This window comes from Streptomyces sp. NPDC001852 (assembly GCF_042891825.1).
Classification (GTDB): domain Bacteria; phylum Actinomycetota; class Actinomycetes; order Streptomycetales; family Streptomycetaceae; genus Streptomyces.
In genome coordinates this window covers 56109-112168 of record NZ_JBIATN010000023.1, presented here as the reverse complement: position 1 = coordinate 112168, position 56060 = coordinate 56109, and the positions used below count along the sequence as shown (strand labels likewise).

General features: G+C 72.6%; 50 protein-coding genes, 1 tRNA gene and 3 pseudogenes (2 of these 54 cut by a window edge). 26 read left to right on the top strand and 28 right to left on the bottom strand.

The features are described from left to right. Positions 1–672: the 3' portion of a LacI family DNA-binding transcriptional regulator gene (locus ACFYZB_RS32620; RefSeq protein ID WP_388764723.1), read on the top strand. The gene continues 393 nt to the left of window position 1, outside the view; only the last 672 of its 1065 coding nucleotides appear in the window; its start codon lies off the left edge, out of view; the stop codon is at positions 670–672. Here ACFYZB_RS32620 and ACFYZB_RS32615 read toward each other — a convergent pair. The 4 genes from ACFYZB_RS32615 to ACFYZB_RS32600 are packed head-to-tail and all read right to left on the bottom strand — an operon-like array spanning position 635 to position 5302. Further along, positions 635–2035 carry a glycoside hydrolase family 32 protein gene (locus ACFYZB_RS32615; protein ID WP_388764655.1) on the bottom strand — a complete coding sequence of 467 codons (1401 nt, stop codon included), beginning with the start codon at positions 2033–2035 and terminating at the stop codon, positions 635–637. The two genes, ACFYZB_RS32620 and ACFYZB_RS32615, sit on opposite strands and share 38 nt — an antisense overlap. After that, positions 2032–2871 (bottom strand): carbohydrate ABC transporter permease, encoded by an 840-nt coding sequence (locus ACFYZB_RS32610; RefSeq protein ID WP_388764721.1) that lies wholly within the window; start codon positions 2869–2871, stop codon positions 2032–2034. Before ACFYZB_RS32610 ends, ACFYZB_RS32615 begins: the two co-directional genes overlap by 4 nt. A gap of 47 nt (positions 2872–2918) precedes the next feature. Continuing rightward, positions 2919–3896, bottom strand: a complete 978-nt coding sequence (locus ACFYZB_RS32605) for a carbohydrate ABC transporter permease (RefSeq protein ID WP_388764653.1) — start codon at positions 3894–3896, stop codon at positions 2919–2921. Beyond that, positions 3893–5302, bottom strand: coding sequence for an extracellular solute-binding protein (locus ACFYZB_RS32600; RefSeq protein WP_388764651.1), 1410 nt, complete (start codon positions 5300–5302; stop codon positions 3893–3895). The genes ACFYZB_RS32605 and ACFYZB_RS32600 overlap by 4 nt, the downstream gene beginning before the upstream one ends. Before the next feature lie 152 nt (positions 5303–5454). On the opposite strand from ACFYZB_RS32600, the gene ACFYZB_RS32595 reads away from it, so the two are divergent. Next, positions 5455–7017 carry a glycoside hydrolase family 32 protein gene (locus tag ACFYZB_RS32595; RefSeq protein WP_388764650.1) on the top strand — a complete coding sequence of 521 codons (1563 nt, stop codon included), beginning with the start codon at positions 5455–5457 and terminating at the stop codon, positions 7015–7017. Between the two features lie 56 nt (positions 7018–7073). Continuing rightward, positions 7074–8081 carry a TauD/TfdA dioxygenase family protein gene (locus tag ACFYZB_RS32590; protein ID WP_388764648.1) on the top strand — a complete coding sequence of 336 codons (1008 nt, stop codon included), beginning with the start codon at positions 7074–7076 and terminating at the stop codon, positions 8079–8081. 184 nt (positions 8082–8265) lie between these two features. Here the strand turns inward: ACFYZB_RS32590 and ACFYZB_RS32585 are convergent, their stop codons facing one another. Both ACFYZB_RS32585 and ACFYZB_RS32580 read right to left on the bottom strand, forming a co-directional pair. Continuing rightward, positions 8266–9294: an LLM class flavin-dependent oxidoreductase gene (locus tag ACFYZB_RS32585; RefSeq protein ID WP_388764646.1), complete on the bottom strand. Its 1029-nt coding sequence runs from the start codon at positions 9292–9294 to the stop codon at positions 8266–8268. 68 nt (positions 9295–9362) lie between these two features. Then, positions 9363–10865 (bottom strand): metallophosphoesterase family protein, encoded by a 1503-nt coding sequence (locus ACFYZB_RS32580; RefSeq protein ID WP_388764644.1) that lies wholly within the window; start codon positions 10863–10865, stop codon positions 9363–9365. Positions 10866–10957: 92 nt separating this feature from the next. Here ACFYZB_RS32580 and ACFYZB_RS32575 point away from each other — a divergent pair, with 92 nt between their 5' ends. From ACFYZB_RS32575 to ACFYZB_RS32565, 3 genes and pseudogenes are all read left to right on the top strand, one after another. Continuing rightward, a complete protein-coding gene (locus ACFYZB_RS32575; RefSeq protein ID WP_351209960.1) occupies positions 10958–11245 on the top strand; it encodes a DUF1905 domain-containing protein in 288 nt (95 codons plus the stop codon). A 237-nt stretch (positions 11246–11482) separates the two neighbouring features. Further along, positions 11483–13537, top strand: coding sequence for a prolyl oligopeptidase family serine peptidase (locus tag ACFYZB_RS32570; RefSeq protein WP_388764641.1), 2055 nt, complete (start codon positions 11483–11485; stop codon positions 13535–13537). Between the two features lie 49 nt (positions 13538–13586). Then, positions 13587–13871 (top strand): annotated as a pseudogene (locus ACFYZB_RS32565) (hypothetical protein); the annotation flags it as partial. A gap of 69 nt (positions 13872–13940) precedes the next feature. Here ACFYZB_RS32565 and ACFYZB_RS32560 read toward each other — a convergent pair. The 3 genes from ACFYZB_RS32560 to ACFYZB_RS32550 form a co-directional block, all read right to left on the bottom strand. Continuing rightward, a complete protein-coding gene (locus ACFYZB_RS32560; protein ID WP_388764639.1) occupies positions 13941–15140 on the bottom strand; it encodes a glycoside hydrolase family 64 protein in 1200 nt (399 codons plus the stop codon). 151 nt (positions 15141–15291) lie between these two features. Beyond that, a complete protein-coding gene (locus tag ACFYZB_RS32555; protein ID WP_388764638.1) occupies positions 15292–16047 on the bottom strand; it encodes a dienelactone hydrolase family protein in 756 nt (251 codons plus the stop codon). A gap of 115 nt (positions 16048–16162) precedes the next feature. Next, complete coding sequence (locus ACFYZB_RS32550; RefSeq protein ID WP_388764636.1) at positions 16163–16783, bottom strand: L-threonylcarbamoyladenylate synthase; 621 nt, start codon at positions 16781–16783, stop codon at positions 16163–16165. A 310-nt stretch (positions 16784–17093) separates the two neighbouring features. On the opposite strand from ACFYZB_RS32550, the gene ACFYZB_RS32545 reads away from it, so the two are divergent. Then, positions 17094–18650, top strand: a complete 1557-nt coding sequence (locus tag ACFYZB_RS32545; RefSeq protein WP_388764634.1) for a helix-turn-helix domain-containing protein — start codon at positions 17094–17096, stop codon at positions 18648–18650. Between the two features lie 142 nt (positions 18651–18792). On the opposite strand, the gene ACFYZB_RS32540 is transcribed toward ACFYZB_RS32545, so the two are convergent. After that, positions 18793–20043: a serine hydrolase domain-containing protein gene (locus ACFYZB_RS32540; RefSeq protein WP_388764633.1), complete on the bottom strand. Its 1251-nt coding sequence runs from the start codon at positions 20041–20043 to the stop codon at positions 18793–18795. 244 nt (positions 20044–20287) lie between these two features. Between ACFYZB_RS32540 and ACFYZB_RS32535 the strand changes: the two genes are divergently transcribed. Then, on the top strand, positions 20288–20515 hold the full coding sequence (locus ACFYZB_RS32535; RefSeq protein ID WP_351209972.1) for a hypothetical protein: 228 nt from the start codon (positions 20288–20290) through the stop codon (positions 20513–20515). 4 nt (positions 20516–20519) lie between these two features. Here ACFYZB_RS32535 and ACFYZB_RS32530 read toward each other — a convergent pair whose 3' ends face one another. Then, the gene (locus ACFYZB_RS32530; RefSeq protein ID WP_388764630.1) at positions 20520–20987 is read right to left on the bottom strand and encodes a hypothetical protein; all 468 of its coding nucleotides are present in this window, start codon (positions 20985–20987) and stop codon (positions 20520–20522) included. 289 nt (positions 20988–21276) lie between these two features. On the opposite strand from ACFYZB_RS32530, the gene ACFYZB_RS32525 reads away from it, so the two are divergent. Further along, a complete protein-coding gene (locus tag ACFYZB_RS32525; RefSeq protein WP_388764629.1) occupies positions 21277–22626 on the top strand; it encodes a transaminase in 1350 nt (449 codons plus the stop codon). A 33-nt stretch (positions 22627–22659) separates the two neighbouring features. Beyond that, positions 22660–23100, top strand: a complete 441-nt coding sequence (locus ACFYZB_RS32520) for an Lrp/AsnC family transcriptional regulator (RefSeq protein WP_388764627.1) — start codon at positions 22660–22662, stop codon at positions 23098–23100. A gap of 12 nt (positions 23101–23112) precedes the next feature. On the opposite strand, the gene ACFYZB_RS32515 is transcribed toward ACFYZB_RS32520, so the two are convergent. Then, complete coding sequence (locus ACFYZB_RS32515; RefSeq protein WP_351209980.1) at positions 23113–24219, bottom strand: PP2C family protein-serine/threonine phosphatase; 1107 nt, start codon at positions 24217–24219, stop codon at positions 23113–23115. Positions 24220–24482: 263 nt separating this feature from the next. On the opposite strand from ACFYZB_RS32515, the gene ACFYZB_RS32510 reads away from it, so the two are divergent. Next, positions 24483–25391 (top strand): GNAT family N-acetyltransferase, encoded by a 909-nt coding sequence (locus tag ACFYZB_RS32510; protein ID WP_388764626.1) that lies wholly within the window; start codon positions 24483–24485, stop codon positions 25389–25391. A gap of 62 nt (positions 25392–25453) precedes the next feature. Here ACFYZB_RS32510 and ACFYZB_RS32505 read toward each other — a convergent pair whose 3' ends face one another. The 4 genes from ACFYZB_RS32505 to ACFYZB_RS32490 all read right to left on the bottom strand — a co-directional run bounded on the left by ACFYZB_RS32505 (position 25454) and on the right by ACFYZB_RS32490 (position 28602). Then, positions 25454–26356, bottom strand: a complete 903-nt coding sequence (locus ACFYZB_RS32505) for a Gfo/Idh/MocA family protein (protein WP_388764625.1) — start codon at positions 26354–26356, stop codon at positions 25454–25456. A 35-nt stretch (positions 26357–26391) separates the two neighbouring features. After that, positions 26392–27375: an ATP-grasp ribosomal peptide maturase gene (gene tgmB, locus ACFYZB_RS32500; protein WP_388764623.1), complete on the bottom strand. Its 984-nt coding sequence runs from the start codon at positions 27373–27375 to the stop codon at positions 26392–26394. A 16-nt stretch (positions 27376–27391) separates the two neighbouring features. After that, entirely contained in the window at positions 27392–27583 is a 192-nt protein-coding gene (tgmA, locus tag ACFYZB_RS32495) for a putative ATP-grasp-modified RiPP (RefSeq protein WP_351209988.1), read from the bottom strand. Positions 27584–27759: 176 nt separating this feature from the next. After that, positions 27760–28602, bottom strand: a complete 843-nt coding sequence (locus ACFYZB_RS32490) for a fructosamine kinase family protein (protein WP_351210175.1) — start codon at positions 28600–28602, stop codon at positions 27760–27762. A gap of 227 nt (positions 28603–28829) precedes the next feature. Between ACFYZB_RS32490 and ACFYZB_RS32485 the strand changes: the two genes are divergently transcribed. Then, positions 28830–29540 (top strand): tRNA-dependent cyclodipeptide synthase, encoded by a 711-nt coding sequence (locus ACFYZB_RS32485; protein ID WP_388764621.1) that lies wholly within the window; start codon positions 28830–28832, stop codon positions 29538–29540. Next, positions 29537–30748 carry a cytochrome P450 gene (locus ACFYZB_RS32480; protein ID WP_388764620.1) on the top strand — a complete coding sequence of 404 codons (1212 nt, stop codon included), beginning with the start codon at positions 29537–29539 and terminating at the stop codon, positions 30746–30748. The genes ACFYZB_RS32485 and ACFYZB_RS32480 overlap by 4 nt, the downstream gene beginning before the upstream one ends. Positions 30749–30946: 198 nt before the next feature. Here the strand turns inward: ACFYZB_RS32480 and ACFYZB_RS32475 are convergent, their stop codons facing one another. Together ACFYZB_RS32475 and ACFYZB_RS32470 are read right to left on the bottom strand one after the other, a co-directional pair. Beyond that, positions 30947–31891, bottom strand: a complete 945-nt coding sequence (locus tag ACFYZB_RS32475) for a hypothetical protein (protein WP_388764618.1) — start codon at positions 31889–31891, stop codon at positions 30947–30949. A 696-nt stretch (positions 31892–32587) separates the two neighbouring features. Further along, complete coding sequence (locus ACFYZB_RS32470; protein WP_388764617.1) at positions 32588–33085, bottom strand: hypothetical protein; 498 nt, start codon at positions 33083–33085, stop codon at positions 32588–32590. Here ACFYZB_RS32470 and ACFYZB_RS32465 point away from each other — a divergent pair. Then, positions 33080–33205 (top strand): hypothetical protein, encoded by a 126-nt coding sequence (locus tag ACFYZB_RS32465; RefSeq protein ID WP_351210000.1) that lies wholly within the window; start codon positions 33080–33082, stop codon positions 33203–33205. The two genes, ACFYZB_RS32470 and ACFYZB_RS32465, sit on opposite strands and share 6 nt — an antisense overlap. Positions 33206–33407: 202 nt before the next feature. Further along, positions 33408–34160: a class F sortase gene (locus tag ACFYZB_RS32460; protein WP_388764614.1), complete on the top strand. Its 753-nt coding sequence runs from the start codon at positions 33408–33410 to the stop codon at positions 34158–34160. Positions 34161–34175: 15 nt separating this feature from the next. Here ACFYZB_RS32460 and ACFYZB_RS32455 read toward each other — a convergent pair whose 3' ends face one another. The 5 genes from ACFYZB_RS32455 to ACFYZB_RS32435 are packed head-to-tail and all read right to left on the bottom strand — an operon-like array spanning position 34176 to position 39872. Then, complete coding sequence (locus tag ACFYZB_RS32455) at positions 34176–35342, bottom strand: GDSL-type esterase/lipase family protein (protein ID WP_388764613.1); 1167 nt, start codon at positions 35340–35342, stop codon at positions 34176–34178. A 35-nt stretch (positions 35343–35377) separates the two neighbouring features. Next, positions 35378–35947, bottom strand: a complete 570-nt coding sequence (locus tag ACFYZB_RS32450) for a TetR/AcrR family transcriptional regulator (RefSeq protein WP_388764611.1) — start codon at positions 35945–35947, stop codon at positions 35378–35380. A gap of 56 nt (positions 35948–36003) precedes the next feature. Then, on the bottom strand, positions 36004–37008 hold the full coding sequence (locus ACFYZB_RS32445) for a LacI family DNA-binding transcriptional regulator (protein WP_388764609.1): 1005 nt from the start codon (positions 37006–37008) through the stop codon (positions 36004–36006). 2 nt (positions 37009–37010) lie between these two features. Further along, positions 37011–38327: a glycoside hydrolase family 27 protein gene (locus ACFYZB_RS32440; RefSeq protein WP_388764608.1), complete on the bottom strand. Its 1317-nt coding sequence runs from the start codon at positions 38325–38327 to the stop codon at positions 37011–37013. Positions 38328–38339: 12 nt separating this feature from the next. After that, positions 38340–39872 carry an alpha-N-arabinofuranosidase gene (locus ACFYZB_RS32435; RefSeq protein WP_388764606.1) on the bottom strand — a complete coding sequence of 511 codons (1533 nt, stop codon included), beginning with the start codon at positions 39870–39872 and terminating at the stop codon, positions 38340–38342. Between the two features lie 153 nt (positions 39873–40025). Between ACFYZB_RS32435 and proS the strand changes: the two genes are divergently transcribed. From proS to ACFYZB_RS32420, 3 genes are all read left to right on the top strand, one after another. Further along, positions 40026–41438: a proline--tRNA ligase gene (proS, locus tag ACFYZB_RS32430; protein WP_388764604.1), complete on the top strand. Its 1413-nt coding sequence runs from the start codon at positions 40026–40028 to the stop codon at positions 41436–41438. A 310-nt stretch (positions 41439–41748) separates the two neighbouring features. Further along, entirely contained in the window at positions 41749–42702 is a 954-nt protein-coding gene (locus ACFYZB_RS32425) for a LysR family transcriptional regulator (protein WP_351210016.1), read from the top strand. 401 nt (positions 42703–43103) lie between these two features. Further along, positions 43104–45038, top strand: coding sequence for a collagenase (locus ACFYZB_RS32420; protein ID WP_388764601.1), 1935 nt, complete (start codon positions 43104–43106; stop codon positions 45036–45038). A gap of 73 nt (positions 45039–45111) precedes the next feature. Here the strand turns inward: ACFYZB_RS32420 and ACFYZB_RS32415 are convergent, their stop codons facing one another. Further along, entirely contained in the window at positions 45112–46557 is a 1446-nt protein-coding gene (locus ACFYZB_RS32415) for a glyceraldehyde-3-phosphate dehydrogenase (RefSeq protein WP_351210020.1), read from the bottom strand. 184 nt (positions 46558–46741) lie between these two features. Here ACFYZB_RS32415 and ACFYZB_RS32410 point away from each other — a divergent pair, with 184 nt between their 5' ends. From ACFYZB_RS32410 to ACFYZB_RS32395, 4 genes are all read left to right on the top strand, one after another. Continuing rightward, entirely contained in the window at positions 46742–47950 is a 1209-nt protein-coding gene (locus ACFYZB_RS32410; RefSeq protein ID WP_388764598.1) for a hypothetical protein, read from the top strand. 111 nt (positions 47951–48061) lie between these two features. Continuing rightward, complete coding sequence (locus ACFYZB_RS32405) at positions 48062–48382, top strand: hypothetical protein (RefSeq protein WP_351210024.1); 321 nt, start codon at positions 48062–48064, stop codon at positions 48380–48382. Between the two features lie 142 nt (positions 48383–48524). Then, positions 48525–49355 (top strand): PP2C family protein-serine/threonine phosphatase, encoded by an 831-nt coding sequence (locus ACFYZB_RS32400; RefSeq protein ID WP_388764596.1) that lies wholly within the window; start codon positions 48525–48527, stop codon positions 49353–49355. A 129-nt stretch (positions 49356–49484) separates the two neighbouring features. Beyond that, positions 49485–50507, top strand: a complete 1023-nt coding sequence (locus ACFYZB_RS32395; protein ID WP_388764718.1) for an MASE1 domain-containing protein — start codon at positions 49485–49487, stop codon at positions 50505–50507. A gap of 13 nt (positions 50508–50520) precedes the next feature. Here the strand turns inward: ACFYZB_RS32395 and ACFYZB_RS32390 are convergent, their stop codons facing one another. After that, positions 50521–50907, bottom strand: coding sequence for a hypothetical protein (locus tag ACFYZB_RS32390; RefSeq protein WP_388764595.1), 387 nt, complete (start codon positions 50905–50907; stop codon positions 50521–50523). A 130-nt stretch (positions 50908–51037) separates the two neighbouring features. On the opposite strand from ACFYZB_RS32390, the gene selA reads away from it, so the two are divergent. Together selA and ACFYZB_RS32380 are read left to right on the top strand one after the other, a co-directional pair. Continuing rightward, positions 51038–52495 (top strand): L-seryl-tRNA(Sec) selenium transferase, encoded by a 1458-nt coding sequence (selA, locus tag ACFYZB_RS32385; RefSeq protein ID WP_388764593.1) that lies wholly within the window; start codon positions 51038–51040, stop codon positions 52493–52495. Next, positions 52495–52971 (top strand): annotated as a pseudogene (locus ACFYZB_RS32380) (GTP-binding protein); the annotation flags it as partial. The gene selA and the pseudogene ACFYZB_RS32380, both read left to right, overlap by 1 nt. Positions 52972–53889: 918 nt before the next feature. Here the strand turns inward: ACFYZB_RS32380 and ACFYZB_RS32375 are convergent. Next, the gene (locus ACFYZB_RS32375; protein ID WP_388764591.1) at positions 53890–54198 is read right to left on the bottom strand and encodes a hypothetical protein; all 309 of its coding nucleotides are present in this window, start codon (positions 54196–54198) and stop codon (positions 53890–53892) included. Here ACFYZB_RS32375 and ACFYZB_RS32370 point away from each other — a divergent pair. Continuing rightward, positions 54163–54240: pseudogene (locus tag ACFYZB_RS32370) on the top strand (SelB C-terminal domain-containing protein); the annotation flags it as partial. The gene ACFYZB_RS32375 and the pseudogene ACFYZB_RS32370 sit on opposite strands and share 36 nt — an antisense overlap. A 79-nt stretch (positions 54241–54319) precedes the next feature. Here the strand turns inward: ACFYZB_RS32370 and ACFYZB_RS32365 are convergent. Further along, a tRNA-Sec gene (locus ACFYZB_RS32365) sits at positions 54320–54416 on the bottom strand. 37 nt (positions 54417–54453) lie between these two features. Between ACFYZB_RS32365 and selD the strand changes: the two genes are divergently transcribed. Beyond that, on the top strand, positions 54454–55473 hold the full coding sequence (gene selD / locus ACFYZB_RS32360) for a selenide, water dikinase SelD (protein ID WP_388764589.1): 1020 nt from the start codon (positions 54454–54456) through the stop codon (positions 55471–55473). A 1-nt stretch (position 55474) separates the two neighbouring features. On the opposite strand, the gene fdh is transcribed toward selD, so the two are convergent. Then, positions 55475–56060 carry the final stretch of a formate dehydrogenase gene (gene fdh / locus ACFYZB_RS32355; protein WP_388764588.1) on the bottom strand. 2675 nt of this gene lie beyond the right edge of the window, so 586 of the gene's 3261 nt are visible here — the last part of the coding sequence; its start codon lies off the right edge, out of view — the gene reads right to left on this strand; the stop codon is at positions 55475–55477.

Sequence of the window (56060 nt, the reverse complement as noted above, 5' to 3'; positions counted from 1 at the left end):
GTCGACGGCATCATCTACGCGGCCATGTCCCTGCGCCGGGTCCGGGTCCCCGAGGGCCTGCACCGCACCCACTCGGTGCTCGCCAACTGCCTGCCCGAGGACGACTCGCTCCCCGCCGTCATCCCGGCCGAGCGGGCCGGCGGGCGTACGGCCGCGCGGCTGCTGCTGGAGACCGGGCACCACCGGCTCGCCGTGGTCGGCGGGCAGGACGACATCGCCTCCGTGGAGCGGCTGCGCGGCTTCCGGGACGCGCTGCGCGCCGAGGGCGTCACCGTGCCCAGGGAGTGGGTCGTACGCACCGGGGGTGAGATCACCGGCGGCCACGAGGGCGCGATACGGCTGCTCGACGGCGTCGAACCGCACCGCCGGCCCACCGGGATCTTCTGCTACAACGACCGGGTCGCGGCAGGCGTGCTGCATGCCGCGACCCGGCTCGGGATCGCCGTACCCGGCGAGTTGTCGGTGGTCGGCTACGACGACCAGGAACACATGGCCGCCTACCTCACCCCGGCCCTGACCACGGTCGCGCTGCCGCACCGGGCGATGGGCGAGGCGGCGGCCCGGCTGCTGCTGGACGCCATCGACACCGGCCGCACCACCCCCGCCACGGTACGGCGGCTGGCCTGCCCGGTGGTCAGCCGCGCCTCGGTGGGACCTGCTCCCACGCGCTGACCTCGGCGTCCCCGACGACCTCCAGCTCGGCGACGTCGTCCGGCCGGCGATAGACCCGCTCGGTGACCGTCGCCCGTTCCCCGACGAAGAGTTCGAGCAGCGAGCCGTCCACGAGGACCCGGACGCCGAGGGCCGGACCGGGCGGGACGCGCACCGTGACCGGAGCCGGTCCCTCGGCTCCCCTGCGGGGCCGGCCGCCGCGGTCCAGGACGACGGTGCCCGCCGCCGGGTCCAGCCGGACCGTGAGCGCCCGGTCCGCCGCCCGCAGCAGGGTGACGGCCGTACGACCGTGCGCGGTGACCGTGAGGTCGTACGACACCGGCAGCGGCACCCGGCCCGGCGCGGTCGCGAACGGCGCGGGGGCGCGCAGGAGTTCCAGCTCCGGTGCCGGTGTCACCCGCAGCGAGCCGTCCGGGCGGACGTCGACCACGCGCGGCGCGGTGAGCGTGCCCGCCCAGCCCGCCGCCAGCACCTCGGACGTCTCCCGAGCCTCCCACGACCAGCCCCACATCAGGGCTCGGTCGTCGTCCTGGCGGACGGCGGGGGCGTAGAAGTCCCGGCCGTGATCGAGCCGGTCGGCGGTGCGAGCGGTGAACGTCAATCCGCCGGTCCCGTCCGCCTCCAGACGACCCGTCAGATACGCCGCCGAGCAGGGAGCACCGTCCCACAGGGACACCACCAGCACGTGCTCGTCGCCGCTCGTCCGGAGCAACTGCGGGCACTCCCAGCCGACCGCCTTGTCGCCGAACGCACCGGCGGCGACCGGGTCGTGGCCGTCCAGCAGGACGCCGGCGAACCGCCACGCGGCCAGCTCCTCGCAGTCGTACAGCAGGACCGACGGGGTGCCGTCCGCGTGGCCCGCGCCGACCAGCGCCCAGCGCCGCCCGGAGTGCCGGAACAGGAACGGGTCGCGGAACATCACCACGTCCAGCCCGGCCGGCGGTGCCGTGACCACGGGTTCGGGCAGGGGGCGCCACTCGAGAAGACGGTCGTCCGCGGGGGCTGCCGCGCGGGCCAGGCAGATGCTGCCGAGACCGGTGTGGGTGTGGTCCACGCCCGTGTACACGGCCGTGGGAACGCCGCCGTCGTCCACCACGCAGCCCGACCAGCAGCCCGCCTCGTCCGGGCCGCCCGGGGTCGGGGTCAGGGCGATCGGATGGTGCTCCCAGCTCACCAGATCGGGGCTGGAGACATGCCCCCAGTGGACGTTCGCGTGCACCGGCGCGACCGGGTTGTGCTGGTAGAAGAGGTGATGGCGGCCTCGCCAGTGGAAGGGGCCGTTGGGATCGTTGATCCAGCCCGCGGGCGGGCGGACCCGGAAACGAGGGGCGATCGGGTCCGGGGCGGGTCCGGCGAGGCTCAACGGTTGACTCCTGCGGAGGTGATGCCCTCGCGCAGAGGGCGCTGACCGACGACGAACACGGCGACGGCGGGGATCATCGAGAGCACGACACCGGCGAGGACCACGGAGATGGAGCCGGTGCCGAGATTGCCCTGCAGGGAGACCAGGCCCAGCGGGAGGGTGTAGTTCTGGCCGGAGGTCTCCAGGATCAGCGGGCGGAAGAACTCGTTCCAGTGGTAGTTGAAGGCGAGCACGCCGACGATCGCCAGGCCCGGCCTCGCGAGCGGCGCGTACACCGACCGGAAGATCCGCCAGGGACCGGCGCCGTCCAGCATCGCAGCCTCGCCGAGGTCCTTGGGCATGCCCAGGAAGTACTGGCGCATGAGGAAGGTGCCGAACGCGGTCGGGAACGCCGGAATGATCAGACCGAGGAGCGTGTCGGTCAGCCCCAGCGACTTGAGCACCAGGAACACCGGGACGATCGTGACCTGGAGGGGGACCATCATGGTCGCCAGGACCAGACCGAACAGCGGCTTCTTGAAGCGGAAGTCGAGCCGGGCGAACGCGTATCCGGCGAGCCCCGCGGTGATCATCTGGCCGACCGCGATCAAAGCGGTCACGAGGGTCGAGTTGAGCGCCAGCAGCCAGACGTCGATCTGGTCGAAGACACCGCGATAGGCGGCCGTGCTCGGATGGGCCGGAACGATCTGCGGGGGCAGATCGAACGAGTCCGCCGGAGTGCGCAGCGAGGTGGAGACGGTCCACACGACCGGACCGAGCGTGAGCAGGGCGCACACGGTCAGCCCGGCGATCCGCGCGCACGGCCCGAGCGCGTACCGGGCGCGGTCGAGGGACAGGGGTGCGCGGCTCGTCAGGGTAGCTTGACTCAAGGGGATCACCCGGCTCACTGGTAGTGGACGAAACGCCGGCTGAGCCGGAACTGGACGGCGGTCACGGCCATGATCAGCACGAACAGCAGCACGCCCACCGCGGACGCCTCGCCGAACCGCAGCTGCTCGAAGGCCTTCTCGTAGATGACCATCACCACCGTGCGGGTGGAGTCGCCGGGCCCGCCGTCGGTGAGCACGTACGGCTGCTCGAAGACCTGCAGGGCGTTGATGATGCCGACCACCGAGGCCACCAGCAGGGTCGGGGAGAGCAGCGGGAGGGTGATGGCGAGGTGCTTGCGCAGGCCCGTCGCGCCGTCCAGGGCGGCCGCCTCGTGGATCTCCTTGGGGATGTTGTTCAGACCGCCCACGAACAGCAGGAACGAGAAACCGAACTGCTGCCAGACGTACACGATGATCACCGTGGCCATCGCGCCGTGCTCGGAGGTCAGCCAGGGCACCGGAGCGATCCCGAACCATCCGATCAGCCAGTTGACCACTCCGAAGTCCTGGTTGAACAGGTACTTCATGACGACCGAGATGGACGCGGCCGACAGCACGAGCGGGAAGAAGAACGCCGAGCGGAAGACCGAGCGCAGCCAGGTGGGCATCCGGCCGTTCAGCGTGAGCGCGAGCGAAAGAGCGATCAGCAGCTGCGCGGCGACCGCGAAGACCATGAAGACGAGCGTGTTGCGGAAGGACACCAACACGGTCGAATCGGAGAACACCTCGCGGTAGTTGGCCGCCCCGGCGAAACCGGGCGAGTCGATCACGTTCCAGTGGAAGAGGCTCAACACGACCGAGCCGATGATCGGTACGACCGTGAAGGCCACGATCCCGACGACGGTCGGGGCCAGGAACAGCGCCGCCAGCAGCCGTGTGCCCCGCTCGCGCGCCGAACGCCGCACGGCCGCCGCGTGCGGGGTGGCGGCCCGTGCCGGGGCGGCGGCGATCCGGGGGCCCGTCGTGCCCCTCGTACCCGTCGTGTCGGTCATACGTCACGCTCCATGGCCTTCTCCAGGTCGCCCTGCATCCGCCGCAGCGCGGGACCGACCGAGCGTGGGCTCGCCAGGGCCGTCCCGGTGTGCTTCAGCAGCACCTGGGTCACCTCGGCGACCTGCGGCGGAGCCGGGATGGGGCCGGTGTCGGGGAACTTGTCGAGGGTGTCGTAGAAGACCCGCCAGTGCGCCGGGCCGGTCCCCCGGTAGCGGGCCGCCGTCAGCATCGAACGGCGGGCCGGGGTGGTCTGGTTGGTCGAGAACAGCTCGGTCAGGGTGTCCAGCCGGGCCGAGTACTTGATGAACTCCCAGGCCGCGTCCTGCTTCTTCGACGTGCGCAGCAGCGCGTAGCCCGCCGCGCCGAACTGGTGCCGCTGGGTGCGCCAGCGCGGGAAATACGTGACGTCGAAGGCGTCGTCGCGCATGCCGGCCAGATGCAGTCCGCCCGCCCAGAAACCGCCGGCGGGCGTCACCCCGACCCGGCCGGTGGAGAACACGCCGATGAGGTTCTGGCCGTTGCCGCCCTCGGGCCGGGTGCACAGCCCCTCCTGGATCAGGGCGGCGAGATGGTCGTACACCTCCACGGCCCGGGCGTCGGTGGCCTGCGGGGTCGTCCAGCGGAAGCCGCCCCCGCGTCCCCGGCGCTGCGCCGCCGGATAGAAGGCGTCCCAGAGCCAGCGGCCGCCGGGCGCCTTGGACTCGGCGAGCAGGTTGGTGCCGTTCGCGAACAGCCAGGGCACCACCCCGCCCCACAGCCGGTTGGTCCAGAAGTACGGCGTGAAGTGCGAGTCGTTGGCCTTCTTCATCCGGCGCAACAGCGCGGTGAAGTCGTCCCGGGTCCAGTCGTCCGCCGGGAGGTCCGCGCCCGCCCGTTGCAGCACCCGTGAGTTGAGGTACATGTCGGCCGCGTTGAACTCGACCGGCAGCTGATACAGGCTGCCCTCGTACATCATCGACTCCACCAGCGAGGGATGGACGTCGGCGAAGTACTCCTTCAGTTCCGCCGCGTCCCGCTTCACCCAGCGGTCCAGCGGCACGCCCAGGTGCCGGGCGAACAACTGCACCCCCTCGGTGGCCACGTAGACAAGGTCGGGCGCGGTGCCCGCGGCGATCTGCGTGAGGATCTTGGCGAAGAAGTCCGACCAGTCCACGGCCTGCACCGCGTTGATGCGGACCTTGATGTCGGGGTGCAGCCTGCGGAAGCCCGCGACCAGTGCGCGGATTCCGTCCGGGGAGAACGCGGAGCCCAGGGTCGCGACGACGAGCGAGCCGTCGTTGCGGCCCGGAATGTCCGCTCCGGTGAGGCGGTCCCAGCTCGCGGCGGTACCGGCGAGGGCGGCGGCCCCCGCGCCATAGGCGCCGTACCGCAGCAGTGTGCGGCGGGAGAGGTGCGAGTCGGTCATCCAGGGTGCCTAACTCGTATTAGTCAACGTGAGATGCCCCAGATGATGAGAAACGTGTTACGCCCCTGTCAAGGTGCGGGAACGCTTGACCTTTAACGAGTTAGGTCCCACAGTCCTGGTGCCATGAGTCGTCACGAGAGGACCGATGCGTGATGCGTGGCCCGACCAGAAGAGCCCTCCTCGCCGCGACCGCCGCCGGAGCCGGCGCGGCACTGCTGCCCGCGACACCCGCCGAGGCCAGGCCGAAGCCGCGTCCCAAGCCGGCGCGGGACTGCCTGAGTTACCGCGCGGACTACCACTTCACGGTGCCCGACCAGTGGAAGAACGATCCCCAGCGGCCGGTCTGGATCGACGGCGAGTACCACTACTACTACCTCTACAACGCCGACTACCTCGCCGGCGGCGAGGTGGGCACCGCCTGGCGCCTGGCCACCAGCACCGACCTGGTCTCCTTCACCGACCGGGGGATCGCCGTCCCCAAGGACACCACCGTCAACGGCGACGTCTGGTCGGGCTCGGCGGTGGTCGACAGCGCAGACACGGCCGGTTTCGGCGCGGGCGCGGTGATCGCCGTCGTCACCATGTCACCCGGCGGGGGCACCGATCACCAGGAGCAGTTCCTGTACTACTCGACGGACGGCGGCCGCACCTTCACCCACCACGGCACCGACCCCGTACTGGCCAGTCCGGGTGCGGGCGCCGACTTCCGTGACCCGAAGGTGATCCGCGACGACGACCACGACCGCTGGGTGATGGCCCTCGCCGAACGCGACAGGATCGGCTTCTACCACTCCACCGACCTCAAGTCCTGGACCCACGCGGGCGGTTACGTCAAGGACGGGGTCGGTGTGCTCGAGTGCCCCGACCTGTTCCGCATCACCGCCGACGACGGCACGGCGAAGTGGGTGCTGGGGGCGAGCGCGGACGGCACGGGGGCCGGGCAGCCCAACACGTACGCTTACTGGACCGGCTCCTTCGACGGCAGTTCGTTCACCCCCGACTCCGCCGACCCGCAGTGGCTCGACCACGGCTGGGACTGGTACGCGGCGGTCACCTTCGACAAGCGGCGGACGGACGGCTCACCGGACGCGACCGCGCGGTACGCCCTCGGCTGGCTCAACAACTGGGCGTACGCCCACACGACACCCACGATCGACGCGGACGGCTTCAACGGCACGGACTCCGTCGTCCGCGAGATCACGCTGAAGAAGTCCGCATCGGACGGCTACTACCTTGCCTCCGCACCGCTCGCCGCGCTCGACTCCTACGTCTCCCGCACGGTGAACCTCGGCGACGTGACCGTCGACGGTACCCGGCTCCTCGATCACCGGGGCGTGTCCTACGAGCTGACAACCGAGATCACCTGGTCCCAACTCACCGGGGCGGGCGTCCAGTTGCGCCGCTCACCCGACGGCGGGCGGCACATCGACGCCGGGGTCTGGAGCGACTACGCGTTCCTCAACCGGCGCGGCACCGTCAACCCCGACACCGGCGGCAACCGGCAGGAGAGCCGCACGCCCTTCGATCCGGGCGCCGGCCGGGTGAAGCTGCGCATCCTGGTGGACCGCACCTCCGTCGAGATGTTCGTCGACGACGGCCGGTACGTGCACTCCAGCGAGGTGTTCCCGTATCTGGTGGACGACCGGCTGGCCCTCTTCACGGCCGGCGGCACTGCGGTGTTCCGGAACACGGTCGTCCGGGAGTTCGCCGTGTGAGGCCCGGGGTGCCACGATCTCGGGTGGAACCGGTTCGGACGAGCACGGGAGCGCGCATGACGACGCACAGGGCCACCGCGGAGCGGGCGGAAGGCATGGAGGCGTGGGTTCCAGACGTGGAGGTGAAGGTTCCGGGCGTGGAGGTGCGGCCTGCCGCCGGGCACATCGGCGCCGAGATCACCGGTGTCGACCTCGCCGGGCCGCTGGACGACGCCGTGGTGGCCCTGATCCGGCAGGCCGTGCTGCGTTGGAAGGTGGTCTTCTTCCGCGGGCAGGACCTGGACCACGCCGGGCACGTCGCCTTCGCCCGCCGCTTCGGTGAACCGGTCGTGCTGCCGCGCCGCGGTCCGCACTCGCCGCCGGACTTCCCGGAGGTCGAGACGACGGCCGACCGGCTGGAACTGGCCGGACGCTACGGCATGGAGCGCGACGAGTGGCTGCACCGCCGTCGGCACACCCTGCTGCGCGGCTGGCACTGCGACTACGGGACCCGTGTCGACCCGCCGGCCGCGACCGTCCTGCGCGCCGATGCCGTCCCGCCCTACGGCGGTGACACCACCTGGGCCAACCTGGCCGCCGCCTACGCCGGTCTGTCGGCGCCGGTCCGGGCCTTCGTGGACGGACTGCGCGCCGAGCACCGGCTCGGCGTGGGCTACCAGCCCCGGCCCGGAGACGACGCCTACGTCCGTCACCTCCTGGACCACCAGGTCGTCTCCGAGCACCCCCTGGTGCTGGTGCACCCGGAGACGGGGGAGCGGGTGCTGTTCGTCAACGGCTACTACGTGGAGGAGATCGTCGGCCTCTCCCGTCCGGAGAGCACGGCGATCCTGGAGATGCTGGTGGAGCAGGCGGTCCGCCCCGAGTACACCGTCCGCTTCCGCTGGGAGCCGGGCAGCGTCGCCTTCTGGGACAACCGGTCCACCATCCACCTCGCCCCCAGCGACCACGCCCACCTGGGCCACTCCCGGATCATGCACCGTGTGATGCTGGCGGGGGACGTGCCGGTGGGGGTGGACGGCAGGCGGTCGGAGGCGGTGGTGGGCACGGAGCCCGGCCGCTGGTGAAACGGGCTCGGGGCGGCGGCCGCCGGTCGAGGGCGGCGTGAGGTGGCCGGCGGCGGACCCTCGGGGTGGGATCCCGCAGCCGTCAGACGAGAAAACGTCAGTCGGCGGCCCGTCGGCAGGCGGGGCCGGGGAGACGGCCGGCACCGGATGCCGGTCGTCTCGCCCCTAGACCGAGGCGCTCGCCTCAGCGCGTCGGCTGCCAGCCCAGAGCCGGCCCCAGCTTCGTCGCCATGTCCGTCAGGATCTGTACGTAGTCCTCGTGGTCGAACGTGAAGGGCAGCGCGAAGGCGACCTCGTCCACCTCCCGGAATGCTGCGTGCGCGCGCAGCTCGTCGGCGATCTCCTCCGAGGTGCCGACCAGGTCCGGAGCGAACAGCAACCGGCCCGGCCCCTGCGGGGAGGCCGTGCGGGGCAGCCGCTTGGCCGCGTACGCCTGGTACTTGGCGCGCTGCTCCGGGCTCGCGGAGTCGGTCGGTATCACGACCAGCCCCTGCGAGACCCGGGCCGCCTCGCCGTCCGGGTGATGAGCGCGGAACTCCCTGATGAGGGACAGCTGGATCCCGGCGAAGTCCCAGGGCCCGCCGGGCTGTTCCGCCTTGACCACGCTGCTGGTCAGGAAGTTCATGCCGTGCTCGCCCGCCCAGCGTGCCGAGCCGAGGCTGCCGCCGCCGTACCACAGCCGCCGCCCGAGCCCCGGGGAGTGCGGCTGGACCACGTCGGAGAACACCTCGAACCCCTCGACCCCGCTGAAGTCGCTCGCGGGCTTGCCCCGCACCAGGTCCAGCAGCCGCCGCACCCGCTCGTAGGAGAAGTCCTCCGCGTCGGCCGTGTCCGGGTACAGGGCGTCCTTGGTCTGCTCGAAGTGCATCGGCGGGCCCACGCTCACGCCCGGGTTCAGCCGGCCCCCGGACAGGATGTCCACCGTCGCCAGGTCCTCGGCGAGGCGCAGCGGGTTCTCCCAGCCCAGCGGGGTCACCGCGGTGCCCAGTTCGATGCGCTGGGTGCGCTGGGAGGCCGCGGCGAGGACGGCGACCGGGGAGGAGATGCCGTGTTGCAGGTGGCGGTGGCGCAGCCAGGCGCTGTCGAAGCCGAGCCGCTCGCCCAGTTCGATGATCTTCAGCGTGGACTCGTGGCCCCGGCCCGGGTCCGCCGGGTCGAACAGGCCGATGGTGAGGAAGCCCAGCTTGCGCAGCGGGCGGGGAGTGGTCGGCACGGGCTCCTCCAGCGGTCGTACGTCGCGTCGCCCTTCGATTCTGGCAGGCGAGTGTGACAGCCGTGTGATCACTTCAGCGGGATGACGATCTCGTCCTCGACCGGCGGATCGACCTCCTGCGCCCGGTTGCCGGTCGCGGCGAAGCAGCGCAGCCGGACCGCCTCCGGAGCGACGTCCAGCCGCAGGAAGCACTTGAAGAACGGCGGGCTGTAGGTGGCCGAGCCGGGCGAGAACAGCTGGGTGTAGGCCTTGTGCACGGGCAGCCGGAACCGGGACGTGCGGTCCGGGCGGCCACCGGTGCCGAGGAGGCTCGCGACCAGACGGGTGCGCCGGGTGATCCGGGCGTCGGCGTCGGGTTTGCGGCCCGGCTCGATGCCGAGGCGCTCGGCGACGACCGCCGTCGCCTCCGCCTCGGTCAGGGTGAAGAAGCGGCGCAGCCGCAGCCGGCGGCCGTACAGACGGCTGTAGAAGGCCAGGGAGTCGCCGCGCAGCGGATAACAGCGGAAGTCGCGCTCGGTGACGCCCGCGACCGAGATCCGCGGGATGGTGTGCGTGGCGTGCATGAACGCACCGCCGCCGCCCGCGACCACGTACTGGATGGTGCGGCCGTCCACGTCGACCGGGTAGCGCTGGTAGTTGTGGATGTCGCCGCCGATCGAGGCCACATAGTGGTGCTCCGGGTCCCGGACGATGTCGTCCACCGTGCCCCCGCCCTCGATCGCGCACGGGTGGTGCTCGCCGTCGACGTACAGCGGTGACCCGGTGAGGAGGATCTTCGGCCGCGGTCCCCGGGAGACCTCGCGCAGCCAGGCACCCTGTTCGGCGTCGATCGTGCCGAGCAGACCGGTGTCGATCCCGACGATCCGCACCGGACCCGTGTCGATCGCCCAGTACGGCCCCGGCTGCACGGCCTGTTGCCCCGGTGCGGAGCGCAACGTGCGGGCGGCGGCGAGCCGTTGCTCGTCGGCCGGCCGGGGCCGGTGCCACAGCAGGGACCGCCACCAGGCGCGGCCGAACGGACGCGGCAGGGGCTCGGGGTCGAGCGGCGGGGTGTCGGCACAGAAGACGCGCATGAAGGCGCCGAGATCCTCGTACCAGTCGTGGTTGCCCGGTATCGCGTATATCGGGGCGGGATAGTCCTGGTAGGGCCGGAAGAACTTGCTGCCGTAGTCGTCGGTGCTGCCGACCGGATAGATCACGTCACTCGCGATCACCGCGAAGTCCGTTCCCTGACTTACCTTCAGGAAGCCGGGTACGACGGCGTACTGGGGGTCGTCTCCCTCCCCGGTGTCGCCGATGACCATGAAGGAGAACCGGTCGCCGTCCGCCCGCTCGATCACCTTGTCGGCGGGCGCCCCGGCCGCCTGCCGGCGTGCCACCCAGCGGCTGCGGGTGTGACCGGTCGGGTCACCGAACCAGGACGCCAGCACGCCGTTGCGGGCGGCCCACAGCGTGCGTGGATTCAGCCAGGACAACTTCTCGACGTGGTCCGGCATCAGCTCCTTGTAGATGCCGGGCTCGGCCGCGCCCCAGCCGGCGCCCTGTGCGGTATCGCGCGATGATTCAGACACACCGTGCACGGTAACAACGCGCCGGCGGAGGGCGGTTGGCGGGGCCTCGGCCGGTACGCTGTGAAGCAGTTCGGGGAGAGGGGCGGGCAGACATGGAACTCGGCTTCGCCGGACGGGTCGTGGAGTGGCGGGGGCCGGCGCCGTACTACTTCGTCGCCGTGCCGGACGCGGAGTCCGCCGACATCCGTGACGTGGCCGCGCTGGCCAGTTACGGCTGGGGAGTGATCCCGGTCGAGGCCAGAATCGGCGGCACCGACTTCACCACGTCCCTGTTCCCCAAGGACGGCGGGTACCTGTTGCCGCTCAAGAGCGCGGTGCGCCGGCCGGAGGGGCTCGCGCCCGGTGACGAGGTGACCGTCGCGATGACCGTACGTCTGTGAGCGCCTGGCGCACCCCGGCGCGGCAACCGTCCCGGTCCCGTTGCGGGACGCGCCGCTGCGGTCGTGGTCGGTCCGCCACTTCAGGGACACCACCGTGCTCCGGGCACGCTCCACCTGCGTCACGACGTCCCTTTCACTCGTCCGGAGTGAAGGGGGACGTCTCTCGCGGCAGCCACGCGAGCCAAGCTCGTAATCGAATATGTGTACGACTATGGTGGCGGGGGAAGGACCCGGAGCGTGCGCCCCGATCTCCTTCCCGCCCAACTCGTCCGCACGGCCCGTTTCACCCGCGGTGTCCCCGGCCGGTTCACCGTGGCCGCGGACGGCGGGGCCGTGCTGTATCTGCGGGGGCGTACGGGGGACGACCCCGCCGCCTGCCTGTGGCGGCTCGAACTCGAATCGGGGGACGAGTGGTTGCTGGCCGATCCGGTGCGGCTGCTCGGTGCCGGGCGCGGGCCGCGCGGGATCGAGGGTTATGCCACCGACGAGGCCACCGGAGTCGTCGTGTTCGCGCTGGGTGGTGCGCTGTGGACCGTGCCGACGCGCGGCGGCGAACCCCGGCGGCTGCCGGCCGCACGCCCCGCCGCCGATCCGCGCCCCGATCCGGCCGGCCGGAGTGTCGCGTATGTGTGCCGCGGTGCGCTCCGTCTGATCGGGGCGGACGGGGCCGGGGACCGGCCGATCGCCCAAGCGGACGATCCGGATGTGGAGTTCGGGGTGGCGGCGCACACCGACGCCACCCTCCCTGACGGCCCGCGCGGTCACTGGTGGGCACCCGACGGCACCGCCCTGCTGTACGCCCGTACCGATCGCCGGCGCGTGCAGCGCTGGTACAGCACCGATCCTGCCAGGCCGGAGAGCCCGCCCGAGGTCCATCACCACGCGTTCGCCGGTACCCCGAACCCCGACGTCACCCTCTGGCTGGCATCGGTCGAACCCAACGGGCGGCCCATATCGGTGCGTTGGGAGCGTGCGGCCTTCGAGTACGTCGTCGGCGCCGGCTGGGACGCGCACGGTCCCTTCGCCGTCGTGCAGTCCCGCGACCAGCGCACCGTCCGGCTGCTCGGCATCGACCCGGCGGACGGTCGTACGACGGTCCTGCTGGAGCAACGGGACGCCCGCTGGGTGGAGTTGGTGCCGGGTCTGCCGGCCCGCACCGCCTCCGGCGCCGTCCTCGCCCACATGGATGTGCGCGGCACCCGGTACCTTACGGCCGACGGCGAACCGGTCACGCCCCCGGGCCGTCGGCTGCGTGCCGTCCTCGGCGTCGACGGGGACGAGGTGCTGTTCACGGCGTCCGACGAGCCCACCGAGGTCGAACTGTGGTCCTGGCGGCCGGGGAGCGAACCGCGTCGGCGGAGCGTGGGCCCGGGGCTGCACGGGGGAGTGCTGCGCGGCGGCACCCTCCTCCGGACCACCGCCGACACCGGTGGTCCGGCCCCGCGCGCCGAGGTGCTGCGTGCCGGGCGGCGGGCCATGGCCGTTCCGTCGTACGCGGAGCCGCCCGTGCTCGGCGTGCGCCGGAGCATGCTGCGGCTCGGCCCACGGGAGTTGCGGGCCGCCCTCCATCTGCCCTCCTGGCACCGGCCGGCGGACAACGGTCCGCTCCCGGTGCTCCTCGACCCCTATGGCGGCGCGGGCGGTCAGCGCGTCACCGCGGCTCACGACTGGAAGACCCTGGTGTCGCAGTGGTTCGCCGAACAGGGCTTCGCGGTGCTGGTGACCGACGGCCGGGGCACCCCGGGGCGCGGGCCGGACTGGGAACGCGAGGCGTACGGCGATCCGTTCGGGCCCGCGCTGGAGGACCAGGTGAGCGCGCTGAGGGAGGCCGCCCACGCGCACTCCGTGCTCGATCTGCGCAGGGTCGGCATCCGTGGCTGGTCGTTCAGCGGCTCGCTCGCCGTGCTCGCCCTGCTGCGCCGCCCGGACGTCTTCCGCGCCGCCGTGGCCGGCGCGGGCGTGACCGACCAGCGGCTCTACGACGCCCACTGGCGTGAGCGGTTCCTCGGTCATCCGCAGGACCGTCCCGAGCGGTACGACGCCTGCTCCCTGCTCCGCGAGGCGCCCCGGCTCACCCGTCCCCTGCTGCTCGTCCACGGCCTCGCGGACCCCAAGGTCCCGCCCGCCCACACCCTCCGGCTGTCCGACGCGCTGCTCGCCGCGGGCCGCCCGCACGAGGTGCTGCTCCTGCCCGGCGCGGGGCACCAGCCCATCGGCACCGACGTCACCCACGACCTGCTGCGGCACCAAGTCGGCTTCCTGCGACGGCACCTGGGGGCCGCCCGGCCCTGAACCGCCCATGGGGAAAACCCTCGATCGACCGCAACTGTGGTGACATGGCGGCGTCATCGCCAACGACACCGGTGAGGCGGCCCACGGCGGCTCGTACAAGGCCTGGCTGGACGGCTACGGCTCCTCGCACACCGACACGCTCTCGCAGTCGGTGGCCATCCCGGCGGGCTGCAAGGCGACCCTGAACGTCAACGCCGCCTCGGGTTACGCGCAGACGACCTTCGACCTGTCCTCGCCGGCGGGCCAGACGGGCACCCTGAAGTTCAACGGAGTCGAGGACTCCTCCCGGCAGACCAGCCTCGTCGTGGACGACGCCGCCCTGACGACCGGCTGAGCGACCCATGACGGTCCCGCACCCCGGCAGCCGGCCGGGGTGCGGGATCCGCGCATGTCACCTCGTGCGTCAGCTCAGCGGATCCAGCGTCAGATACGCCTGCTGCGGGCTGCCGTCGTGCACCAGCGACTCCTGGTCGCCGACGTCGTCGAAGGCGAACGCGTAGGCCTTGCCGTCGGCCATCTGTGCATGCACCGCACGCGCGTACTGGTTCGTGACCGGGTCCTGGTAGAAGTCGGCCGTCGAGGTGTCCGGCTGGTCCGGGTCGACCAGCAGGGTCGAGCGGTTGAAACCGGCGCACAGCGTACGGGAGATGGGGCCGCGCACGTTGTCGTTGGGTGCGTCGAGCAGCTTGTGGCAGCCGAAGACACTGTCCGCGTCCGGCTTCTGGAAGCTGGTGACCACCGCGCCCGAGGCGTTGGTGAAGTTCATGACGTTGCCCGAGACCCGGCCGAAGTACTTGGTGTTCGGCTGGTCGGCGAAGGGCGTGACGGTCAGCGTCGACGTCGAGTACTTCTGCCAGACCCGGTTGACGTAGTCGTCCAGCACACTTGCCGGCAGGGCCCCGGTCTCCACGCCGTACAGCGGTGACAGGGCGCGCAGCACCGTGCCGTCCGAGCGGGTCTGGATCAGGCCGGACCAGCCGCCCGACCGGCTCCGCAGGGCGTTGAAGAAGCCGTTGTAGCCACCGGACTTCAGGTGCCCGGTGGTGCTCACGCTGCCGTCGGAGCGCTGCACGCCGACCGCGTACGGCGCGGAGAACATGTCCACCTGGGTGCTGTTGAGCCACAGTCCGGAGTCGTTGAGGGTGTACTCGGACCAGTTGAACAGGATGTTCCGGTTGGGGTCGGAGGGGTTCTGCACGGCCGGCTGCACCAGGCCGCCGGTGGTCAGCCGGAAGTCGAGCTTCTGGCCGTAGGAGAAGTAGATCCGGCCGGAGAACTTCGGTATCCGGATGGTCTTCGACTGCCCGGGGGCCGGGCCGGCGATCGACGCGTCCGGGGCGGGCGTCGGCGGGTTGCCGCCCGCCGGCCAGGCGTGGAAGCCTCCGTTCGCGTCGGCCCAGCCCTGCTGCCCGGAGGACAGCTGGGTGCCGAGGTCGTAGACGTAGACCGGTTCGGAGCGGCCCGAGTTGTTGGTCAGCTTCAGCGGGATGGTCTCCGGTACGGCGGCGCCGGCGTGGTCCGGCGCGCCGAGGGCGAGCACTCCGCCGACGAGGGCCGCGGCGGCCGCGAGGGGCAGTGCGGGGCGTGTGAGTCTGTGCGGCACTCTCCACCTCCGTGTGGGGTCGGGGTCGTACGGATATTGGTCCGTACCTGTTTGAGAGCGCTCTCAGGCTCGTACCGAGACGCGTGCATGTCAATGCAGTGAGCGGAGTGACTTACGGCGCCCGCCGTGCGGCAGGCGCCGTGAATCGGTGTCAGAAAGTGCGGTCGAGCAGGTCCAGCAGGGCCGCCCAGTGCCGCTCGTCGGCCTCGCGGTCGTACGCCGTGGTGTCCGCCTGTGTGTAGCCGTGCCGGGCGCCCGCGTAGACCTCGCAGGTGTGCCGGACGCCGGCCTCGGTCAGGGCCTTCTCGAAGCGCTCGATCTGCTCCGGGGGCAGCGAGGGGTCGTTGTCGGCGTGTCCCAGGTACAGCTCCGCGGTGATGCGCGGGGCACCGAGGTGCGGGCTGGTCGGATCGTCGGTGGCGAGCGCGGCGCCGTGGAACCCGGCCGCGGCCGCCACACGGTCCGGATGCGCCGCCGCCGTCCACAGGGCGAGCCGGGCGCCCATGCAGTAGCCGGTGAGCGCGACCGGCCCGTCGGCGACCAGCGGGCTGTCGGCCATCCAGCGCAGATAGGCGGCGGAGTCCCGCTCGATCAGGTCCGGGGCCAGCGAGAACACGATCGGACCGAGCCGCTCCCAGATGGTCGGGTCGGCGCCCGGGTCGATGAACTCGGGCAGCTCGACGACCGGGGCCCGGCCGAGGCGGTAGGTCACGTTGGGCACCAGCACCGTGTAGCCGGCGGCGGCCAGCCGGTCGGCCATCGACTTCAGGTGCGGGCGCAGGCCGTAGGCGTCCATGTAGAACAGCACACCCGGACGGGGACGTCCGTCCGCGGGGTGGACGAGGTAGGCGTCGGCGACGCCGTCCTCGGTTTGGATGTCGAGGTCGGTTCCCTGGACATCGGTCATGGTGAGGAGGCCTCCCTGGAGGAACGGGCGTCGGACGGCGGTCGCCTCCGGCGCCGGGACTACCGCCCATGCTGTCACGCAAGATCGACGACGCCGCACCCGGTGGTCCGCGTGCTCACTCGAAACGGCCGGTGTCCCCGGCGCCGCGCCGGACGATCTCCGCCTCGCCGCCGGAGAAGTCCACGACCGTCGTCGGCTCGGTGCCGCACTCTCCCGAGTCGACCACCGCGTCCACCACGTGGTCGAGCCGGTCCTTGATCTCCCAGCCCTGCGTCAGCGGCTCCTCCTCGTCCGGCAGCAGCAGCGTGCTGGACAGCAGCGGCTCGCCCAGCTCCGCCAGCAGGGCCTGGGTGACCACATGGTCGGGGATGCGCACGCCCACGGTCTTCTTCTTCGGGTGCAGCAGCTTGCGCGGCACCTCGCGGGTGGCCGGCAGGATGAAGGTGTAGCTGCCGGGCGTGGACGCCTTCACGGCCCGGAAGACGTCGTTGTCCACCCGTACGAACTGGCCGAGCTGCGCGAAGTCGCGGCACATCAGCGTGAAGTGGTGCCGGTCGTCCAGCCGTCGGATGGAACGGATCCGGTCCATGCCGTCCCGGCTGCCCAGCCGGCAGCCCAGCGCGTAACAGGAGTCGGTCGGGTATGCGATGAGCGCCTCCGAGCGCACCGCGTCGGCGATCTGGGCGATGCTGCGCGGCTGCGGGTTCTCGGGGTGCACGTCGAAGTACTTCGCCATTCACCGAGCTTATGCCGTCAGCGGTCCGCCGGCGCGCACCGCCGGTTGTGTCACGGGTGGGGACAGGGCGCAGTGGACCGCTGCCGGGCGGTCGCCGCCGGAAAGTCCTGTGCGTACTTCCCGGAATTCGGGGCATGCGACCCGTGAGCCGTCCGAGGCCTCCCCCCCTTGGCCCCGGAGGCGATGTCTCCGCCGGCTGCCCACCCCCCCCCGGGCCGCCGGCGGAGCGGTGTCCGGCGGGTCCACCGCCGCGTCGGGTAACGTGCGGGTGCGTAAGCCCAGGCCAACTCGGAGGCAAGGAGAGGGGTACGTGGCCGGCCGACCGGACGGGAGCCCGGCGTTCCAGCAGCCGTACGGCGGGGACGACGCCTGGGCGCAGGAGCTGCTGGACCAACTGCGGCCCGCCGGGCGCGATCCGCGCCGGCTCGTCGACTGGCTCGCCCGGACCGTCGGCGCGTCGGTGGGCCTCCAGGACGACCGCGGCGGCCTGCTCGCGGGTGAGCGCCTGCGGCTCGACTCCGACGTTGTCGCCGCCGTCGCCGCCGGCCGGGTCTCCGCCGCGTCCCTCGACGACGGCGTACGGCATGTCCGGCTGGTCGGGGTACGGCTTCCGGGGCCCCGCCGCACGGCGGGAGCCGTCCTGGCCGTGGCCCGCCCGGAGCCCTTCGACCGGCGCACCACCGAGATCCTCGGCCACACCGTCGGCGTACTGGAACTGCTGCTCAGGGAACGGGAGTCGGCCGAGTCCGGGCGGCGGCTGCGGCGGGCCACGGCCGACCTGCGGCTGGCGATCCTGCAGCTGCTCATGGTGGAGGACACCGTCTCCGCCCGCCGGGTGGCCGCCGGGCTGTGGCCGGGCCTGCTGGAGCAGGACAGCGCCCGTGTCTTCGTCCTCGAGGACACCGCCGTGGAACGCGACCGGCTCGCCGACGCGTGCATGGACGCCACCGACGGGCGGGCGCTCGTCGTGCGCTGCCCCGCGGTGGACGAACACGTCATCGTCGTCGGTCCGTCCGCCGAGGTGGGGGAGCGGCTGCGGTCCCTCGTCGGCGACCGGCCCGGCACCTTCCTCGGCGGCAGTCCCCGGCAGAGCCTCGCCCTGACCGCCACCGCCTACGGACAGGCCGTCACCGCGCTCGCCGTGGCCCGCTTCCGCTCCGACCGGTACGCCGTCTACGCCGCCCGCACCCGCCCCGCACAGCTCATGGACCCCGCGGCGCTGCGGTCCTGGGCCGCCGCCGTGCTGCGTCCGCTCGACGCGCTGCCGCACCATGTGCGCGCCGAACTGCTCGCCACCACCCGGCTGGGCCTGGAGTTCACCGCCGTGAACGCGGCCAAGGTGCTCGGCGTCAGCCGCAACACGGTCCGCGCCCGGATGGACCGGGCCGCCGCACTGCTCGGCGCCGACCTCTCCCGGCTGCCCGTCCGCGCCGTCGCCCACGCCGCCGTCAACACCGAGCCCGCGCACGGCCCGTACGACCTCTCCGGCGGCGAGCCCGGTCCGCCGGCCCGGACCCGGTTCGCCGGGCTGCTCGCCACGAGCGCGCTGCGCACCTGGGCGGACGGGCTGCTCGGCCGCCTCGACGAGGACGGCCGGGATCTGCGCGGCACCTTGCGCGCCTGGACCCGCGCCGACGCGCACGCCGAACGCGCCGCCCAGGCACTCGGCGTGCACGCCCAGACCGTGCGGGAACACGTCCGGGCCGCCGAACCGGTCCTGGAACGCCGGCTCACGGCCGGCGGCACCGACCTGTACGAGGTCGTCCTCGCTCAACTCGTCAGCGGTGAGCTGCCCGTGCCCGAGCTCGGCGTGGTGGGCCCCGGCACGGCGAACCCGGACCAAGCGGACGCGTCTGTGCACCGGTGAGTCGCGTGCGGGTGCTGCCGGGCACCGGTGCACTGGCCCGCGTCCGGCAGCGCACGTAGCTTCGGCTGTCGGCGGGGCACGACCGGAACGGGGGACCGGTCGCAGCCCCGCCTTCCGCCTCGGGCCCTGCCGAGCGGGTGCCTCATCCGGTACGGGCGACCGGCAGGTTGTAGACGTGAGCCGGAGAGATGATCTTCGTGATCGCTTCGCCCAGCACGGTGCTGGGCTCCTGGGCCCGGTTGCCGGTGTCGGTGTCGAGGAGGGCGACGAGCGTCGTCCGCGTCGACGGCAGGTAGACCGTCAGGGACTCGTATCCCGGCAGGGAGCCGTTGTGGCCGATCCATCCCTGCACGTCGAAGATGCCCAGACCGTATCCGGCGCCCTTGATCGAGCCCGTCTGCGGTGTGGTCAGCCGCTGCTTCTGCGTCGCGGCACCGACCATGCGCGTCCCGTCCGGGAACCGGCCCGTGGCGACCGTCGGCGCCCAGACGCGCAGATCCTGGAGGTCCGAGATCATCGCGCCGGCCGCCCAGCCCCAGGAGGGGTTCCAGTCGGCCGCGTCGGCTTCCTCGCCGTTCGCCGTCTGCCGGGTGTAGCCCTGCGCGTGCGGGGTGGGGAACTCGGTGCCGACGGGGAAGAGCGTGTGCTTCATGCCGGCCGGATCGAGGACGTGCTGCTTGATGTAGTCATTGAGGTGCTGCCCGCTCTCCTTCTCCACCACCAGACCCAGCAGGATCAGATTGGTGTTGGAGTAGAAGAACTTCCGGCCCGGCTGGAACAGCACCGGATGCCTGAAGGAGTAGGCGAGCAACTGCCGGGGCGTGAAGGGCCGTTGCGGGTTCGAGGTGAGTGCCTTGTAGAAGCCGGGGTCCTCGGAGTAGTTGAACAGTCCGCTGCGCATGCCGGCGAGCTGACGCAGCGTGATCCTGTTCCCGTCGGGCACGCCGTCGACGTACTTTCCGATCGGGTCGTCCAGGCCCACCTGACCCCGGTCCACCAGCTGCAGCAGCGCGGTCACGGTGAACGTCTTGGTCTCGCTGCCGATGCGCAGGTACAGGTCCGGCGTCATCCGCCGGCCGGTGCTCTTGTCGGCGACCCCGAACGAGCGGACGTAACTCGGCTGTCCCGGCGTCCAGACGCCGACGGTCACGCCGGGAATCTGCGCCTCGCGCATCACCTTGTGCACGGCCGCGTCGAGTTGGCGTGCCACTGAGGGGGTGAGGTCACGGACGGCCGCTCCCGGGGGACTCGGGCCGGGTGAGCCGGTGGCGAGGGCGGCCGGTGCCGAGGCCGGGGACGCCCGTCCGGGCCCGGCGGCCACCGGTGCCGTCAGTGTCCCCACCGCGACGGCGACCGCGGCCCCCCTCAGCAGGCGTGCGGACGTATGCGACATGGGCTGACTCCAAGCACGTGAGAGCCGAGCGTGCGCTGAGCGGGACGTCGGAGCCCTGACCCACCCAGGATAGGAGCGCACTCCCCGCCGTGCCCGCCGGGCGGAGCGGGCGGCCCGCGTCGCCGCTCGTCGGCGGGATGCTTGTCCGACAGGCGGAAGGCCTCGTTCGGGCGATGGCCTCACCCGACCCGGTGAGCCTGTGGGGCCGGCCGTACCGGGGACGGCCCACGGGCGTTGCCCCGGCATGAACCGCTTGGATCCGGCGCACCGCCTGGACCGGCTGGAGCGGCTGGACCGCCTGCGCCGGACGGGCCGCCCGGCGCAGGCGGACCGGGCCCGGGAACCGATCTACGCCGGCCTCGTCGCCGAGTGGCGGGCGCAGGGGCGTACCGTGCCCGCGGAACCCGACGCGCCGTCGACCGCACTCGCCGGGGCCGGCTCCGGGGCGCGGCCCGCGCCCGAGCACGCCTGAACCGTCACTGCCCGCACAGCGGCGTGAGGACGGCCAGGGTGCCGTTGGCCTGCCGCAGCGCCTCCTCCAGGACGCCGGGCGAGTGGAGTGCGCCGGAGCCGTCCGGCGGCACGAGCCACTCCAGGAAGCGTGCGGGCCGGTACGGCGGCGGTACGGCGACCCAGGCCCCCTTGGCCGCGTACCGCAGACCGGCTCCGACCCAGCCGCCGGAGGGGTCCGGCGGCAGGAAGAACCCCACCCGGCCCACCGCCGTGTCGACCAGCGTCGGTCCCGGCACGGGCATCCCGGGCCGCCACAGCAGGTCGAGGGTGAGCAGGCCCAGCCGCTCGGGGACGCTCACCATGTCCCAGAAGCGGCCCGCCTCCAGCAGCGCGATGCCCTCGCCGTGATCCCACTCCCGTTTGCAGGAGCGCGGGTCGGCCGCCGCCGCGGCCAGCCACTCCACGCCCCGCATCCACATCGTGTTCGTCATGCGTCGCTCCGGGTGTCCTCGTCCGCCTGCCCTCGGCATATGCATGCTCGTAGATATTTCTACGCGGCGGAAGGGGTGGCGAGGCCTGGCGTTTCTGCCGGGGCGTTCGAACTCCGGCTGTGGGTTCGTCAGTTGGGGAGCGGGGATGCGTCACCCGTACGGGGCCGGGCCTCGGGCGTCACAATCGATTCGAAGGTGCTGACGATCGATTCCCGCGTCATATGTTGAGATGGCTGCCGTTTCAATCGTAGAGTCACCTCATCCGTCACCGTCTCCAGCGAGGTACTCCATGGACCGCACGCGTCTGCACGCCCTCCTGGCCCGCGAGAGCGCCGAGGCCGAGCGCCGCAACCCGCGCTCCCGCGCGGCCTATGCGCGGGCCGGCCACCTCTTCGGCCGGGTGCCGATGACCTGGATGAACAAGACGGCCGGTGCCTTTCCCCGCTATCTGGCCGGTGCGCGCGGCGCCCGGGTCACCGACGTGGACGGGCACGAGTACATCGACTTCTGCCTCGGCGACACCGGTGCGATGGCCGGCCACTCGCCCGCCCCGGTCACCGAGGCCGTTCAGCTGCGGTTCGCCGAGCTGGGCGGGGCCACGGCGATGCTGCCGACCGAGGACGCCGAGTGGGTCGGCGCCGAGCTGACCCGCCGGTTCGGCCTGGCGCGCTGGAGCTTCTCGCTCACCGCGACCGACGCCAACCGCTGGGCGATCCGGCTCGCCCGGGCCGTCACCGGGCGCCCGAAGATCCTGGTGAACAGCTACTGCTACCACGGCAGCGTCGACGAGTCCCTGATCGTCGTCGGCCCGGACGGCGCGGGCACCGGCCGCCCCGGCAACGTCGGTGCCCCGTGCGAAGTGACGCTGACCAGCCGGGTGGCCGAGTTCAACGACCTCGCCGGGCTGGAGCGCGAACTGGCCCACGGCGACGTCGCCGCCGTCCTGATGGAGCCCGCCCTCACCAACATCGGCATCGTCCTGCCGGAGCCCGCCTATCTCGCCGGCGTCCGCGAGCTGACCCGGCGGTACGGCAGCCTGCTCATCAACGACGAGACGCACACCTTCTCCGCCGGACCCGGCGGCTGCACCGCCGCCTGGGACCTGGACCCCGACCTGCTGACCATCGGCAAGGCGATCGGCGGCGGCATCCCGGCCGGCGCCTACGGACTGTCCGCCGAACTCGGCGACCGGCTGCTGGCGCGCACCGACCTGGACCTCGTGGACATGGGCGGCGTCGGCGGCACCCTCGCCGGCAACGCGCTCTCGGTCGCCGCGATGCGGGCCACCCTCGAACACGTCCTCACCGACGAGGCGTTCGCCCGGATGACCAAGCTCTCCGAGCGCTTCGAGGCGGGTGTCCGGGCAGGCATCGAGGGCCACCTGCTGCCGTGGTCCGTGAGCCGGCTCGGCGCCCGCACCGAGTACCGTTTCACCAGCCCGGCGCCGCGCACCGGCAGCGAGTCCGCGGCCGTGTCCGACCCGGAGCTGGAGGACTTCCTGCACCTCTACCTCGCCAACCGGGGCATCCTGCTGACCCCGTTCCACAACATGGCGCTCATGTGCCCGGACACCACCGAGCAGGACGTCGACACCCACACCGAGGTCTTCGCCGCCGCGCTCGCCGAACTCGCGGACTGAAGCCCCCGGCCACACCCACACGAAAGGACACGCGTGGACGAGATCGACCGGGCCATCCTGCGCGAGCTGCAGACCGACGGCCGCATCGCCTACGCCGACCTCGGCCCGAAGGTCGGCCTGTCCGCCTCGGCGGCCCGGCAGCGGCTGCAGCGCCTGCTGGACTCCAAGGCCGTCCAGGTGGTCGGGGTCACCGACCCGATGGCCATGGGCGGACAGGCCATGGCCCTGCTCGGCATCGGCGTCGACGGCGACCCCCGCACCGTCGCCGACGCCCTCGCCGAACGCCCCGAGGTCGTCTACTCGGTGCTGACCTCGGGCGGATTCGATCTGTTCGCCGAGGTGGTGGCTCCCGGCCCGAAGGCCCTGCTGGACTTCGTCAACGACGTGGTACGGCCCCTGGAAGGCGTCCGCGAGATCCAGTTGTTCCCGTACTTCGGCATCCACACCCACCGCTTCCTGTGGGACGTGGGCTGACCGGTGCTCCGGTCAGGCGGCCGGTGGCGCGGGGGCCAGCACCAGCATGGTGACGTCGTCCCGGACGTCGTAACCCCGCCCTACGAGGTCCGTCCACACCGCCCCGGGCAGCTCGGCGGACGGCGCGCCGGTCAGGGCGGCCAGCCGTGCGGGCAGCGGATAGAAGACGTCGTCGGCGTCCCGCGCCTCCCAGACCCCGTCGGAGGCCAGGAAGAGCCGGTCGCCCGGCCCGAGCGTCACGGTGACCTCCTTCGGCGGGTCGACGCCGACCAGCCCGACCCCCAGCGGCGGTCCCGGCACGACCGTCACCTCCAGGGCATCCTTCCCGTGCAGCAGCACGGGCGCCGGATGACCGCAGCCCACCACCCGCACGGCGCGCCCGTCGGCGGAGAACTCCAGCAGCACCCCGGTGGCGAACAGCTCCGCGTTGCGCACGCCCGCCGAGTCCACCGCCAGCCTGCGGTCCATCCGTGCGGCGACCGACTCCAGGTCCGGCTGGTCCAGCACCGCCTCCCGGAACGCTCCCAACAGCGACACCACCGTCGCGACCGCCGACAGCCCGTGCCCCTGCACGTCCCCCATCACCGCACGCACACCGTACGGCCCGTCCCGTACGTCGAAGAAGTCCCCGCCCACCAGCGTCCCGTCCTGCGCGGCCCGGTAGAAGCCCGCGCAGCCCACGTTCCCGACCCGCCCCGGCAGCAGCGGCATCACGGCGCGCTGCACGGCCTCGCCGATCGCCCGCTCCGTGTCCAGCTGGGCGTCCCGGCGACTGCGCACATAGGACACGAACACACTCAGCACGGCCACGAACACGATGCTGAGCAGATCGGTGTTGCCGGGCCGGTTGAGATGGGTGGCGGGGATGTTCAGCACCGCGACCACCCCGAGACCGAGGATCCCGGTCCCCAACGGGCTGTACGACAGCACCGCCAGCGGCGGAATCGCGCCCAGCAGGAATCCGGCGTCCCGCGCATCCGGAGTGATCACCGTGGCCGTGGTGAGGGCCACGAGCAGCAGCACGGGCAGCACCCGTACCCACCACGGCGGCGGCGCGCCCCGCAACCAGCCGCGATCCTCCAGGTCCCGATGCGACGACCCGCCGCGCACCGATCTCACATCCCCAAGCTACGCCGCCCTCCGCGTGGGGGCCTCCCCCCGAGGGCACCGGTGGCCCGGTCCCGGCTCCGGTCGGCGAAAAGCGGTGGACGCCCCGCGGCGGCCCGCATAGCCTGGGTCGGCACGCCCGAGCCGGACGGAAGGAGGCGAGTGTCATGGCCACTGTCATCCTGCGCTCCCGCCTCCCCGTCACCCGGGTGTGCAACGCCTGACCGGGAGCGCATCCCCGCCGCCGCACCGCGGCACGCCTCCCGGAGGAATGCATGACCACACCGGTCATCCGCACGCTCGACGCGAGCACCGCGCACCTTTTCGACACCATGCCCGACCCGCTGGCGTTCCGTGACAAGCACCGGAACACCCGCTTCCGCCCCGAGTGGCAGCGCATCGCCGTACGCGACGGCCGCACCGTGGCCCGCGCCGCCTGGTGGGGCAGGCCCGAGGACACCGAGCCGCTCCTGATCAACTGGTTCGACGTGGCCGAGGGCGAGGAGGAGGCCGGAGCCGAACTCCTGCGGACGGCACCCTGGCAGACCGACGAACTGGAACTCGACCTGCCCGCCGGCCGGCGCACCGACCCCCGGCTGCGCACCGCCGTGGACCTCCGGGCCGCCGCGGCGCGCGCGGCCGGCTACATGCCGCTGGTGGAGCGCTTCCTGTACCGCTGGACCCCGGACCGGGGCCTGCCCGAGCGACCCGGCCGCCTCGTCTTCGCCGCCGAGCCGGACGACGCCGTGTTCCACGGCCTGCTGCGCCGCATCCACTCCGTCACCCTCGACGCCCACGCCCGCCGCGCCCTCGAACAGGGCGGGCCGGACCGGGCCGCACAGCAGGAGCTGGACGTCTTCCACTGGTTCCCGTCCCCGCGTGACTGGTGGCAGATCGCCCGCACTCCCGAGGGTGAGCCGGTCGGCATCCACATCCCCGCGCGGAACCCGTCCGGCCCCTGCGTCGGTTTCATCGGCGTCGTGCCGGAACAACGCGGCCGCGGCTACGCCTACGACCTGCTCGCCGAATGCACCCACTTTCTGGCGGCCCGGGACGCCGACTTCATCGCCGCCGCCACCGACCAGACCAACTTCCCCATGGCCGCACACTTCACCAGGGCCGGCTATCCCGTCGTACGGGAGCGGATCAACTTCTGGGCCGACCGCGTTGTCAGTGCCGGATGACACGCTGGGTGTCGGTGGTGATCGACCGCGAGACGGGGGAGGGCCCCATGACATCCGAGCGATCAGTCGGCCGGGCCCAGGTCCCTGCTCTCGGTCAGGCGGGCCTGCGCTGTCGCCAGGATCTCGGTGACACGGAGGCCGAACGCGGCGTCGCAGGCATGGGAGCGGCCCGTGCGCGCGGCCGTGAGCAGGGCGTCCGTGGCGCGGCCGAGCGCGGGGACCGCTCCTTCGGAACTGCCCGGCATCAGCGCCACGCCCGCCTCGCCCCGCAGCTCCACATCGGCCCCGGCCGCCGCCGGCGGCGCCGTCAGGCTCAGCGTGAGCGTGCTCGACGCCCCGGTGGCATGGTCGAGGACCAGATGCACGGTGTCCGCCGGACCGTGCGCCGCCGCCACGACCTGCCGTACGTCGCCGAGGACCGGCAGCAGCACCGACAGGGCGTGCGGGCCGACGTCCCACAGCGCCCCCTTCTCCCGCCGCCAGGGCGAGGCCGCGAACGGGCTGTCGGAGGTGAACACGGCGCCCAGCCACTGCGCGCGGGCCGTGAACCAGCCCGCCACGGCCGCCTGTTCCTCGATCCAGGCGTCCGGCTCCTTCTGGAAACGGGCGGTGAAGAACACCACCGAGGCCACCCCGGCCCGCTCCACGGCGGCCACGACGGCCCGCCCCTCGGCCACCGACACCGCGAGCGGCTTGTCCAGCAGCAGATGACGGCCCGCCCGAGCCGCACGCACCGCCAACTCCGCCTGCACGGACGGCGGCAGGGCCACGGCGACGGCGTCCACCTCGGCCAGCAGCGCGTCCACGTCGTCGTACGCCGCGACGTCGTACTGCTCGGCCAGCGTGGTGGCCGCCTGCGGACGGCGGCCCCACACCCCGGCGAACTCCACGCCGGGATGCCCGGCAAGAGCGGGGGCGTACGCCGCCCGGGCCCAGGGGCCCGTCCCCAGCAGTCCGATACGCATGTGGCGTTCCTTTCTCCGAGCCGATCCCCGCACCTTCAAGAGCCTGCGCTCCGGTCGCCCCCCGCACACCCGCCGTCCGGATCCCCGTCCGCGGCAAGCCACTCGGCGATGGTGGCGGCGATGGGCTGACCTGTGTCCATCTCGACGAACCCGAACTGACCCGACTGGTTGCACTCCAGGAACCACCAGATCCCGTCGGCGTCCTCGGCGAAGTCGAATGCGCCGTAGGCCAGTTCCGCGCCCCTCATGTACCGCCGTACGCCCTCGGCGACGCGCGCGGGCACGTCCGCCGGGAGCCAGGGAGAGACCGACGGGGCGAAGCGGACGTCCACGTCGTCCGGGTGGGCGTCCGGGTCGGCCGGCTTGCGCGCGGCCAGCAGCGCCTCGCCGACGACGGTGAGCCGGATGTCGGCCCGCTTGGTGATCCGCCGCTGCAGCAGCGTCGGGCCGAAGGCCACCGCCGAGAAGTCGGCGTCCGGCGCGACCCGGCTGGTCGGCACCGCGCGCGGCGGCTCCTGCGGGTGAGCGCCGGACACCGGCTTGACCACCAGCTCGGGGAAGCGCTCCGCGAACTCCCGGGCCGCCTGCGGGAACGTGGTGATCAGCGTGGCCGGCACCGCGAGGCCGCTGCTCTGGGCGAGATGCAGCTGCCAGGGCTTGTGGCGGGCCCGGCGGGCCGCGTCCGGATGGTTCATCCAGCGCGCGCCGGTGGTGCGCAGCATGCCGTACAGCGCCTGCGCCGACTCCTCGGTCAGCCAGGCGGACGGCTGGACGGCGCGGGCGGCGGCGGCACCGGGCCTGCGCACCCAGACCGAGCGCAGGCCGCCCATGCTCACCAGGCGCCCGCCGACGGACAGATGCCCGCGGTAGGCGCCCTGCACGTACTCGCCCGACAGCGCCACCCCGTTGGTCAGGTCGGCGGGGTCGAGCCGGACCACGGGCACACCGGCCTCGCCCAGCCGGAGGACCACCATGTCCGCCGTCACGTCCTCTTCACTGGTCAGGATGAGCACGGTCATCTTCCAGGGCCCGCGTTCAGTCGTCGAAGTGCGTCTTGGAACCGGCCGTCGAGGTCGTGGTCCCCAGAGCTCTCAGGGTCGCGTGGTCGGTGGCGGCGAGCCGCCCGTCCGGGAGGACGTTCAACTGCAGTCCGGAGTCGTACGCATACGGAGTGGTGACGTCCAACTGCACAGCGGGGCGCGCGTAGTTGAGCGTGAACGGTTGCATGGTCTCTCCCTGATTCGGCTTTCACGTCCTTATACGAATCGAACGGGTGATTGGTTTCCTCACGCTGAGTAACCGCAGCTCGGAGGGGTGCCCAAAACACCGCAGGACGGCGTGCCTGCATGGCCGATGACGCCGATGAAGCCCAGGACGTTGCACGGCGCGACGGAAAGGGGCGCTCACCCCGTGAGCGACAGCGCGCTCCGCGCCACCGTCAACGCCTGTTCCGCATAGCCGCGTCCGAAGAGCACGGCGTGCACCAGCAGCGGGAACAGCTGGTGCACGCCCACCCGGTCGCGCCGGCCGGGCGCGAGCGGTGCCGTCTCCTGGTACCCCGCGAGCACCCGGTCCAGGTAGGGGCAGCCGAAGAGCTGGAGCATCGCCAGGTCCGTCTCCCGGTGTCCGCCGTGCGCGGCGGGGTCGATGAGGTGGACCTCGCCGTCGGCGCCCCACAGGACGTTTCCGTTCCACAGGTCGCCGTGCAGCCGTGCGGGCGGCTCGGCGGGCCCCGCCAGATCGGGCAGTCGCGCGCAGACCCGCTCGAACACGGCCGCCTCGCCCGGGCGGAGGGTGCCGCGGTCGACCGCACCGCGAACGTACGGCAGTACGCGGTGCTCCGCGTACCAGCCGGGCCAGTCGCCGCCCGGCGTGTTGCGCATGGGGGCGAGGCCGATGAACGCGTCCTCGGGGCCGCCGGGCGGCGGAGCTCCGAAATCCGAAGCACCCGCGGCGTGCAGGGCGGCCAGGGCCTGGCCGAAATGATGCGCTGCCTCAGGATCCGGCGGCCCGGTCGGCACCCGCTCCATCACCATCCAGCGCTCGTCGTGACCGAGCACCGCCGGCACCCGGACCGCGTCCGCCGCGGCCAGCCAGCGCAGCCCCGCCACCTCCGCGCGTACGGCGCCGGGAGCGTCACCGCACTTGACCATCACCGATGTGCCGTCGTCCAGGGTCACTCCGGCCGGCGATCCGGAGCCGGCCCGTGCGCCGGTGACGGGGCGTCCGGTGAGCCGCGACGCCACCTGCGCCGGATCCTCGCGATCCTCGTCTCGGTCGACCACGGCCCCAGCGTACGTCCGGCAACGGAGGTCCGCGGTAGGCGACTTCGACCGTTGATACGACTGTTTTCAGCCAAACCCAGGCGGTCACTACCCGTGCTGAATCCGTACCGCTAGCGTGAGGGCGCCGCGTCGCCACACCAGGGGCACAGGGCCCTGCCGGGACTAGCGCGCGGCGGAGGATTTCCCCTTTGACCACAGCATCCGTGCTGATGGCCGACGTCTTCGAAGTCCAGCCCTACACCTCCCACTGCGAGGTCATCCTCGGCGAGGGCGCACACGCCGTGATCGGTGTGTCCCCGGGCAACAGCTATTTCTCCGCCCGCCGCCTGCACGACCTCGCCCGCTGGGGACTGGACCACTTCGACAGGGTCGACTTCGTCTACACCGACCTGTACGTCGCCGAGATGTATGAGGCATCCGGCTATCCACCGGACGAGGCCCGGCGCAAGGCGGTCAAGAACCTGCGCGGTGTGCGCGCCAAGGTCCGTGACGCGGCGTCGGCGGCCGATCCGGAGGGCCTGCGGATGGACTGGCACCCGATGTCCGAGTTCCGCACCAATCCCGCCTACCAGGACATCCACCGTCAGCTCAAGGCGCGCCTGGCCTCCGACGGAGCCTTCCGGGCCGTCTGCGACGCCCTGGTGAATCGTTTCCTCAGTGCACGGGGCGAGACGCCGACCGAGCAGCAGCGGGCGGTGTGCCTGGAGTACGTGTGCGCCGAGGCACCGCTGTTCCTGGACACCCCCGCCATCCTCAAGGTGCCCTCCTCGCTGAACTGCTACCACCAACTGCTGCCCATGGCCGAGCTGTTGTACTCCCGTGGCGCCGGCCTGCGCGCCTCCCGCAACCAGGGCCACGCCATCGTCACCCCTGCCGCCCTCGAAGGAACCGCCGCATGACCACCGCCCCCGGCGCCCGCGCCGACCACCCGCCCCTGCTCGACTTCCCGTTCTCCTGGGACGGCACCCAGGTTCCCGCCGAGGTGGCGGACCTGCGCGCCACCACCCCGGTACGGCGTGTGCGGACCATCGCCGGCGACGAGGCCTGGCTGGTGTCGTCGTACGAGCTGTGCGCGCAGGTCCTGAAGGACGACCGCTTCTCCCTGAAGGACACCTCCGCCCCCGGAGTCCCGCGGCAGTACGCGCTCACGATCCCGCCCGAGGTCGTGAACAACATGGGCAACATCACCGGGGCCGGGCTGCGCCGGGCGGTGCTGAAGGCACTGAACCCGAAGTCGCCGGGCCTGACGGAGTGGCTGCGCGGGGAGGCGCACCGCCTGGTGGACCGGATGGCGGCCGACGGCCCGACGGCCGACCTGCGCGGCGTGTTCTGCGAGCCGTACTCGGCGGGCATGCACTGCCGGATCCTCGGCATCCCGCAGACCGAGGCCCCGGCCTTTCTGCGCAGCCTCGACATCGCCTTCATGAACTCGCCGTGCCCGATCACCGGCGCGAAGATCAACTGGGACCGGGACATCGCCCGGATGACGGCCCTGCTGGACGACCCGGCGACGCACGGCCTGATGGGCGAACTCGCCGCGCTGCGCGACGACCCCGAGTACGCCCACCTCAGCGACGAGATGCTGGCCACCGTCGGGGTCACCATGTTCGGCGCCGGCGTGATCTCCACCTCCGGCTTCCTCGCGATGGCCCTGGTCTACCTGCTCACCCACCCCATCGCCCGTGACCTCCTGCGCGACCGCCCGGACCTGATCGGCCCCGGCGTGGAGGAGTTGCTGAGGGTCAACCTCTCCATCGGCGACGCCCTGCCCCGCCTCGCCCTGGAGGACGTCCGGCTGGGCGACGTCGACGTACGGGCGGGCGAACTGGTCCTGGTCCTGGTCGAGGGCGCCAATCTGGACCCGGAGAAGTTCCCCGACCCGCACCGCTTCGACGTCCACCGCGACAACACCGCCGACCACCTCTCCTTCGGGGGCGGCGCCCACTACTGCCCCGCGACCGCGCTCGGCCGCGCGCACGCCCGGATCGCCATCGAGGTCCTCCTCGACCGCCTGCCGGACCTCGCGCTCGCCGTACCCTCCGGCCAACTGGTGTGGCGCACGGGCTTCATGAAGCGAATCCCCGAGCGGCTGCCGGTGACCTGGTAACCACACCACCCACCGCCCACCCGGCGCCCCGCCCCGGCATCCCGGGAGGGGTCACCGGCGGGTCCAGCGGAGATCAGCGGGGCGGACGGCGATGGCCCGCTCTCGGCTCCGGTTGACGGCGGGCTCGGCCGGTGGGTGGGCGGTGGGCGACCCGGTGCCGCCCTCTGGGAGATCCCCGGCGGGCGGTCCGGGACTGGGTCAGTGGTCGGCCGGGTACGCGCTGCGGGTCAGCCCCACCGGATTGCCCGGCGGCAGCAGGCCCGAGGTCTCGACCATGTGGGCCAGGGGATCCAGCAGGCCGGCCAGGCGTGCGGTGCGGTCGGCGCCGAGGGCGGTCCAGGGCTGTTCGGCCGCCGCGTCCGTCAGCGCCTCCACCTCCGCGCGCACGGCCGCGCCGGCCGGAGTGAGCGCCCCGTCGGCCCCGAGCAGGCACCGCTCACGCAGGCGTGCCCCGGCCGCCTCCCAGTCGGCCTGCCCCCACCTGCGCGTCTCCCGCAGGAACACCCCGTCGGACTCGCCGGCGGCAGCCTTGAGCACCATGGCCTCGACCGGCCCGATTCCCTGACTCACCAGCACCGCCACGTGCGCGTCGCCCCGGTGCTCGCGCAGGGTCGTCAGCCCCTGCCACAGCCGCGCGGTCGGGCGGTCCGGGCGCTCCAGCGCCTGGTTGGCCGCCGCCAGCACGCGGCCCGCGGTGTCCGCCGCCGCAGCCGCCTCCCAGGCGAGGTCGGCGGCCTCGGCGAACTCGGCCGAGCCGACGGTGTCCGGTCCGAACAGTGCGGTCATGGCCGCGTCGAGGGCGTCCTGGCGGGCGGCAAGCACATCGGCGGGGGCCGCGTACGCCCAGGCGTCCGGCAGGGCCCGGGCCACGCGGGCGGGGTGGAAGACGTAGAAACAGCTCGTCACCACGGCCGGGGCGACCGCGCCGAGCGGTGCGGCGCGCAGCGCGAAGTACCCCATCCAGAATCCGCGCATCCCGAGCGCGTCCGCCGCGCTGTACACCTCCGGTGCGAAGTACACGAGATCGTGCACCGGTTCGTACCGCTCCCACAGGGCCCGCGCCATCGCGTCCGCCACCGCTTCCTCCGTCAGGTCGAGCTGCCGCGTACTGTCCGCACCAGACTGCGTTATGACACCGGTCATAACAAGGAGTGGGTGTACGGCCGTCACGGCGGGGAGGCAGCCGCGCAACCTCTGCGGCCGGGCACACCACCGTAGTGCCGGACGCCACGGGGCCGGATGAGCGCACTCCGCGCACCGCCCGGCCTCGGCGAAGTACGGCGTTCCGGCGGACGGCTGAGGCGGTCGACTGCGCGGGGCGGGTGAGGAGTTGGCCGTACGGCGCTCCTGTCCGGTTGTGCTCGGCTTCGGGGACGTCCGTGCGGGTGATCCGGCGGCCGGTCTCGCGCCCGTTCGGCTGATCCTGCCCGTGGAGGCGGCGCGCTGGTTCCTCCGGCCGAACGGGACGGCCGACGAGCCGACGCTTCGGCGTGCGCGGGGCGTGCGGCGCTCGGCCGTCCGAGAGCGGCGCGACGCCGGGTGATTCGCCCGGACGAGGGGCCGCGGAGGCGGGATCGCTGGGACAGACGGGTGGCGCAATGACCCGGCTGGGTGGCTCGGATGGTGGGAGCTTGCGCATTCACTGACGGTGGTTCATGTCGAGGCCGGGTCTGTCCAGCTGATGAGGGATCCGCTGCCCGGCCGCGACGGAAGGACACAGATATGCGTTCTGCCCGCATGCTTCTGGCCACGGCGGCAGCCACCGCCGCACTGACCTTCGGCGCGCCCAGTGCCGCCTTCGCCGTACCCGCGGGTGACGACGGAGGCCGCGACGACTCCTCATACAGCCAGGACCACGGTCGTGACCACGACTCCGGCCGCGACCACGACAATGATCACGGCGACAACCACGACAAGGGCCGCGGACACGACGGGCCGCGCGGCGGAATCCACACGGGTGGCGGAGCGCTGGCCGCGGTACGAGGTGACGGCCGCGGCGACGACCGGGGCGAAGACGACGACCACGGCCGGGACGAGGGCCAGGGCCGGGACGACGACCACGGCCGCGATGACGACCGGGGCCGGGACGACGACCAGGGCCGCGGCGACCACGACCAGGGTCGGGGCGGTCACGACAAGGGCCGAGGAGGCCACGACAAGGGCCGGGGACACGAGGGGCCGCACGGCGGTGTCCACGCGGGTGGCGGTGCGCTCGCCGCTGCGCGCGGTGACGACTGGGGCTCGGGTCGCGACGAGGGCGGCCGGGACGGAGGTCGGGACGGCGGCCGGGACCACGACGAGCGGGGCGAGCACGAGAGGCCGCGCGGTGGCATGCACACCGGCGGTGGCGCTCTCGCCACTCCGGGCGTCACCGCGGGCGGCCTCGCCGTGCTGGCCGTAGGCGCAGGCGGCATGTACATGCTGCGGCGCAAGAAGGCCGGACAGCAGGCGTCCTGACCGAACGACTCCTTCCAGAGGCTGCGGCCGCCGCCGACGCCCGCACCGTGTCGGCGGCCCGCACCTGTGGCCCTCCCCTCCGTCCGTGCGCACACGGTCCCCGTGCGCAGGCGCCCCTGTACGTCCCTTCCCGCGCGCCGTGCCCGTTCCGGCGCCCTTGTCCAGATTCCTGTGCTGCCGTGCCCGAGTGAGGTGGTGTCCGATGGCAGCAGATCCCCTCTCCCCGACTTCCGCGGACCCGCAGGCGGACGGGCGGAGTTCCGGCCGTGGCGGGCGGCGGCTGACGCTGTGGGGCGTGGCGATCGTCGTCATCGCCGTCAGCGTGTTCGGCGGCCACCACACCTCGGACGGCTCCGCACAGGCGTCCCGTGCCGCGGGCGCGAGCGCCACCGCCCACCAGGCCGATCCGCAGGTGACCGATCCGCAGCAGACCGACCCACAGCTGACCGACCCACAGCGGAGCGATCCGAAACAGGCCGACCCGCAGCAGGCCGGCACGGAGCTGCCCAGGTCCACGCCGACCCGGCTGCTCATCCCGAAGATCGCCGTGGACGCTCCCTTCACCACCCTGACCATCGGCGACTCGGGACAGCTCCAGCCGCCGCCGGCGGCCGACACCAACCTCGTCGGCTGGTACGCCAAGGGCGCCTCGCCCGGCGAGAAGGGCACCGCGATCATCGCCGGGCACGTCGACACGAAGACCTCCGCGGCCGTCTTCGCCAACCTGAGCGAACTGCAGGCCGGCGACCGCTTCACCGTGGAACGCGCCGACGGACGCGACGCCGAGTTCGTCGTGGACGACAAGGAGACCTTCGCCAAGGACGACTTCCCCAGCGACCGGGTCTACGCCGACGCCAAGCGCCCCGAGGTGCGGCTGATCACCTGTGCGGGGGAGTACGACCACGACGCGAAGGACTACACCGACAACCTCGTGGTCTTCGCCCACCTGGTGTGAGCCGGACCGTGCGGATCAGCCGACGCCGTCGGCGAAGGGGCCCTTCGGCGCGAACGCCAGCGCCGCGAACCGTTCGCCGATCCGGCGGTGCGCGGCGGCGTCCGGGTGCAGCTCGTCGGGCAGCGGCAGTTCGCCGAAGTCGGCCTCGCCGTACAGTTCACGGCCGTCGAGGTGGTGCAGGCGCGGGTCCCGTGCCGACCGCTCGCGCACGATCCGGGCCAGCTCCTCCCGGATGACTCCCAGGGTGAGCTTCCCGCTCGCCGTCTCCGCCGGGTGCCCGGCTGCCCGGAACCGGAGCCGTCCCTCGCTCAGGGCGGAGAGGTCCGGAAGGCTGGGGCCCGGCGTGTCCTCATGGATGGGGCACAGGATCGGCGAGACGACGAGCAGCGGCGTGTCGGGGTGCCCCTCGCGGATGGTGTCGAGGAACCCGTGGACGGCCGGCCCGAACGCGCGCCGGCGCATCAGATCGGCGTTCACCACGTTGATGCCGAGCTTGACGCTGATCAGGTCGGCCGGGGTGTCGCGCAGGGTGCGCGCGGTGAACGGGTCGAGCAGGGCGCTGCCGCCCAGCCCGAGATTGATCAGCTCCACGCCGCCGAGAGACGCGGCGAGCGCCGGCCAGGTGGTGGTCGGGCCCGCCGCGTCCGAACCGTGGCTGATGGAACTGCCGTGGTGCAGCCACACCTTGCGGCCCTGGTGCGGAACGGCTGCCACGGGTGCGTCGGTGCGCAGGGCGACGAGTTCGGTCGTCTCGTTGTGCGGCAGCCAGATCTCCACGACCTTGGCGGTGCCGGGCAGCCCGGAGAAGCGGACGGTGCCGACCGGGCCCGGCCGGAGCTCGGCCGTACCGGCGCTCATGTCGATGGCGAGCGTGTTGCCGCCGGCGATCCGGCCGCTGCCGGCCGGACGTCCGTCGACGAGCAGCTCGTACACGCCGTCCGGGCGCGGCGGTGCGCCGACGTGGATCCGCTTGGTCGGCAGGGTGTCCAGCTCGACAGTGGTCGCGCGCGTACGGAAGACCAGCCGGACACCGGAGGGCTGGGACTCGGCCATGGCCAGCTGAGGATCGGCGCACTGCGCGCGGGCGCGGGCCGGCAGCCGGTGCGGCAGCAGTCCGTGGGCGGTGCGTTCCAGATCGAGGGCGCCGCGCACGAGTGCGGCGGTGAGCGGGGTGGTGTGCATGGTGTCGGCCTGCGTTTCGAAGACGTCGTACGAGCTCAGGGGGTGGGCCAGTTGCGCAGCAGGGAATCGAGGGCGTCGAGGATCCGGGTCCATGACTCCTGCGAGTCGGGGGCGCTGTGGCTGAATCCGCCGGCCGTCTCCAGGCTGACGTATCCGTGGAAGACGCTGCCGAGGAGGCGGACCGCATGGGTCTGGTCGGGCTCGGCGAGGTCGTAGCCGCGCAGGATCGCCCGGGTCAGCTGCGCGTGCCGGGGGCCGGCACTCGCGGCAGCCGTCTCGGGGTCCAGCCTGTGCCGGGCCGCCGCGTAGCGGCCGGGGTGCCGGCGCGCGTAGTCGCGGTACACGTCCGCGAAGGCGACGAGGGCGTCCTTGCCGGACCGGCCGGCCAGCGCGTCGGCGGCGCGGTCGGCCAGCTCCTCCAGCGCGAGAAGCGCGATCCGTGTCTTCAGGTCCTGGGAGTTCTTCAGATGCGAGTACAGGCTCGCGACCTTGACGTCGAACCGCCGGGCCAGCGCCGATACGGTCACCTGGTCGAAGCCGACCTCGTCGGCCAGGTCCGCACCGGCACGGACCAGGCGCTCGGTCGTCAGCCCCGCGCGAACCATAATCAATCTCCCATCTGCCAAATTGATTATGGGACTGCCTAAAGGCTTTAGGCAAATCAGGTGGTCGACTCGCGCAGGACCAGGGAGAAGGGGGCGACGAACTCCTGCTGGTCCGCCGGCGGGCCCGCGCTGCCCAGCCGCGCGACGAGCAGGGCGACGGCCCGCTCCGCCATCAGCTCGTGATCCGGATCCACGGTGGACAGCGACGGGATGAGGAACGCGCTCTCGTCGACGTTGTCGAAACCGATCACCTTGACCCGCTCCGGCACCCGCACCCCCGCGTCCGCCAGACCGCGCAGCACGCCCATCGCCACGGTGTCCGTCACACAGAACACGCCGTCGAAGTCCAGCCCGCCCGCCACCATCGCCCGAGCCTGCCGGGCCCCGGCCTCCATGGTGAGTGCGGGCACGCTCCGCACCAGCTCCGGATCCTCGGGCAGACCGGCGGCGGCCAGCGCCTGCCGGTAGCCGGTGTGCCGCAGGCTCGACACGTCGACCTCGTCCCGCCGTTCCCCGCACACCACGGCCACGCGCCGGCAGCCCCGCTCGATCAGATGCCCGGTGGCGGCCGCCGACGCCTCGACGTTGGGCATGGCGACATGGTCCACGGGCCCGCCGAAGGTCCGCTCGCCGAGGATCACCACCGGGTGGTCCACCCTCAGCGCCTCGACGTCGGCCGGCCCCATGCCGACGGTGCTGAGGAGCAGCCCGTCGTAGAGCCGGTTGCGGGACTGGGCCAGCGCGGCCAGCTCGTTCTCCCGGCGGGCACCGGTCTGCTCGATGCTCACCCGCAGCCCGCGCCGGCCGGCCGCGGCGATGACGGCCTCGGCCAGCCGGCCGTAGTACGGCCGGTTCACCTCGGGCACCGCGAGACCGATGGTGCCGGTCCGGCCCTTGCGGAGGTTGCGGGCCGCCACGTTCACCCGGTAGTCGAGCCGGGCCATCGCCGCGAGGACGCGCTCGCGGGTGGCAGGACGGACGTTGGGGTGGTCGTTGATGACGTTGGAGACGGTCATCGCCGACACGCCGGCCGCCTTCGCCACGTCCTGGATCGTCGCCACGCTCACTCCTGCCCGGTGTCCTCCGAGGAAGGACGCACGCCGTCCTGCGCCAGACGATAGAGCGCGGCGCCATGGGCAGGCAGGTCGACCACCAGGTGCCGGCCGTCGTGCGCCACGCCGGCACGGGTCCACAGCTCACGGACGCGATCGGCGGGGCGGGCACCGATCGAGCCGAGCGGCACCTCGAACCGGCGGGGCCGGCCGGCCAGGGAGAACACGGCGGCGTAACGGGTACGGCCGTCGGTGTCGCGGGCGGTCCACAGCACCAGGCCGCCCTCGCGCAGCACCTCGCGGTTGCCGGTGCTGTGCCACAGGACGGCCAACGCCTCGTCGTTGGTGAGGAGTTCGATGGTCTCCGGCGGGCTGGTCGGCAGGTCGCCGCCCATCATCAGCGGGGAGCGGGAGATCAGCCACAGGGTGAGCAGACTGATCTGCTCGGCCCGGGTGAGCCGGGACAGCCGGTCCGCACCGCGTTCGGCGCGGATGCCGAGGCGGCCGAGCGGCAGCATGTCGGCGTCCGCCCAGCCGCCCTCGCCCTGCCAGGGTGCCCAGCGCGCCATCCTGGCGAACTGGGCCTCGACGTCCTCCCATCTGTCCCACAGGTCGTCGCAGACCCGCCACATCGTGGCGTGCTCGCGCAGATGGTCCAGCCGGGCCAGGGACACGTCCGTGCCGGGGGACAGGCTCAGCCGGATCGGGCGGCCGCTGCGCTCGATCGCCCGCGCGTAGGCGGCGATCTCCCGCTCGTGGTAGGGGAAGAGCATGTCGTCGGCCTTGATGAAGTCCACGCCCCAGGCCGCGAACTGGGCGACCTGGGAGTCGTAGTAGGCCTGGGCACCCGGGTGGTCGTGGTTCAGGCCCTGGTTGTCGGAGTTCCAGGGGCACACCGAGCCGGTGTCGGCGATCTCGTCGGCGGTGAAGTCCGTACCGAGGACCGGGAGTCGGGCGTCGACGGCCCGGCGCGGGATCCCGCGCATGATGTGCAGGCCGAAGCGCAGCCCGAGGTCGTGCACCCGCCGGGCCAGCGGTGCGAAGCCGCCGCCGTCGGCGGTGGAGGGGAACCGGTTCGGTGCCGGGAGCTGGCGGCCGTACGCGTCCAGGACCAGCGGTGCGTCCGCGTTGTAGCCGTGGGCGCGGGCGGTGGGCTCGTACCACTGGATGTCCACCACCACCGTGTCCCAGCCGTGGGGGAGCAGGTGGTCGGCCATGAACTGCGCGTTGGCGAGCACCTCCTCCTCGGTGACGGTCGTGCCGTAGCAGTCCCAGCTGTTCCAGCCCATCGGAGGACACCGCCGCCGGTCGGGAAGGGGCCGGTCCATGATCGTCTCCTCTCAGCCCGCCGCCGTCATGGGCGCCCGGACGGTCACGAAGGAGTGCGGCGGCACGATCAGCGCCAGTCCCCGGTCCGTGACCCGGACGCCGTCGCCGTCGAAGGCGCGCGGGGCCACCGCCTCGGGTGTCTGCGGGGTGTTGTGCGCCTGGAGCTTGTCCGCGGTGAGGATCCGCGCCCGTGCCTCGCCGATCCGGCCGCCGCGCAGGTCCAGGGTCACCTCGGCGGCCTCCCCGGCGTCCAGGTTGCTCAGCGAGACCAGGAGCGCGCCGTCCTTGACGCTGGCCGACACGGACACCGTCTCCAGTTCGGTCTCCCCGACCCGGCGCCGCGCGCCGTCCGCGCGCAGATGCACGGGGAGCGAAGTGGCGTCCTGGTGGCCCTTGTTCATCTCGAAGACGTGGTACGTCGGCGTCAGCACCAGCGCGTCCCCGTCGGTGAGCAGCATGGCCTGCAGGACGTTGACGGTCTGCGCGATGTTGGCCATGACCAGGCGGGCCACGTGCCGGTGGAAGATGTCGAAGTGGGTGCTCGCCACGAGCGCGTCGCGCAGGGTGTTCTGCTGGAACAGAAAACCGGGGTTCGTGCCCGGCTCCACGTCCCACCAGGTGCCCCACTCGTCCAGCACCAGCCCGACGGTGCGCTTCGGGTCGTAGCAGTCCATGACGGCGGAGTGACCGGTCAGGATGCGGTCGACTCGCCGGGCCGAGACCATCGTGCGGTAGTGGTCCTCGGTGCCGAAGACCGTGGCGCTGCCCTTGGCGTCCCAGGGCCCGGCCAGGGTGTAGTGGTGGACGGACAGGGCCTGGTAGTAGGTGCGCGGGGTGGCCTCGCAGCCGAAGCAGTTGATCTGCCGCATCAGCGTCTCGGTCCACTCGTAGTCGTCGTCGGAGGCGCCCGAGGCGATCCGGTACAGCTTGTTGTCGCCGTGGTCGCGGCAGTACGTCGCGTACTGGCGGGCGAGGTCCGCGAAGTACTCGGCGCGCATGTTGCCACCACAGCCCCAGGTCTCGTTGCCGATGCCCCAGAACCGCACCCGCCACGGCTGCGCACGCCCGTTCTCCCTGCGCAGCCGCACCATCGGGCTGTCGCCCGCCCGGGTGAGGTACTCGACCCACTCGCTCATCTCGCGGACCGTGCCGCTGCCCACGTTGCCGCTGATGTACGGCTCCGCGCCGAGCAGTTCGCACAGCGCCATGAACTCGTGGGTGCCGAAGTGGTTGTTCTCCTCCACGCCGCCCCAGTGCGTGTTGACCATCCGGGGGCGCTCCTCGCGCGGGCCGATGCCGTCCTTCCAGTGGTACTCGTCGGCGAAACAGCCGCCCGGCCAGCGCAGGTTGGGGATGTGCAGGGCGCGCAGCGCCTCGACGACGTCCAGGCGGATGCCGCCCTCGTTCGGGATCGGGGAGTCCTCACCGACCCAGAACCCCCCGTAGACGCATCGCCCCAGGTGCTCGGCGAAGTGCCCGTACAGGTGACGGCTGATCCTCGGCCCCTCGATGTCGAGGTTGATGATCGCGGTGGCGGTGGGCACGGACGTACTCCCATCCGAGATCGTTTGTATCGATAAAAAAATTGCATCGGGGCGGGGGAGCGTCAAGGGGTCGGTCAGCAGCCGGCGAGGGGGCGCGGACGCGGGCCGAAATCGACTCGCAGACGGCAGGAACCGGGACATACGCTGCTCGGCATGGCAAAGGCACCCGTTCTCACGCCCCGGGCGGACGACTTCCCGCGCTGGTACCAGGACCTGATCACCAAGGCGGAACTGGCCGACAACGGCCCGGTGCGCGGCACCATGGTCATCCGACCGTACGGGTACGGCCTGTGGGAGCGGATGCAGCAGGAGATGGACGCCCGGATCAAGGCGACCGGCACCCGGAACGCCTACTTCCCGCTGCTCATCCCGGAGTCGTACCTGACGAGGGAGGCCGAGCACGTCGAGGGCTTCGCGCCCGAGCTCGCGGTCGTCACCCATGCCGGTGGCAAGGAGCTGGAGGAGCCCGTCGTGGTCCGCCCCACCTCCGAGACGATCGTCAACGAGTACTTCTCCAAGTGGGTGCAGAGCTACCGCGATCTGCCCCTGCTGATCAACCAGTGGGCCAACGTGGTGCGTTGGGAGCTGCGCCCGCGTCTGTTCCTGCGCACGACCGAGTTCCTGTGGCAGGAGGGCCACACCGCGCACGCCACGTACGAGGAGGCACGCGCCTTCGCGGCCCGTGTACAGAGCGAGGTCTACGGCACGTTCCTGCGTGACGTCCTCGCCATGGACTTCGTCTCCGGACGCAAGACGGCCAGGGAGCGGTTCGCCGGAGCCGTCGACACCCTCACCCTCGAGAGCATGATGGGCGACGGCAAGGCACTCCAGATGGTGACCAGCCACGAGCTGGGCCAGAACTTCGCCAAGGCCTTCCGCACGCGGTTCGTGACGCAGGACGGCCGCCAGGAGTACGTCTGGCAGACCTCCTGGGGCTCCACCACCCGCATGATCGGCGCGCTGGTGATGACGCACGGCGACGACGCCGGGCTGCGCGTCCCGCCCCGCCTGGCACCGGTCCAGGCGGTGGTCCTCGCCGTCAAGGGCGACGAGGAGGTGCCGGCCCGCGTCCGCGCGATCGGCGACCGGCTGAGGGAGGCGGGCGTGCGCGTCCACGTGGACGACCGCACGGACGTGCCGTTCGGCCGGCGCGCCGTCGACTGGGAGCTGAAGGGTGTGCCCGTACGGATCGAGGTGGGGCCCCGCGACCTGGAGCACGGTACCGCCGTGCTGGTCCGGCGCATCCCGGGCACCAAGGAGCCGGTCGCGGCCGAGGCGCTGTCCGCGCTCCTGCCCGGGGTGCTGGAGGACGACCAGGCGCTGCTGCTGGAGCAGTCCCGCCGGCGCCGCGAGGACCGCACGGTCGATGCGGCCACGCGCGAGGAGGCCGCGGAGGCCGCCGCCACAGGCTGGGCCCGCATCCCCTGGTCCGCGCTGGGCCCTGAGGGCGAGGCAGAGCTCGCCGAGCGCGGTGTGTCCGTGCGGTGCCTGATCGCCGCGGACGGTTCGGTACCGGAGAGCGAGGACCAGCCGGGGAACGTGGCGGTGGTGGCGCGGGCTTACTGACCGGAGCGGGGGCGTGGAGACCGGGGCGGCACGCTCGGCTCGGTACGGCGCGCCGGGCGGGAGCTGCGGCCCGGACGGTCCCACGCCGTCACGAAGGTGCTCAGGGAGGGGCGTGCCAGGGGCCGGTCCGGCTCTGGCGCGCCGTGGTCCGAGGTCGGCGGAGCTGTGACTTGTGCCGGGCGCGGCACAGTGCGACGCTTCGGTCCGCCGGTCGCGACCACGGCCGGCGGTGGCTGTGAGCACTGGTTTTACCGGGAGAGGCGGACGGATCTCCCGGGGCCGGCCGAAGACGGAGACGGGGAGTGGCGCGATGGAGCTGGAGCTGCGGCACCTGCGGGTGCTGTGCGCGATCGCCGACGCGGGCAGTGTGGGGCGCGCCGCGGCACAGCTCGGCTACTCGCAGCCCGCCGTGAGCACCCAGCTGCGCCGCATCGAGCGCCACCTCGGCGAGCCGCTGTTCGAGCGCGGCACGAGCGGAGTGCGGCCCACCCGCTACGGCGTCGAGGTCGTCGCCCAGGCCCGCGACGTCCTGACCCGCGCCGACGCCATCGGCCACCGCCCGGCGGCCGCGCCGGTTCGCCGTACGCTGCGCGTGGCGGCGACCAACTCGCCCATGCTGTCCGGCACGGTCTCCCGGGTCCGCACCCGCCTGCCGGAGGTGTCCCTCGCCGTCACCAGCGTCTACGCGTCCTCGCGGATCGTGGAACTGCTGGAGGAGGGCGCGGTGGACGCGGCCATCGCCGCCGACTACCCGGGCATGGAGCTGCGCCACTCGGGCGCGGTGCGGCACCGCGGCATCGTCACCGAGCCGACGTTCGTGGCCCTGCCCTCCCGGCACCGGCTGCGCCAGTGCGCCCAGGTCCAGCTCGCCGACCTGGCCGAGGACGCGTGGTTCGTGACACCGGACGACGGCGCCGGCTGGCCCGGGGTGTTCTACGACGCCTGTGCGGCGTCCGGGTTCACCCCGGTCACCGTGCACGAGTTCCTCGGCGACCAGACACAGCTGCAGAGCATGATCGCCGACGGTCTCGGGGTCTCGCTCGTGCAGCCGACACTGCGGCCGATCCCGCATGTGGTGGTCAAACCGCTGGTGGGTTCCCCGCTGTGGTGCCGGTATGTGCTGGCCTGGCGGCCCGACACCGTCACCGACGAGGTCGTGGAGGCACTGTCCCAGTCCGCCATGGCCGCCTACCACGATCTCGTCGCCCAGGCCCCCCATCTGCGGGCGTGGGCGTCGCGCACCTGGAGTGCCGCCGGAGCCTAGGCCCTGACGCCACACTCCCTCCCCCGGCCTTCGGCCGGAGGCGCCCCCAGCCCCGCGACGCCGTGCACGCTCCCCACTGCCTCAAGGGCGTGGGAGGTGCCCCCACGCGCCGCCACAGCACGCACCCACGGCATACATCAGCCTCCCCCACGCTCGAACAGGCTCGTGCGGGGGCACCACATCGCGGCAGGCGCACGGCCCTCCCTCCGGGCGGACGGCGGGGATTCGACGACGGCACCCAGCGGCAGGGTCGGGCACGTTCAAAGGCGCACCGCGATGTTATGTGCGGGCTGTGTCATGTGCTATGTCACACGGCATTGTTGGGGCGGGCGGGCCACTGAGACAGTGCCTCACACGCCTCAACACCCCACCGAGGCGCATCCCTTCGTGGAGGAATCCAGATGCGCTATCGCTTCGCGCTGCCCAGACGCATGGCCGGCGCCGTCGCCGTCTGTGTGACCGTGGCCGGCCTGCTGGCCACCCCGGCGCTGGCGGCCCCCCAGCCGCACACCGGCCCGTCGGTCGCACCCCGGACACACCCGGCGCCCCCGTCGCCCACCGGCGCGACCACCATCGCCGGCGAACGGAACGCCAGCCGGCCCCGGCGGCTCAGTCCGGCCCAACTCCCTCCCCACGCACCGATGTTCACCCGTAGCATGGAAGTCGCCCGGCACGGTGGGACCAAGGCCGCCTCCTGCACCCCGGCCGACTTCGGCAGCCGTACCGGCAGCGCTCTGGTCTCCTTCGTGAAGGCCTCGTCCACGGACTGCGTCAACACCCTCTTCGCGGTCACCGGAAAGGACGCGCACGACGTCTTCCGGCAGTCGCAGATGCTCACCGTCGCGAACGCGTACACGCGCGCGGCCGGGCAGTACCGGGGCGACAACACCGGCGGCATCGAGCAACTGGTCCTCTTCCTGCGGGCCGGTTACTACGTGCAGTTCAACCACTCCGGCGACGTGGGGTCGTACACCTCCCGCCTCACCACGGCCGTCACGGCCGGTCTGGACGCCTTCTTCGCCCGCGCCCACTCGGGCGATGTGACGGCGGTGAACGGGGACATCCTCGGTGAGACCGTCATCCTCACGGACAGCGCCGACCAGCAGGGCCGCTATCTGTCCGTCTACCGGCGGCTGCTCAACGACTACGACAGCTCCTACGATGCCATCCCCAGCATGATCAGCGCCGTGAACGACGTCTACACGCCCCTGTGGCGCGGCAACTGGAACCCGGACTACGTGAAGGCGGTCGAGGCCGACCCGGGCATCATCGACACCCTGTACGACTTCGCCCTCGCCAACACCGACCAGCTGGGCACCGACCTGGCCTTCCTGGACTCCAACGCCGGGATGAACGTGGCGCGTTACGTCGAACACCCCGAACTGCAGGACACCGCCCGGCCCTTGACCAAGGACCTGCTGGATCAGACCGCGATGACCGGCCCGACGGCCGGGCTCTGGGTCGCCGTGGCCACGCAGGCGAACGCCTACGACAGCACCGACTGCGCCTACTACGACGTCTGCGACCTGCCCGGCAAACTCACCCGGGCGGTCCTGCCCGTCACCCACCGGTGCGACACGAACGTCACCGTGCTCGCCCAGTCGCTCACCGCCGCCGACCTCGACGCCGTCTGCGCCAGTGTGCTGAAGCAGAGCGACTACTTCCGAGGGGTGGTCAAGGCCGACGGTGCGATACCCGGCCAGTACGTGTCCACCATCCAGCTCGTGGTCTTCGCCAGTCGCGCCGACTACCAGACCTACGCCGGCGCGATCTACGGCATCGACACCGACAACGGCGGCATGACCCTGGACGGCAACCCGTCCGACCCGGCCAACCACGTCACGTCGATCATGTACCAGAAGCCCTCCGACGACGGTTTCACGGCCCGGATCTGGAACCTCAACCACGAGTACACGCACTTCCTCGACGGCCGGGACGACATGAAGGGCGACTTCGCCCAGGAGACCACCGTGCCGGACGTGTGGTGGATCGAGGGCGTGGCGGAGTACGTGTCGTACAGCTACCGCGGTATCGCCGACGACCAGGCGATCCAGGAGGCGGGCAAGCACACGTACAAGCTGAGCACCCTGTTCGAGAACACCTACGGCAACAGCGACGTGACCCGCACCTATCCGTGGGGGTACCTCGCCGTGCGGTACATGACCGAGCAGCACCCCGACGACGTCCAGCGCATGCTCGCCCGATTCCGCGCCGGTGACTGGGCCGGCGGATACGCCGTCTATCACGACGGCATCGGCACCCGCTACGACGCCGACTTCGACCAGTGGCTCACCGCGTGTGCCGCGGGCGCCTGCGCCAAGCCCGCCAAGGCCTGACCGCACGCGCCCAGCAGAACGGCCGCCGTCCGGAAACCCCGGTCGGCGGCCGTACGCGTGGCGGCGAAGGGGATCAGACCGCCGTCGCGGGGTACGTCGGGTACTCCACGCCCGACACGTGCTGTACGACCCTGACCACCTGGCAGGAGTAGCCGAACTCGTTGTCGTACCAGAGGTAGAGGATGGCGTTGTCGCCGTCGACCTTGAGGGCGCCGGCGTCCACGATCGAGGCGTGGCGCGAGCCGATGAAGTCGCTGGAGACCGCGTCGGGCGCCGTGATGAAGTCGATCTGGCGCTTGAGCGGCGAGGTCAGCGAGACCTCGCGCAGGTAGTCGTGGACCTCCTCGCGGGTGGTCTCGCGGGACAGCTGCAGGTTGAGGATCGCGATCGAGACGTCCGGCACGGGGACGCGGATCGAGCTGCCGCTGATCTTCGCCTTGAGGTCCGGCAGGGCCTTGGCGACGGCGGAGGCGGCACCGGTCTCGGTGATCACCATGTTGAGCGGCGCGGAGCGGCCACGGCGCTCGGACTTGTGGTAGTTGTCCAGCAGGTTCTGGTCGTTGGTGAACGAGTGGACGGTCTCCACGTGGCCGCGCAGCACGCCGTACTCGTCGTCCATCGCCTTCAGCGGCGGGACGATCGCGTTGGTGGTGCAGGAGGCGCAGGACAGGATCTGCTCGTCCGGCTTGATGGTGTCGTGGTTGACGCCGTGCACGATGTTCGGGACGTCGCCCTTGCCCGGCGCGGTCAGCACGACCTTCTCGATGCCGGGGCGCAGGTGCTTGGACAGGCCCTCGCGGTCGCGCCACTTGCCGGTGTTGTCGATGAGGATGGCGTCCCGGATGCCGTACTCGGTGTAGTCCACGTGCGACGGGTCGTCGGCGTAGATCACCTTGATGGCGTTGCCGTTGGCGACGATGGTGCTGGTGTCCTCGTCCACGGTGATCGTGCCCTGGAACTGGCCGTGGATGGAGTCGCGGCGCAGCAGCGAGGCGCGCTTGACGATGTCCTGGGCGCCACCGCCGCGCACCACGATGGCGCGCAGCCTGAGGCCGTTGCCGGAGCCGGACTTCTCGATCAGCAGACGGGCGACGAGCCGGCCGATGCGGCCGAAGCCGTACAGGACGACGTCGCGCGGCTCACGGCGCTCGATCTTGTTGGCGCCGGTGGCACCGGCGACGGCCTCGGCGGTGAACTCCGCCACGCTCAGCCCGCGGTCGTCGGCCTTGTAGGTGGTGGCCAGCATGCCGAGGTCGATCTGGGAGGGTCCGAGGTCGAGGGCGGCCAGGGCCTCGAGGAACGGCATGGTCTCGGTGACCGACAGCTCGGCGCCGTCGATCTGCCGGGCGAAGCGGTGCGTCTTGAGGATGCTGACCACCGACTTGTTCACCAAGGAGCGGCTGTGCAGCAGGACGGTGACGTCCCGCTCGCGGTGCAGCTTCCCGATGAGCGGGATCATCGACTCCGCGATCTCCTCGCGGATCTTCCAGTTGGTGAACGAGTCGTCGTTGACAGTCACGGATCCATCTTTCGAGCTAGGCAGCGCTCATATGGTAACCACACCCCTCACGTGCTCCCGCCGGGGGTGGCGGAGTAAGGGATTTGCACCCATTCCTTGACCGATTCCTGAATCAGGGTGGAAGTCCGTAAGAAACCCGGGTCGTGGATTGCCCGTCTTACCTGGCGTGCCCAAGGTCAAGAGAGTGAGCACCTCATCAGTTCCGCGGCCCGAGGCGGCCGCCCCGTTTCGGCCCCTGCGGCCCCCGACCCTGCCCCGGATCGCCCGGCGCGGTATCCCCGAGGGGGCGGTTGCGGCGCTCGCCCTGTTCGCGGCCGTCCGGCTCGCCGGGGTCCTCGTGGTGATCCTGACCAACGCCCTCAGGGGCCATCCGCTGGTCAAGAGCTTCGCCCACTCCTGGGACTCCCGGTGGTACCTGCACATCGCCGCACAGGGCTACGGCCACAAGATCTGGATCACCCCGGAGGGCGCCGTCCAGAGCGACTGGGCGTTCTTTCCGCTGTACCCGGGACTGATCAGGGCGCTGACCACGGTCCTGCCGTTCACCCCCGGCCAGGCCGCGCTGCTCATCTCCTGGATCGCCGCGGGCGTCGCCGCGTACGGCGTGTACGCCATCGGCCACCATCTCTACGGCCGCGGGGTCGCCACCGCGCTGGTCGCCCTGTGGGCCGCCATGCCGCACTCCGTCGAGCTGACCATCGCCTACACCGAGTCGCTGTTCGCGGCCCTCGCCGTCTGGTCCCTGTACTGCGTGCTCAAGGGCCGCTGGCTGTGGGCCGGTGGACTGGCCGCGCTGGCGGGCCTGTCCCGGCCGAGCGGCTTCGCGATCGCGGGTGCCGTCTGCCTCGCCGCCGCCTACGAGGTGCTGCGGCAGCGCGGCCGGGTTCCGGCCGGCCTGTGGGCCGGTGCGGTGATAGCCCCGCTGGGCTGGCTCGGCTATGTGCTCTGGGTGGGCAGCCAGACGGGAGACCTGCTCGGCGGCTACTTCAAGGTGCAGAGCGCCTGGGACTCCCGCTTCGACTTCGGTCTCGGCTCGGCACGCTTCACGAAGGCCCTGCTGCTGCACGGGGGCGGTGCCGTCTATCCGGCGGCCCTGGTGATCGTCGCGGCCGGCGTGCTGCTGTTCGCGTTGCTGTGCCTGGAACGCGCCCCCCTCGTCCTGGTGGTCTTCGCCGGGGTCCTGGTCCTGCTCGTGGTCGGCGGCTCCGGTTCCTTCTCCTCCAAGCCGCGCTTCCTGCTGCCCGCCTTCCCGCTGCTCATCCCCATGGCCCGGGCGCTGACCAGGACCTGGCGGGTCCGGCCGGCCCATGCCGTGGTGGTGTACGCGGGCCTTGCGGTCTTTTCCCTGCTGTTCGGCGCCTTCGTGACGGTGGTGGCGCACTCGCCGCTGTGAGCCGGCACCGGGCGGCCATGCGGCACAGCGCCCGAGCGGCCGGTCCGTCCGGGCGCTGTGCGAAGGGCGCGAATCGGGGTAGGCGGGGGGACGCCCGAGGAAAGGATCGTCATGACGACCTATGTGATCAGCGTCCCCGGCACCTTCACCGCGGACATCGGGACGGACACCCGGACCCGCCTGGCCAGGGCTCTCGGCCCCGCCGATCCGCACGGCACGCGGATGGGCAGCGCCGAGGGCCTGGACGTGCTCAGCGTCAACGAGGACAACACCTTCACGCTCCGGCTGACCGTCGAGGCGGACACCGGCCCGCACGCCGAGCAGGAGGCCCGCCGGCTCGCCGGCTCCGCCCTGCGGGACGCGGGACTGGACGAGCGGAGCGCACCGCTGGGGCCCGCCGTGGTCACCGGGATCGACTCCGAGGTGCGCTGACCGGGAGCCGTACCCACGGCCGCTCGCGGGGCGGGATCAGCCGCTCGCGGGGCGGGATCACAAGATGTAGGTAAAATTTAGGCGTTTGCCGAAAATGCCGGTGGATGGTCATCGACGGCCACCGCCCCGCCGGAAGTGATCGATGCCCCGCAAGCGCTCCACGGACGAAGGCGATGAGCTGCTGGCCAGACTCGGTTCGCTCACCGCCCAGGCACGGGAGCGCGCGGTGCTGCAGCGGACCCAGGTCGAACTGGCCATCGCGCTGCAGCGCGGCATGCTGCCCCGTGACCTGCCCGCCGCGCCCGGCCTGCACCTCGCCGTCCGCTACACGCCCGCCAACCTCGGCCTGAACGTGGGCGGCGACTGGTACGACGCGTTCGCCCTGCCCGACGGGCGGATCGGGCTGGCCATCGGCGACGTCCAGGGGCACAACATCGAGGCCGCCGCGTTCATGGGCCAGGTGCGGGCCGGGCTCCGCGCTCTTGCCTTCGTGACCGGTGAGCCGGGCGAACTCCTCGCCCGCACCAACGACCTGCTGCTGTCGCTGGGCAGCGACCTGTTCGCCACCTGCACCTTCATGCGTCTCGACCCGGCCACCGGCGTGCTGGAGAGCGCGCGGGCCGGCCACATCCCGTTCGTGTGGGCCACCGCGGACGGCAAGTCCGGCGTCGTCGTCGACGAGGGCGGGCCGCCGCTCGGCATCGACAAGGGCATGGAGTTCCCGGTGACCAGGCACCGGCTCACCACCGGCGGCCTGTTCGTGCTGCTCACCGACGGGGTGGTGGAGGGCCCCTCACTGAACATCGAGGACGGCCTCGAGCAGGTCGTCCGCCTCGCCGGCATCGCCGCCGTCGCAGGCCTGGAGGCCCACGCCCTGGCCGCCGCCGTGATCAAGGGCGCCGAGAGCGTCGGCCACGAGGACGACGCGGCCGTGCTCGTCGTGGGCCTGGACGGCCCCGGAAACCACCCGTGACCGGCGACGTGGATCCCGCACCGGCCGGCCCGGCCGGCCCCGGGCAACCCTGCCGTGATTCAGCCATAGGGCCGGACCGCCCGGGCTCTCGCCTCGCCGACCTGCGGCCATCGGTGTGAGATGGCTGCTGTGGTGGGTATCGACGAACTGCGCCGGCCCGGCGGCTACGCCGTCGAGGTACTGGCCGTCGCGGCCTGCTACTACGCCGCGGCCCGGCTGGGACTCCTGCGCGAACTCTCCGTCGAGGGCGCCGTCGTCACCCCCATCTGGCCGCCGACCGGCGTCGCCGTCGCCGCCCTGCTGATCCTCGGCCTGCGCTGCTGGCCCGGCATCACGATCGGTGCCCTGTTCGCGGTGATGTCCCTGACCACGCCGCGCATGGGGGTGCTCGGCACGCTCGCCGGGCAGACCGCCGCACCGGTGTGCGCGGTGCTCCTGCTGCACCGGGCCCGCTTCCACACCGATCTCGGGCGGCTGAAGGACGGCGTCGCCTTGGTGTTCCTGGGCGCGCTGACCGCCATGCTGATCAGCGCGAGCGTCGGCGTCGGCCTCCTCGTCCTCACGGACAAACTGGACGTGAGCAGCTTCTGGCCCGTCTGGCTGGCCTGGTGGGTGGGCGACGCCATGGGCGTACTGCTCGTCACCCCGCTGCTGCTGTTGCTGCACCGGGCGCGCTGGCCGCCGCCCCTGGGCCGCTGGCAGGAGGCGACCGCGCTGGCCGTCGTCACCTGGGCGGTCGTGCCCGTGGCCGTCTACAGCTCGATCAGCGTCCTCTACCTCGTCTACCCGCTCCTCATCTGGGCCGCCCTGCGGTTCCAGCTCGTGGGCAGCATGCTGTGCGCGCTGCTGATGTCCGTGCTGGCCACGGTCGCGGCGACGGACCGGGCCGGGGCCTTCGCGGGACTGAGCCAGATCGAGATCATGGCCAAGCTCCAGGCGTTCAACGGCGCGATGGCCCTGACCGCGCTCCTGCTGTCGGCCCTGATCACCGAGCAGCGCAACACCCGCAACTCGGTGGAGAAGGCCTGCCAGGAACTGGTCGAGGTCCTGGAACACCTCACTGCCGGCGAGGCCCCACCGCCCCAGACCCAGCCGGGCTCCGAGGCAGACGAAGACCCCGACGACCGGCCCTGGCCGACCGCACCCCCGTGACGCCGGTCCCGTGTCAGCGGCCGGACCGGTTCACCGGCCCCTCGTCGTCACCGCCCGGCTCCGCGGCGCCCTTGCGTGACCTGACGTCCCGGGGCGTGGGGGTCGGCGGGTGCGCGGCACCGGTGGCACCGGCCTGACCGCCGCCGGTCGTGCCGTAGCCGCCCGGGATGCCCGGCGGCATGTCCGCGGCGGCCTGGGCCTCGCTCACCCTGCGCCGGGCCCTGACCCCGGCCCGGCGCTCCGGGTACGGGTACTCGAACGGCTGGGCGGAGGCACGCTCGCGCCCCGTCTCGCGCTGCCGGCGCGCCGCCCGCTCGGCGGCCGTTGCGCTCTCGTCCTGTCGGCCGCGGTCCCTGTCGTGCGAACGTCCGCTGTCCTGCGTGGGGTCCTTGTCCTTCATGGCGCACCGGGTACCCGGGCGGTGCCGGCGCCAACATCCTCCCGGCGTGTCGAACGGCTGCTCCGGGGCACTGGGGGACGATGGGCGGAGCCCGGACGGGCCCGGGCCGGACCGGAGGGACAGGCGCGGCATGGAGCGGCGGACGGCGGGCGCGGCGGAGCAGCGGACCGGGGCCGCCCGGCCCGGCTCCGGCCGCGCGGAACGGCGCGAAGGCACGGCCCCACGGCCCGCTGACCACGCCTCAGGGCCGGCCGACCACGCCGTACGGCCGCCGGACGGCACCGACGCCCGCCGCTGCATCCCGCGCACCGACCGCCTGCTGAGCGACCCCCGGCTGGCGGCGGCGGTGGACCGGCTCGGTGCCGGTGCGGTGAAGGCCGCCGTGCGCGCGGCGCAGGAACGGGCCCGGCAGGGCGGCATCCCGCCCGAGCAGGTGGGGGAGGCGGCCCTGGCCCTGCTGCCCGGTACCGCGAGCGGACTGCGACCGGTGATCAACGCCACCGGGGTGCTGCTGCACACCAACCTCGGCCGGGCCCCGCTGTCGCCCGCCGCCCGGCAGGCCGTCCAGGAGGCCACCGGACCCACGGACGTGGAACTGGACCTGGCGACCGGGGTACGCGCCCGGCGCGGCCGCTGCGCCCTCGCCGCCCTGCACGCGCGCGTGCCGTCCGCCGGGGCCGTGCACGTCGTCAACAACGGCGCCGCCGCGCTCGTGCTCGCCGCCACCGCCCTCGCGGCCGGCCGGGAGATCGTCGTCAGCCGGGGCGAGATGGTGGAGATCGGCGACGGCTTCCGGCTGCCCGACCTGCTGGTCTCGACCGGCGCCCGGCTCCGCGAGGTCGGCACCACCAACCGCACGACCGCGGCCGACTACGCCGCGGCGATCGGCCCGGACACCGGGTTCGTGCTCAAGGTGCATCCGTCCAACTTCCGCATCACCGGCTTCACCCGCTCCGCCAGGACCGCGGAACTCGCCGGCCTCGGCGTCCCGGTCGTCGTCGACATCGGCTCCGGACTGCTCGCCCCGCATCCGGCGCTGCCCGAGGAACCCGACGCCGACACCGAACTGCGCGCGGGCGCCGCTCTCGTCACCGCGAGCGGCGACAAGCTTCTCGGCGGCCCCCAGTGCGGACTGCTGCTGGGCTCGCAGGACGTGGTCCGCGTCCTCGCCCGGCACCCGCTGGCCCGTGCCCTGCGCGTCGACAAACTGACCCTGGCCGCCCTGGAGGCCACCCTCACCGGCCCGCCCACCCCGACCGCCCTCGCCCTCAGCGCCGACCCGGCCGGCCTGCGCGCCCGCGCCGACCGGCTCGCAGGTGCTCTCGCCGCCGACGGCATCGACGTACGGGCCGTCGACTCCTCGGCCACCGTCGGCGGTGGGGGCGCCCCCGGAGTCACCCTGCCCAGCGCGGCACTCTCGCTGCCCGAGCCGTACGCCGCCGCACTGCGCACCGGCCCGGTACCGGTCGTCGGCCGGCTGGAGGCGGGCCGCTGCCTGCTGGATCTGCGCGCCGTGCCCGAGCAGGACGACGAACGGCTGGCCGACGCCGTGCGGCGCACCCGGCCGGACGAGGAGAGGCGGACCTGATGCGGGTGCTCGCGACCGCCGGCCATGTCGACCACGGCAAGTCCGCCCTGGTCCGGGCGCTCACCGGAATGGAGCCCGACCGCCACGAGGAGGAGCGGCGCCGGGGGCTCACCCTGGACCTGGGGTTCGTCTGGACGCGGCTCGGTCCGCGCGGGGACCACCTCGCCTTCGTCGACGTACCCGGGCACGAGCGCTTCGTGCCGACCATGCTGGCCGGGGTCGGCCCCGTGCCCGCCGTGCTGTTCGTGGTCGCCGCCGACCAGGGCTGGCAGCCCCAGTCCGAGGAGCACCTGGCCGTCCTCGACGCGCTCGGCGTCCGGCACGCCGTCCTCGCGGTCACCCGGAGCGACCTTGCCGACCCCGAAGCCGTCCGCGTCAAGGCCGTCGAGCGGCTGGCCCGGAGCCGTCTCGGCAAGGTGCCCGCGGTCGCCGTGAGCGCGGTCACCGGAGCGGGACTCGACGAGCTGCGCGGCGAACTGGTCCGGCTGGCCGACGAGTTGACCGATCCCGACCCCGGGGCCGACGTCCGCCTGTGGCTCGACCGGTCCTTCACCATGCGCGGACACGGCACCGTGGTGACCGGCACCCTCGGCGCGGGCACGGTGCGCGTCGGCGACCGGCTGGCGACCGGCGACGGTACGGCCGTGCTCCGGGTGCGCGGGCTGCAGACCCTGCACGAGGAGCGGACGTCGGTCAGCGGGGTGGCCCGGGTGGCGGTCAACGTGCACGGCCGGGGCGCCGACGCACTGCGCCGCGGCCAGGTGCTGCTGACCCCGGACCGCTGGCTGAGCAGTGAAGTCATCGACGTACGGGTCACCGGGGAGCCGGTGGCCGACCTGCCCCGCTCCGTCACCCTGCACATCGGCACCGCCGCCGTACCGGTCACCGTCCGCCCGCTCGGCCAGGACACTGCCCGGCTCGCCCTCGCCCGGGGCCTGCCCCTGCGGGTCGGCGACCGCGCGGTGCTGCGCGAACCCGGCGGCAGCCGGATGCCCTGCGGGGCCACCGTCCTCGACGTACGACCGCCCCGGCTGACCCGGCGCGGTGCCGGTCGGGCGCGGGCGGCCGAACTCGCCGGCATGACCGGCCGTCCCGACGCCGGCGCCGAACTGCGCCGCCGCGGGCTGATCCGGTGCGCCGACCTCCGGGCGATGGGCGTACCGACGCCTCCCGCACCCGAGGCCGGGGACTCGGCGGGCACCCCCGAGAGCCGTGTCCCCCTCGGCCCCGTCGCCGGGGACTGGCTGGCCGACCCTGCGTACTGGCACATCCTGGGGGACCGGCTGGCCACCGAGGTCGGCCGGCACGCCCACGCGCACCCGCTGGAACCCGGTCTGCCCACCGAGGCGGCCCGCCGTCTGCTCGGCCTGCCCGACCGCGCCCTGGTCGACGCGCTAGCCGAGGCGACGCCCCGACTCCACGCCCGCCAGGGCCGGTTGTACCCCGCCGACAGCCTCCGCCCCGCCCTGCCCCCGCCCGTCCGCGCCGCCGTGGACGCCGTGCGCGAGGACCTCGCCCGTACGCCGTTCCGTGCTCCCGAGGCCGGCCGGCTCGCCGAACTCGGCCTGCACCGCAAGGAGTTGGCCGCCGCCGTCGCGGCCGGTGCGCTGCTGCGCATCGCCGACGGAATCGTGCTGCTGCCCGGCGCCGACGCCGAGGCCGTCGCCGTGCTGCGCACCCTGCCCCAGCCGTTCACGCTTCAAGAGGCCCGGCGGGCACTGGACACCACCCGGCGGGTGGCCGTACCGCTGCTGGAGTTCCTGGACGCCCGCGGCCGCACCGAGCGCGTCGACGACCAGCGCCGACGCTGCCGTACGGACGCGGTGGACGGAGGCGGACGGGAATCGAACCCGCCGGCCCGAGATCCTCGGGCCCCTCGGTTTTGAAGACCGGGAGGGCCACCAGGCACCCACACGCCTCCACCGCTCGTCAGGCTACTGCCCCAGGAGACCCCCGCCATGACATCGACATCCTCACCGGTCCGCCGGGCGCCCGTGCGGCTCACCCAGTACGCGCACGGCGGTGGCTGCGCCTGCAAGATCCCGCCCGGAGAGCTGGAGGACGTGGTGGCCGGGCTGACCGCGCCCCGTCTCGCCGGGGGCGACACGCCGCTGCTCGTCGGGCTCGCCACCGGCGACGACGCCGCCGCGGTCACCCACCGGGGAACGGCGGTCCTGTGCACGGCCGACTTCTTCACCCCGGTCGTGGACGACCCCTACGACTGGGGGCGCATCGCCGCCGCCAACGCCCTGTCCGACGTCTACGCGATGGGCGGCCGGCCGGTGCTCGCCGTGAACCTGCTGGCCTGGCCGCGCGACCGGCTCCCCTTCGACCTGGCCCGCGAGGTGCTGCGCGGCGGACTGGACGTCGCCACCGAGGCCGGCTGCCACGTCGGCGGCGGGCACAGCGTCGACGACCCGGAACCGAAGTACGGCATGGCCGTCACCGGCCTCGCCGACCCCGAGCGGCTGCTGCGCAACGACGCCGGTCGGCCGGGGATGCCGCTGTCGCTGACCAAGCCGCTCGGCGTGGGGGTGCTGAACAACCGGCACAAGGTCACCGGCGAGCGGTTCGAGCACGCCGTCGCCGCCATGACCGCGCTCAACCGGGACGCCGCCGAGGCCGCCCTCGCGGCCGGGGCCACCTGTGCCACCGATGTCACCGGCTTCGGTCTCCTCGGCCATCTGCACAAGCTGGCACGGGCCTCCGGCGTGACCGCCGTGGTCGACACCGTCGCCGTCCCGTATCTGGACGGGGCGAGGGAGGCGGTACGGGACGGGTACGTCAGCGGCGGCACCCGGCGCAACCTCGCATGGGTCGCCCCGCACACCGACTTCGGGGACACGGACGCCGACACCCGGCTGCTGCTGGCCGACGCCCAGACCTCCGGCGGACTGCTGGTCGCCGGTGAGGTGCCCGGGGCCCCCGTGGTGGGCGAACTGGTGCCGCGCGGGACCCACTCCCTCGTACTCAGGTGACTCAGGGCTCCGTTCCCGTGTGCTCGTCGATGCCGGCCCGCGCCCGGTAGGCCCGCACCAGCTCCACCGACGCCGGACCCCGAGGACGGCGGCCCGGGCGGATGTCCACGGCGAACGCCTTCGACTCCTGGATGTGGACGTTCGGGTCCAGCGACAGATGCAGCAGCTCGTTGGCCGCGTCCCCGGTGCTGTAGCCGTTGGGCCCCCAGTGGTACGGCAGCCCCACCTGGAGCAGCCTTCGTCCGTGCACCGTCAGCGGTGCCATGCGGTCCGTCACCAGCACCCGTGCCTCGATCACCGCGCGGGCGCTGACGATCGTCGCCCACCCCGTGTGTTCCAGGCCGCGCTCGGCCGCGAGCTCCGGGGACACCTCGCAGAAGAACTCCGGTTGCAGCTCGGCCAGATACGGCTGCCAGCGGGACATGCCGCCCGCCGTGTGGTGCTCGGTGAGCCGGTAGGTGGTGGCCACGTACGGGAACACCTCGGAGCCCGGTTCGTCTCCGCTCGGCTGGTAGCGGTTGTCGGGCAGCGTCGGCATCAACTGCCGTACCGGATTGCGCTGTTGGTCGTAGAGCAGATTCGGGAAC

What these genes read in the sequence shown, in the direction of transcription:
- ACFYZB_RS32605 (WP_388764653.1), bottom strand. Translation starts at nt 3,896, where the DNA reads ATGACCGACACGACGGGTACGAGGGGCACGACGGGCCCCCGGATCGCC.
- ACFYZB_RS32600 (WP_388764651.1), bottom strand. Translation starts at nt 5,302, where the DNA reads ATGACCGACTCGCACCTCTCCCGCCGCACACTGCTGCGGTACGGCGCC.
- ACFYZB_RS32595 (WP_388764650.1), top strand. Translation starts at nt 5,455, where the DNA reads ATGCGTGGCCCGACCAGAAGAGCCCTCCTCGCCGCGACCGCCGCCGGA.
- ACFYZB_RS32590 (WP_388764648.1), top strand. Translation starts at nt 7,074, where the DNA reads ATGACGACGCACAGGGCCACCGCGGAGCGGGCGGAAGGCATGGAGGCG.
- ACFYZB_RS32575 (WP_351209960.1), top strand. Translation starts at nt 10,958, where the DNA reads ATGGAACTCGGCTTCGCCGGACGGGTCGTGGAGTGGCGGGGGCCGGCG.
- ACFYZB_RS32555 (WP_388764638.1), bottom strand. Translation starts at nt 16,047, where the DNA reads ATGACCGATGTCCAGGGAACCGACCTCGACATCCAAACCGAGGACGGC.
- ACFYZB_RS32550 (WP_388764636.1), bottom strand. Translation starts at nt 16,783, where the DNA reads ATGGCGAAGTACTTCGACGTGCACCCCGAGAACCCGCAGCCGCGCAGC.
- ACFYZB_RS32540 (WP_388764633.1), bottom strand. Translation starts at nt 20,043, where the DNA reads ATGTCGCATACGTCCGCACGCCTGCTGAGGGGGGCCGCGGTCGCCGTC.
- ACFYZB_RS32535 (WP_351209972.1), top strand. Translation starts at nt 20,288, where the DNA reads ATGAACCGCTTGGATCCGGCGCACCGCCTGGACCGGCTGGAGCGGCTG.
- ACFYZB_RS32530 (WP_388764630.1), bottom strand. Translation starts at nt 20,987, where the DNA reads ATGACGAACACGATGTGGATGCGGGGCGTGGAGTGGCTGGCCGCGGCG.
- ACFYZB_RS32525 (WP_388764629.1), top strand. Translation starts at nt 21,277, where the DNA reads ATGGACCGCACGCGTCTGCACGCCCTCCTGGCCCGCGAGAGCGCCGAG.
- ACFYZB_RS32510 (WP_388764626.1), top strand. Translation starts at nt 24,483, where the DNA reads ATGACCACACCGGTCATCCGCACGCTCGACGCGAGCACCGCGCACCTT.
- ACFYZB_RS32505 (WP_388764625.1), bottom strand. Translation starts at nt 26,356, where the DNA reads ATGCGTATCGGACTGCTGGGGACGGGCCCCTGGGCCCGGGCGGCGTAC.
- tgmB (WP_388764623.1), bottom strand. Translation starts at nt 27,375, where the DNA reads ATGACCGTGCTCATCCTGACCAGTGAAGAGGACGTGACGGCGGACATG.
- tgmA (WP_351209988.1), bottom strand. Translation starts at nt 27,583, where the DNA reads ATGCAACCGTTCACGCTCAACTACGCGCGCCCCGCTGTGCAGTTGGAC.
- ACFYZB_RS32480 (WP_388764620.1), top strand. Translation starts at nt 29,537, where the DNA reads ATGACCACCGCCCCCGGCGCCCGCGCCGACCACCCGCCCCTGCTCGAC.
- ACFYZB_RS32475 (WP_388764618.1), bottom strand. Translation starts at nt 31,891, where the DNA reads ATGACCGGTGTCATAACGCAGTCTGGTGCGGACAGTACGCGGCAGCTC.
- ACFYZB_RS32465 (WP_351210000.1), top strand. Translation starts at nt 33,080, where the DNA reads ATGCACACCGGCGGTGGCGCTCTCGCCACTCCGGGCGTCACCGCGGGC.
- ACFYZB_RS32460 (WP_388764614.1), top strand. Translation starts at nt 33,408, where the DNA reads ATGGCAGCAGATCCCCTCTCCCCGACTTCCGCGGACCCGCAGGCGGAC.
- ACFYZB_RS32455 (WP_388764613.1), bottom strand. Translation starts at nt 35,342, where the DNA reads ATGCACACCACCCCGCTCACCGCCGCACTCGTGCGCGGCGCCCTCGAT.
- ACFYZB_RS32450 (WP_388764611.1), bottom strand. Translation starts at nt 35,947, where the DNA reads ATGGTTCGCGCGGGGCTGACGACCGAGCGCCTGGTCCGTGCCGGTGCG.
- ACFYZB_RS32440 (WP_388764608.1), bottom strand. Translation starts at nt 38,327, where the DNA reads ATGGACCGGCCCCTTCCCGACCGGCGGCGGTGTCCTCCGATGGGCTGG.
- proS (WP_388764604.1), top strand. Translation starts at nt 40,026, where the DNA reads ATGGCAAAGGCACCCGTTCTCACGCCCCGGGCGGACGACTTCCCGCGC.
- ACFYZB_RS32425 (WP_351210016.1), top strand. Translation starts at nt 41,749, where the DNA reads ATGGAGCTGGAGCTGCGGCACCTGCGGGTGCTGTGCGCGATCGCCGAC.
- ACFYZB_RS32420 (WP_388764601.1), top strand. Translation starts at nt 43,104, where the DNA reads ATGCGCTATCGCTTCGCGCTGCCCAGACGCATGGCCGGCGCCGTCGCC.
- ACFYZB_RS32405 (WP_351210024.1), top strand. Translation starts at nt 48,062, where the DNA reads ATGACGACCTATGTGATCAGCGTCCCCGGCACCTTCACCGCGGACATC.
- ACFYZB_RS32400 (WP_388764596.1), top strand. Translation starts at nt 48,525, where the DNA reads ATGCCCCGCAAGCGCTCCACGGACGAAGGCGATGAGCTGCTGGCCAGA.
- ACFYZB_RS32390 (WP_388764595.1), bottom strand. Translation starts at nt 50,907, where the DNA reads ATGAAGGACAAGGACCCCACGCAGGACAGCGGACGTTCGCACGACAGG.
- selA (WP_388764593.1), top strand. Translation starts at nt 51,038, where the DNA reads ATGGAGCGGCGGACGGCGGGCGCGGCGGAGCAGCGGACCGGGGCCGCC.
- selD (WP_388764589.1), top strand. Translation starts at nt 54,454, where the DNA reads ATGACATCGACATCCTCACCGGTCCGCCGGGCGCCCGTGCGGCTCACC.